The organism is Streptomyces sp. NPDC032472, assembly GCF_040636955.1.
Classification (GTDB): Bacteria; Actinomycetota; Actinomycetes; order Streptomycetales; family Streptomycetaceae; genus Streptomyces.
This window is the reverse complement of the sequence record NZ_JBEZVK010000021.1, coordinates 1-57,671: the sequence shown is the minus strand read 5'-3', so window position 1 is coordinate 57,671 and position 57,671 is coordinate 1. Positions and strand designations below refer to the sequence as shown.

44 protein-coding genes and 1 pseudogene are annotated in these 57,671 nt (G+C 71.6%); 31 read left to right on the top strand and 14 right to left on the bottom strand.

The genetic code is table 11. The features are described 5' to 3' along the window. Nucleotides 1-135: 135 nt before the first annotated feature. The gene (locus tag AB0F11_RS16670) at nt 136-3,795 is read left to right on the top strand and encodes a DEAD/DEAH box helicase family protein (protein WP_362173702.1); all 3,660 of its coding nucleotides are present in this window, start codon (nt 136-138) and stop codon (nt 3,793-3,795) included. Nucleotides 3,796-4,417: 622 nt separating this feature from the next. Here the strand turns inward: AB0F11_RS16670 and AB0F11_RS16665 are convergent. The 6 genes from AB0F11_RS16665 to AB0F11_RS16640 form a co-directional block, all read right to left on the bottom strand. Then, nucleotides 4,418-5,707 (bottom strand): hypothetical protein, encoded by a 1,290-nt coding sequence (locus tag AB0F11_RS16665; RefSeq protein WP_362173500.1) that lies wholly within the window; start codon nt 5,705-5,707, stop codon nt 4,418-4,420. Nucleotides 5,708-6,495: 788 nt separating this feature from the next. Next, complete coding sequence (locus tag AB0F11_RS16660) at nt 6,496-7,125, bottom strand: DUF6000 family protein (RefSeq protein ID WP_362173497.1); 630 nt, start codon at nt 7,123-7,125, stop codon at nt 6,496-6,498. A gap of 131 nt (nt 7,126-7,256) precedes the next feature. Further along, nucleotides 7,257-7,871, bottom strand: coding sequence for an antibiotic biosynthesis monooxygenase (locus AB0F11_RS16655; protein WP_362173494.1), 615 nt, complete (start codon nt 7,869-7,871; stop codon nt 7,257-7,259). A gap of 71 nt (nt 7,872-7,942) precedes the next feature. Further along, on the bottom strand, nt 7,943-8,119 hold the full coding sequence (locus tag AB0F11_RS16650; RefSeq protein ID WP_362173491.1) for a hypothetical protein: 177 nt from the start codon (nt 8,117-8,119) through the stop codon (nt 7,943-7,945). 77 nt (nt 8,120-8,196) lie between these two features. After that, nucleotides 8,197-8,946, bottom strand: coding sequence for a zf-HC2 domain-containing protein (locus AB0F11_RS16645; protein ID WP_362173489.1), 750 nt, complete (start codon nt 8,944-8,946; stop codon nt 8,197-8,199). Then, a complete protein-coding gene (locus tag AB0F11_RS16640; protein ID WP_362173486.1) occupies nt 8,943-9,518 on the bottom strand; it encodes a sigma-70 family RNA polymerase sigma factor in 576 nt (191 codons plus the stop codon). Before AB0F11_RS16640 ends, AB0F11_RS16645 begins: the two co-directional genes overlap by 4 nt. A 117-nt stretch (nt 9,519-9,635) precedes the next feature. On the opposite strand from AB0F11_RS16640, the gene AB0F11_RS16635 reads away from it, so the two are divergent. Together AB0F11_RS16635 and AB0F11_RS16630 are read left to right on the top strand one after the other, a co-directional pair. Next, complete coding sequence (locus tag AB0F11_RS16635; protein ID WP_362173483.1) at nt 9,636-10,094, top strand: copper-binding protein; 459 nt, start codon at nt 9,636-9,638, stop codon at nt 10,092-10,094. A 138-nt stretch (nt 10,095-10,232) separates the two neighbouring features. After that, the gene (locus tag AB0F11_RS16630) at nt 10,233-12,434 is read left to right on the top strand and encodes a DEAD/DEAH box helicase (protein WP_362173480.1); all 2,202 of its coding nucleotides are present in this window, start codon (nt 10,233-10,235) and stop codon (nt 12,432-12,434) included. A gap of 37 nt (nt 12,435-12,471) precedes the next feature. Here AB0F11_RS16630 and AB0F11_RS16625 read toward each other — a convergent pair whose 3' ends face one another. Then, a complete protein-coding gene (locus AB0F11_RS16625) occupies nt 12,472-13,524 on the bottom strand; it encodes a superoxide dismutase (protein WP_362173477.1) in 1,053 nt (350 codons plus the stop codon). Between the two features lie 79 nt (nt 13,525-13,603). On the opposite strand from AB0F11_RS16625, the gene AB0F11_RS16620 reads away from it, so the two are divergent. The 4 genes from AB0F11_RS16620 to AB0F11_RS16605 all read left to right on the top strand — a co-directional run bounded on the left by AB0F11_RS16620 (nt 13,604) and on the right by AB0F11_RS16605 (nt 17,558). After that, complete coding sequence (locus AB0F11_RS16620) at nt 13,604-14,041, top strand: MarR family transcriptional regulator (RefSeq protein ID WP_362173474.1); 438 nt, start codon at nt 13,604-13,606, stop codon at nt 14,039-14,041. Nucleotides 14,042-14,192: 151 nt separating this feature from the next. After that, nucleotides 14,193-15,488: an alpha/beta hydrolase-fold protein gene (locus tag AB0F11_RS16615; protein WP_362173471.1), complete on the top strand. Its 1,296-nt coding sequence runs from the start codon at nt 14,193-14,195 to the stop codon at nt 15,486-15,488. Nucleotides 15,489-15,717: 229 nt separating this feature from the next. After that, nucleotides 15,718-16,764, top strand: a complete 1,047-nt coding sequence (locus tag AB0F11_RS16610) for an alpha/beta hydrolase-fold protein (RefSeq protein WP_362173467.1) — start codon at nt 15,718-15,720, stop codon at nt 16,762-16,764. Further along, nucleotides 16,761-17,558, top strand: a complete 798-nt coding sequence (locus tag AB0F11_RS16605; protein WP_362173465.1) for a trypsin-like peptidase domain-containing protein — start codon at nt 16,761-16,763, stop codon at nt 17,556-17,558. Before AB0F11_RS16610 ends, AB0F11_RS16605 begins: the two co-directional genes overlap by 4 nt. A gap of 24 nt (nt 17,559-17,582) precedes the next feature. Here the strand turns inward: AB0F11_RS16605 and AB0F11_RS16600 are convergent, their stop codons facing one another. Continuing rightward, entirely contained in the window at nt 17,583-18,392 is an 810-nt protein-coding gene (locus AB0F11_RS16600; RefSeq protein ID WP_362173462.1) for an isocitrate lyase/phosphoenolpyruvate mutase family protein, read from the bottom strand. 642 nt (nt 18,393-19,034) lie between these two features. Then, entirely contained in the window at nt 19,035-20,147 is a 1,113-nt protein-coding gene (locus tag AB0F11_RS16595; RefSeq protein WP_362173459.1) for a pyridoxal-phosphate dependent enzyme, read from the bottom strand. A 195-nt stretch (nt 20,148-20,342) separates the two neighbouring features. Between AB0F11_RS16595 and AB0F11_RS16590 the strand changes: the two genes are divergently transcribed. From AB0F11_RS16590 to AB0F11_RS16560, 7 genes are all read left to right on the top strand, one after another. Then, entirely contained in the window at nt 20,343-21,923 is a 1,581-nt protein-coding gene (locus AB0F11_RS16590; protein ID WP_362173456.1) for a S8 family peptidase, read from the top strand. Between the two features lie 138 nt (nt 21,924-22,061). Continuing rightward, a complete protein-coding gene (locus AB0F11_RS16585; RefSeq protein ID WP_362173453.1) occupies nt 22,062-23,162 on the top strand; it encodes a DUF4190 domain-containing protein in 1,101 nt (366 codons plus the stop codon). Nucleotides 23,163-23,332: 170 nt separating this feature from the next. Continuing rightward, nucleotides 23,333-24,085, top strand: coding sequence for a GntR family transcriptional regulator (locus AB0F11_RS16580; protein WP_362173450.1), 753 nt, complete (start codon nt 23,333-23,335; stop codon nt 24,083-24,085). Between the two features lie 200 nt (nt 24,086-24,285). After that, nucleotides 24,286-24,471, top strand: coding sequence for an SPOR domain-containing protein (locus tag AB0F11_RS16575; protein WP_214943524.1), 186 nt, complete (start codon nt 24,286-24,288; stop codon nt 24,469-24,471). Between the two features lie 29 nt (nt 24,472-24,500). Beyond that, nucleotides 24,501-24,950: a (deoxy)nucleoside triphosphate pyrophosphohydrolase gene (locus AB0F11_RS16570; RefSeq protein WP_362173447.1), complete on the top strand. Its 450-nt coding sequence runs from the start codon at nt 24,501-24,503 to the stop codon at nt 24,948-24,950. Between the two features lie 162 nt (nt 24,951-25,112). Continuing rightward, nucleotides 25,113-25,541, top strand: a complete 429-nt coding sequence (locus tag AB0F11_RS16565) for an ATP-binding protein (RefSeq protein ID WP_362173444.1) — start codon at nt 25,113-25,115, stop codon at nt 25,539-25,541. Between the two features lie 212 nt (nt 25,542-25,753). Then, nucleotides 25,754-28,312: a SpoIIE family protein phosphatase gene (locus AB0F11_RS16560; RefSeq protein ID WP_362173699.1), complete on the top strand. Its 2,559-nt coding sequence runs from the start codon at nt 25,754-25,756 to the stop codon at nt 28,310-28,312. Nucleotides 28,313-28,852: 540 nt separating this feature from the next. On the opposite strand, the gene AB0F11_RS16555 is transcribed toward AB0F11_RS16560, so the two are convergent. The 5 genes from AB0F11_RS16555 to AB0F11_RS16535 all read right to left on the bottom strand — a co-directional run bounded on the left by AB0F11_RS16555 (nt 28,853) and on the right by AB0F11_RS16535 (nt 36,787). After that, nucleotides 28,853-32,881, bottom strand: coding sequence for a protein kinase (locus AB0F11_RS16555; protein ID WP_362173441.1), 4,029 nt, complete (start codon nt 32,879-32,881; stop codon nt 28,853-28,855). A 66-nt stretch (nt 32,882-32,947) separates the two neighbouring features. Next, nucleotides 32,948-33,724, bottom strand: coding sequence for a succinate dehydrogenase/fumarate reductase iron-sulfur subunit (locus tag AB0F11_RS16550; protein WP_362173438.1), 777 nt, complete (start codon nt 33,722-33,724; stop codon nt 32,948-32,950). Next, complete coding sequence (locus tag AB0F11_RS16545; RefSeq protein WP_362173435.1) at nt 33,721-35,622, bottom strand: fumarate reductase/succinate dehydrogenase flavoprotein subunit; 1,902 nt, start codon at nt 35,620-35,622, stop codon at nt 33,721-33,723. Before AB0F11_RS16545 ends, AB0F11_RS16550 begins: the two co-directional genes overlap by 4 nt. Nucleotide 35,623: 1 nt before the next feature. Further along, on the bottom strand, nt 35,624-36,445 hold the full coding sequence (locus tag AB0F11_RS16540; RefSeq protein WP_362173433.1) for a hypothetical protein: 822 nt from the start codon (nt 36,443-36,445) through the stop codon (nt 35,624-35,626). A 111-nt stretch (nt 36,446-36,556) separates the two neighbouring features. Beyond that, nucleotides 36,557-36,787, bottom strand: a complete 231-nt coding sequence (locus AB0F11_RS16535; RefSeq protein WP_362173430.1) for a hypothetical protein — start codon at nt 36,785-36,787, stop codon at nt 36,557-36,559. Between the two features lie 360 nt (nt 36,788-37,147). Here AB0F11_RS16535 and AB0F11_RS16530 point away from each other — a divergent pair, with 360 nt between their 5' ends. The 17 genes and pseudogenes from AB0F11_RS16530 to AB0F11_RS16450 all read left to right on the top strand — a co-directional run. After that, nucleotides 37,148-39,391: an ABC transporter substrate-binding protein gene (locus AB0F11_RS16530; RefSeq protein ID WP_362173427.1), complete on the top strand. Its 2,244-nt coding sequence runs from the start codon at nt 37,148-37,150 to the stop codon at nt 39,389-39,391. A 443-nt stretch (nt 39,392-39,834) separates the two neighbouring features. After that, nucleotides 39,835-41,739, top strand: a complete 1,905-nt coding sequence (gene typA, locus AB0F11_RS16525) for a translational GTPase TypA (RefSeq protein WP_362173424.1) — start codon at nt 39,835-39,837, stop codon at nt 41,737-41,739. Between the two features lie 427 nt (nt 41,740-42,166). Beyond that, a complete protein-coding gene (locus AB0F11_RS16520) occupies nt 42,167-43,792 on the top strand; it encodes an ABC transporter substrate-binding protein (protein ID WP_362173421.1) in 1,626 nt (541 codons plus the stop codon). 94 nt (nt 43,793-43,886) lie between these two features. Beyond that, nucleotides 43,887-44,831, top strand: coding sequence for an ABC transporter permease (locus AB0F11_RS16515; RefSeq protein WP_362173418.1), 945 nt, complete (start codon nt 43,887-43,889; stop codon nt 44,829-44,831). After that, on the top strand, nt 44,824-45,771 hold the full coding sequence (locus AB0F11_RS16510) for an ABC transporter permease (protein ID WP_362173415.1): 948 nt from the start codon (nt 44,824-44,826) through the stop codon (nt 45,769-45,771). Before AB0F11_RS16515 ends, AB0F11_RS16510 begins: the two co-directional genes overlap by 8 nt. A 13-nt stretch (nt 45,772-45,784) precedes the next feature. Continuing rightward, the gene (locus tag AB0F11_RS16505) at nt 45,785-46,840 is read left to right on the top strand and encodes an ABC transporter ATP-binding protein (protein WP_362173412.1); all 1,056 of its coding nucleotides are present in this window, start codon (nt 45,785-45,787) and stop codon (nt 46,838-46,840) included. Next, on the top strand, nt 46,833-47,885 hold the full coding sequence (locus tag AB0F11_RS16500) for a dipeptide ABC transporter ATP-binding protein (protein WP_362173409.1): 1,053 nt from the start codon (nt 46,833-46,835) through the stop codon (nt 47,883-47,885). Before AB0F11_RS16505 ends, AB0F11_RS16500 begins: the two co-directional genes overlap by 8 nt. A 147-nt stretch (nt 47,886-48,032) precedes the next feature. Continuing rightward, nucleotides 48,033-48,971, top strand: a complete 939-nt coding sequence (locus AB0F11_RS16495; protein WP_362173406.1) for a GNAT family N-acetyltransferase — start codon at nt 48,033-48,035, stop codon at nt 48,969-48,971. Nucleotides 48,972-49,077: 106 nt separating this feature from the next. After that, a complete protein-coding gene (locus AB0F11_RS16490; protein WP_362173403.1) occupies nt 49,078-50,706 on the top strand; it encodes an ABC transporter substrate-binding protein in 1,629 nt (542 codons plus the stop codon). A gap of 27 nt (nt 50,707-50,733) precedes the next feature. Then, on the top strand, nt 50,734-51,657 hold the full coding sequence (locus tag AB0F11_RS16485) for an ABC transporter permease (protein WP_362173400.1): 924 nt from the start codon (nt 50,734-50,736) through the stop codon (nt 51,655-51,657). Beyond that, a complete protein-coding gene (locus AB0F11_RS16480; RefSeq protein ID WP_362173397.1) occupies nt 51,650-52,654 on the top strand; it encodes an ABC transporter permease in 1,005 nt (334 codons plus the stop codon). Before AB0F11_RS16485 ends, AB0F11_RS16480 begins: the two co-directional genes overlap by 8 nt. Before the next feature lie 13 nt (nt 52,655-52,667). Next, on the top strand, nt 52,668-53,642 hold the full coding sequence (locus AB0F11_RS16475; RefSeq protein ID WP_362173394.1) for an ABC transporter ATP-binding protein: 975 nt from the start codon (nt 52,668-52,670) through the stop codon (nt 53,640-53,642). Continuing rightward, nucleotides 53,635-54,708, top strand: a complete 1,074-nt coding sequence (locus tag AB0F11_RS16470; RefSeq protein ID WP_362173391.1) for a dipeptide ABC transporter ATP-binding protein — start codon at nt 53,635-53,637, stop codon at nt 54,706-54,708. The genes AB0F11_RS16475 and AB0F11_RS16470 overlap by 8 nt, the downstream gene beginning before the upstream one ends. Nucleotides 54,709-55,251: 543 nt before the next feature. After that, nucleotides 55,252-55,446 (top strand): hypothetical protein, encoded by a 195-nt coding sequence (locus AB0F11_RS16465; protein WP_030153401.1) that lies wholly within the window; start codon nt 55,252-55,254, stop codon nt 55,444-55,446. A 31-nt stretch (nt 55,447-55,477) separates the two neighbouring features. Continuing rightward, entirely contained in the window at nt 55,478-56,374 is an 897-nt protein-coding gene (gene mshB / locus AB0F11_RS16460; protein ID WP_362173388.1) for an N-acetyl-1-D-myo-inositol-2-amino-2-deoxy-alpha-D-glucopyranoside deacetylase, read from the top strand. Continuing rightward, a complete protein-coding gene (locus tag AB0F11_RS16455; RefSeq protein ID WP_362173385.1) occupies nt 56,371-56,754 on the top strand; it encodes a DUF6113 family protein in 384 nt (127 codons plus the stop codon). The genes mshB and AB0F11_RS16455 overlap by 4 nt, the downstream gene beginning before the upstream one ends. Before the next feature lie 345 nt (nt 56,755-57,099). Further along, nucleotides 57,100-57,671 (top strand): annotated as a pseudogene (locus tag AB0F11_RS16450) (hypothetical protein); the annotation flags it as partial.

Genomic DNA, 57,671 nt, shown 5'->3' with positions numbered 1-57,671 from the left:
CGTAACACGTGAGCCGCGATCGGTCGACTGGTAGGCCAAGTCGTACGCGCGGATGGTGGGGGTGCCGGACCAATCACGGCCCGCCCCCAGTCCGAGCAGAATCGTCAACAGGGGAGAGGGGCGCAGCAAGTGACCATGCGCAGCAACGCGAACGAAGAGAACTCGGGCAGCGGCAGTGACGGGGCCGGGGAGCAAGGCTCTACGCCCCCCAAGCCCTACGACCCGCGTCAGGGCCGTCCAGCTAGCCAGCCCCCCTCTGCTGCCCCTGACTCCCGCGACCGTGCCGCTTCCCAGGCCGCCGTCCCCGTCTCCAACTTCGACTTCCTCAAGACCTCCTGGCCGGCCTTCTACCAAGAGGCCCGCCAGGCCGAGCGCTTCGCCCACGCCGATCCCCGCGCCTCCTGCTTCTACTCCCGCCGGGCGCTCGAACTCGCCGTCCACTGGATGTACGACAACGACACGTCCAGCCTCCGCGAGCCGTACAGCAAGGACCTTGCCGCCCACCTCCATGACGCCAGCTTCAAGAGGCTCGTCGGCCCAGCCGTGGCGACGAAGATGGACCTAGTGCGTCGCCTCGGCAATGCCGCCGTGCACAGGTCTGCGCCCGTCCTGCCCGCCACCGCGCTCTCCGCGCTTCGCGAGCTGTTCCACTCCCTCTACTGGGTGGCCCGCACCTACGCCGTCCGTCCCGAGGTTCGGCCGGCCTCGGCGCTCGACTTCGACACGGGCGTCGTGCCCCGGCCACTCTCCCCGCAAGCACGCCTGAAGAAGCAGGCAGAACTGAAAGCGGAGGCGGAGGCGGATGCCCGCCGCTACAAGAAGCAGGCCGAGGAGCTGAAGCAGGCACTCGCCGAGAACGCCGCTCGCGCCCGCGAGATTGCCGAGCTGCGGGCCGAGATCGAGGCCGCCAAGCAGGCCAACTCCCAGATCCAGGACACCCACGACTACGACGAGCAGTCCACCCGCGACGCCTTCATCGACCTCCTCCTCAAGGAGGCTGGTTGGACCGTCGGTGCCACCGACTGCACCATCGAGCATGCCATCACCGGCATGCAGACTGCCTCCGGCAATGGTCGTGTCGACTACGTCCTGTGGAGCGACGACGGCAAGCCCCTCGCCGTCGTCGAGGCCAAGCGCACTCGCCGGGACCCCCGCGACGGCCAGCAGCAGGCCAAGCTCTATGCCGATGCCCTTGAGGCCGCGTACAACCGCCGCCCGGTGATCTTCTTCACCAACGGTTACGAGACCTACATCTGGGACGACTGGAACGAGAACCCGAGCAGCGGCTACCCGCCCCGCCAGATCTCCGGGTTCCTCACCAAAGAACAGCTCCTCTGGCGCATCCAGCAGCGTGCCCTGCGCCGCTCCCTGTCCACGTACCCCACCGACCCGAACATCGCTGGCCGTCCGTACCAGCTCCGCGCCATCAAGCGCGTTGGCGAGACGTACGATCGTGAGCGCATGCGTCAGGCACTCCTTGTTATGGCCACCGGCACCGGCAAGACCCGTACCACCGTCGCCCTGGTCGATCAGCTCTCCAAGGCAGGGTGGGTCAAGAACGTCCTCTTCCTCGCCGACCGTGAGGCCCTCGTCATCCAAGCGATGAAGGCGTTCAAGGAACACCTGCCCAACACGCCCGTCGCCAGCCTCCTGGACGACAAGAACGCCTCCGCCCGAGTCTTCGTCTCCACCTACCAGACGATGATGAAGCAGATCGACGTTACCGACTCGGGAGGCCGCCGCCGCTTCAGTTCCGGACACTTCGATCTGATCGTCATCGACGAGGCCCACCGCTCCGTCTACGCCAAGTACGGCGAGATCTTCAACTACTTCGATTCGCTCCTCCTAGGTCTCACCGCCACCCCGAAGGACGAGATCGACCGGAACACATACAAGCTGTTCCAGCTGGAGGACGGAGTCCCCACCGATTCCTACGGTCTGGACGAGGCCGTAGCCGACGGCTACCTCGTACCGCCGCGCGCCGTGAAGGTACCCCTGAAGATCATGGAGCACGGCATTCGGTACGCGGAGCTCTCCGAGGAGGAGAGGGCCGAGTGGGACGCCAAGGAATGGACCGAGGACGGCCAGGTCCCTGATGCCATCGGCCGTAACGACATCAACAAGTACGTCTTCAACGAGGACACCGTCGACAAGATGTTGGAGGTTTTGGTCACCGAGGGGCACCGTGTGCAGGGTGGCGACCGTCTCGGCAAGACCATCATCTTCGCGAAGAGCAACGAGCACGCCCGGTTCATAGAGGCACGCTATAACGCCAACTACCCCCAGGGTGCCGGTCACACCGCCCGTGTGATCACTTACAAGGAGACTTACCGACAGAGCCTCATCGAGGACTTCTCCAATGCAGCCAAGGAACCGGACATTGTCATTTCAGTCGACATGCTGGACACCGGCATCGACGTACCCGAGGTCGTCAACCTCGTCTTCGCTAAAGCAGTTTTCTCCAGGACCAAGTTCTGGCAGATGATCGGTCGAGGCACCCGCCTACGCCCGGCTCTCTTCGGCCCGGACGAGACCGAACCCGAGCACGCCAAGAAGAACTTCCGGGTCTTCGACTTCTGCGGCAACATCGACTTCTTCAACAGCGAGATCGCCGGCAACGAAGGCCGCCAGACGGTTTCCCTCACCGAGCGGCTCCTCGCTACCCAGCTCGACCTGCTGCGCAGCCTGGACCGCCGCATCCAGCCCGACCCCGCCCGCGACGGCGGCGCCGACGACATCGGTACCGAGCACGCCGTCCGCTGGGCCCTCGCCCACCGCCTGAACGGCGTGATCAACGGCATGAGCCCGGACAACTTCCTGGTCCGCCCGCACCGCCGCGCCGTAGAGGTCTACGCCGACTTCACCGCCTGGTACCGCATCGACGACGACGCCGAGGCCGAGATCCGCGAGAAGCTGATCAAGCTGCCCAGTACATACGACCCGGACGCGGACGACCGACGCGAGGACGCCAAGCGCTTCGATCTCATCGCCTTCCGGCTTCAACTCGCGGCTCTAGAGGGTGGCAAGGAGTACGACAAGCTCCGCATGAAGATCATGGAGATCGCGGACGACCTACTCGGCAAGGTCAACATCCCGGCCGTGAGTGACCAGGTTGACCTCCTCGAAGCCCTTGCCAGCGACGAGTGGTGGCAGGACGCGACCCTTCCGATGCTGGAGGACATGCGCCGTAGGGTCCGAAGTCTCGCTGGCCTTGTCGACGACAAGGCCAAGCGGAAGATCGTTTACACCGACTTCGAGGATGAACTCGGTGAGATCACTGAGGCCGAGCTGCGGGGCCTGCCGGTTGGCACCGACGAGCAGCGCTTTCGCCAGAAGGCCCGTGCCTACCTGCTACGCCACGATGACCACCCGTCCGTGCGCAAACTCCGCCACGCCCAGCAGATCACCGTCGCGGACCTGACTGCCTTGGAGGAGATCTTCCTCAGCGAAGGCATCGCCTCGCAGGAGGACCTGGACGTGGTACGCGAAGGCGCCGGCCTCGGGCTTTTCGTACGCGGCCTGTGCGGCTTGGACCCGCAGGCCGCACAGCAGGCGTTTGCCGGCTTCATTGGAGAGCGTCAGCTCACTGCCGCTCAGATCGACTTCGTCAAACTGATCATCGATGTAGTGGTTCGACGGGGCTTCCTAGACAACAAGGACCTGTACGAAGGTCCCTTCCTCGACCGAGCCCCGGGTGGCCCCGACGACCTTTTTGAAGACGAGGAGATCGATGACCTCTTCATTGTCTTCATGAATCTGCGCCGAACCGCTCAACCCTCGGCTTTGGCGGCCTAGAGAACGCAGCAGTTCTGGTAGTGCCTGGGGCCGCTGGTCGCCGGAAGGGCGGCCCCGGGCGCTGATCGGTTGGGCAAGGACTCCGCCGCAGGCCGGGTTCCTGTATGAACGTTCCGCTGAAACGTGGCAATCACGCGGGTCGGTAGGGGGCGAATTCGCCTAGAATTGGCCGCCTGCAGCTTCTGCTTGCTGCCCTGCAAGGAAGAAGGTCAAAGGGTCTGTCAATCCCAGGGCAGGCCACTTGATGGCTCTACCGAGGGCTGGGTAGCGATTGGTATTAGAGCGTCCAAGATGCGGCCGTGGGTGGGCCGAGAGATATCGAGAGCCGGGCGACAGTCGAGGGCGGCAACGGGAGAGGCCGTTTCCGTCAAGGGGCGAGCTGGATGGTTCGGACGCTTCGCGGTGGGTGTGGTGGGTGTGGAGAGCGGCAAGAAGGGTGCGCATTTGCAGCGATCCCGCGTGCGGCGCCATGTCTTGTCGGTCTGGCCGAGGAGGGGCTCGATCGCCGAGTCGTCGGTGAGTCGACCCGCCGCAACTAATGGCGCCGTCTAGGGTTTATCTCCACGATCGTATGTAAGGTCGGGAACCAGATTCCGCCATTTTCCCGCCGGGCAAAGCTCATTTACCACGAGATGCGCCGGTTCCCAGGAGCTATGGAGCTTCCGTGGATACCGACCGCTACGGACCCCGGGCCGTCGGGTGAAAGGGCGCGGAGGACCAAGTCGATGACGTAGTCGCTGCTGGCACCTCGCGTACCAAGCCATCCGTCCTTGAGGAGAGTGGCGAACGTGGTGTTGTTCAGATACCTAGGCACATCCCCTTCCCGGAGGCGCCTGCCGCCGCGAGTACCTCGAGCGAGCGGGCTGTCGATCAGTGCCTTGAAGTGAGGGCGGGTGAGGTACATGCCGGGGATGAGCGCAGTTGAGCTCATGACGAAGGGCTCGTTCCGGCACAGTTTGACCATGCTAGGAGCAGTGACGAGCCGAGGGTCCAAGCCGTCGTCGAGCTGTTCGCACTCCTTGTCCACAATCGCCATGCGCTCCAGCTCGCGCTCCGCGGTCGCGTCGTACCGGTATGTCCACAGGCCTGCCTCCTTACGCATCCGCTTGTACTGAACTGTGGTGACACTTCCGGTGAACTCATTTACGTAGATCATGTCCACCCCGGTGACAGTCTCTACGTTGTGGCGGTTGGCGTTGTACACGAAGAGCCGATGGCCAGACGGTCCGCTGCTGCGACGGTAGATGCGCCACCCAACCTCGATTGCGTCCATGCCTGTCATCCCCGGAAAGCGGTGGTAGTCGTGCACGATCTGTTGGTCCTCGATCTGTCGGAGATCGGGTAGCCCCGAGAGAAAGGGAACAGAGCGGGTCTCCAGGACTTCGGGCGTAACAGGAGACTGCCACGACTCAACCACGTCACGCTCCATGCCCGCGGCCTCGAGCAGCATTCCCACAGCATCCTTCTCGAGGTTCAGTTTCTCGCCGACGGCGCCTGTTGGAGGGTGCATGCCCAGTGACTGCTCCAGACTGGAAAGCGTCGAGGCCAGCTCGGGCCGTAGCTGACGCACGCATTCCAGCAGCCGTTGGCCAGCTACTTCCGACATGCGGCCGTCGTCCCGCAGGAAGCGACGACTTGCTCCCATCGGCATCTCAAGATCCGCGAGTGGGAGCGGCCGAGTTAGTGGGGTGAAATCTCTGGTGAGCAAGGAGCGCTCGTAGGTCCCTGATCGTCGCCCTGGGAAAGCGCCACCGACGCCGATGATAGTGCGCTTGTTGAAGTCGGGGTCCCGGTTGGTGAAGAGGGTCAGACACCACCCTCGGGGCTTTCGCCACTCTTTGTACGGGTATGCGAAGCTCCGTTCGTCCCGCTGAAGCCAGCGTGGTGGGGGTTCCGGGAGGCGCTGCAGCATGAGGGTAGTGCAGTGGACTAGCGCGACGGATGCCACGAGAATCTCCCTACGATGAAGCAGTTCGACATGGTCATTCTCAGGTAAGTCTGGGCACGGTGTGCCCTGTTGATCAACGATGTGACGCTGGCGGTTTGTGAAGTGCAGTAGCGGAGGGAGCTGGCCGGCGTTGTCCAGTCGTACAGTCGGTCGGCACGGCCTCCGCCACGGCCGGCGAGCGAGCTGAAGGGGCACGGTGCCCTGCTGTTTGGCCCTCGAAATCGAGCCCTGGAGGTCGGCATGGGTGTCGGCTGGCCGGGCCCGTCTACGAGGCAACGCCAAGTACAGGCCTCGTAGCCTGCGGCACTTCTTCGCGCCTGCTACCTTGGCCAACGGTGTGTCGATCCACGAGGTCTCACGCTGGCTGGGGCACCGCTCGGTCAGGATAACCGTCGACATCTAGGGGTAGCTGCCCATCGCCTCGGGCCGTTGCCGGGGCGGTGCTGCAGTGTGTCAAGCGGCCCGTATCCCGGACGCGACGTCCCTACTGGTAGAGGAAGGCGAGCGAAGCGCCGGCGCCCAAGCTGAGAAGGGCTACGACAGCCGTCTCGCCTGCGTGGTGCTGGGATAGAACGCCCGTGCTGGGATGCCCCCTGCAAAACCCGCGCTTTCGCAGGTGGGAGCCTGCACTGCAGGTTCCGCTTCAACCTCTGACCCCACCGACAAAAGGCCGCCTGACCCCGCACTGCAGCGGGCCGGGCGGCCTTTGTTGTCCGCGGAGTGGTGCATGAGTCCGGCGCGCGGGGGAGCGGCTATGGGCGGGACCAGCCGTTGGCGAAGTTGCATTGGGCGTCGGTCCAGCGGTGCAGTTCGCCAGGGGTGTCGCTGGGGTAGCCGAGGCGCCCCATGCCCTTGACCCAGTGGTCCCAGAGGCCGTCGGCTTCCGTGAAGCGGTCGGCGTGGCGGGTGCCGAGGCGGGCGTCGAGGCGGAGGAGGGCGCCCAGGGCAGCGGGCTGGTCGTAGTACAGGTCGGTGCGGGGGAGGTAGCGGTCGAGGTAGGCGGTGAGGATCTCGGCGTCCGCGTGCGTGCCGAAGCGGGCCAGGGCGAAGCAGTAGGCGCCGCCGGAGTAGCAGACCTCGCTGGCCAGGAGCAGGTCGCCGATGCGTGTCCGGAACCGTTCGCGGCGGTCGACGCCGATCAGCCAGCCGGCGGTGAGGCGCGATCGCCATTCGTAGCCGAGGAGGGCTTCCAGTTCCTCGTCGGTGATCGCGGCGGCGTCATCGAGCAGGTGCCGCGTGAAGCGAGTGGTGTGCCGCCACCGGGGGCTGAGGAAGCGCCCGCTGTTCAGTACGAGGTAGCGCGGGAGGCCCCCGTACATCCTCGACACGTAGCTCTCGACCACATGGCCGTAGCCGATTTCCTCGGGGTGCCGGGACGGCATCCGTCAGCTCTCGGGGTGCAGGTCGGTATTGCCCGCCAGCGTCTCTACTTCCTTGGGCAGCGGCTGCGTCATGCGCCCAAGTATGGCGTCCCGTCGTGCCCCTCGCGGCGTGCTATCCGTACTGACAGTGGTCAGGCGTGGGGGACCGCCGTGGCGACGAGGACGTCGAATTCCTCGAGGCTGGTGGTGTGCGCGGTGGCCTTGCCCGTGGTTGCTCCGCGGACCGCGGCCACGGCGCCGCGGGAGGCTGCGAGGGCGTCTCGGTCGGTGTAGAGCGCGCCGACGGCGGCTCGGCCCCGGGCGCGGTCGATGAGCAGGGAGATGCCGGCCAGGCCGGGGACCTGCTGGAGCCTGGGCAGTGCGGTGTTGCGGAACGTCTCCACCAGCAGGTCGATGCCGGACGGCTCGACGTCCATGCGGACCAGCCGGAATCCCGCGCCGGGCCCGAGGTCCTCCGCGCGCCGGGCGACCGGCGCCTCCCAGTTGTCGACCGTCATGGTCTGTGCGAAGGACGCCAGCATCTCGGTCCGCCGCGTGCTCAGCGCCTCGTAGCTGGCCTGCCGGGAGGCCTCGTCGTCCCACCACGACCCCACCAGGAGCTTGCCGAGCTCGCGGTCGACGAACAGCCCCATCCCGCGAAAGCCCGGCTGCGCGGTGAGCAGTTCGCGCCCCTCGGTCCGCAGGGCCTCGGCGACCCCGTCGAGCTCGGCCGGATCACCCGTTGCATAGATGCTGCGTACGTACATGGGGTCCTCTCCTGGTGTGCGGCGTGCGCGGCGACGCGCCCGCCGTGGGGGGCGGGCGCGTCGGGGGTGCGTCAGAACGTGGCGCGCGGGGGCTTCTGCTGGCCCGGGCGGTCCTCCTCCATGTCCATGTCCATGTCGTCGGTCATGCGGGAGGGGTCCTTCGAGCGGTCCTTGGCCTCCTGCATCTTCTTCTTCGAGTCCTGCTTGAGCTGGGAGGCCTTGTCCTGCGGGGACTGCTTGCGTGCCATGGGTGTTTCGCTCCTCGTTGAGGGGGAGTGGGCGTCATCATGCTGGCACCGGGGCGTCGCTCCCGCATGTCGAAGCGCTACGCAGAGTGAGGGTGGGCCCCGAAGGTCGCCGTGGCCAGGAGCGTGCCGGTCGGGGTCAGGACGCGGGCGCTCGCCAGGGCGGGGGAGACCGTGGCCGGGGCGGCCCAGTAGCCGTAGCCGTCCTCGAGGGGGAAGCTGCCGAGCGGCTTGGTGGTGCCGTCGGTGTACGTGAGGACGCAGCGGGCCCGGTCCGGCGCGGCCGGTCCCTCGTCCAGGTCCAGGACCATGTAGATCCAGCCCCGCCCGCCCCCGCCCGGGTGGGCGAACACGCGGCCCGCCGCCCGGCCGTCCGGGGTACGCAGGGGGGCCTCCAGCAGCGGCGCCGCCGTCGTCGTGGCCGTGGTGGCGGGTGGGGCCCCGATGAGCGCGGTGCCCGCCGCCCAGCCGCCGAAGGCGCAGGCCGCCGCCAGGGCCGCGGCCGCGAGGGCCAGGCGCAGGCGCCGCCGGTCGGGGCGGTGCCGCAGGCGCGGTGCGGTACGGCTCTCGAAGCCCAGCGGGGGTTCCGTACCCGGCAGGAGCGCGAGCAGGCCGTCGCCGATCGGGGTCAGCCGCTCGACGCGGACCCGGCAGTCGGGGCAGTGGTCCAGGTGGGCGAGGGCGCGGGCGCGCTCCCGGCCGGGGAGGATGCCCAGCGCCAGCTCGGCGTCGAGGAGTCGCACCTGCTCGCACATCATGGCGCTCCCGCTCCCGCTTCCGCTCCCGGTGCCGCTTCCGGTGCCGGTTCCGGATCCGATGCCGTCCGTCATCGCCGGCCTCCTCCATCCGCCGCCTCCAGCCCGGCGCGCAGCTTGTGCATCGCCGTCCTGATCCGCGTCTTGGCCGTGCCCAGCGGGATCTGCTCGAACCCGGCGATCTGCTGCGCGGTCATCCCGTAGATCCCCGCCATCACCAGGGCCCGGCCCTGCTCCCGCGGCAGCGCCGCCAGCGCCGTCCGGATCCCCGCGGACGCCTCGGAGGCCAGCGCGTGCTGCTCCGGGGTGTCCGTCACGATGTCGAGCAGCGCGTCCAGGTCCTCCGGGGCCAGCGGGGTGGTCCGGCGCGCCCGGACCGCGTCGATGGCCAGGTTGTGCGCGATGGCCGTCAGCCACGTACGCACCGACCCGCGCCGGGAGTCGTACACCTGGGCATGGCGCCAGGCCCGCTCGAACGTCTGCTGCGCCACGTCCTCGGCGAGCTGCGGATCGCCCACGACCGCCACGGCCACCCCGAACACCGCCCGCTGGAACCGGCGTACGAACGCGACGGCGATCTCCTGGTCACCCGTCGCCAGCCCGGCCAGCAGCGCCTCGTCCGAGGCCCGCCCGAGCGGAAGGCCCATCCTCTGCACATCAGGGGATACGGGCCGGCGGCGCCCCCGGATTGCCCCACACACCTCCAGTGTGCTCGTCCCCGCCCTCCCGCCCATCCCTCCGGGGCCCTCGCACGTAGTGCATGCATGAGGAGCGAGAGACGTACGAGAAGCAGAGCCGGTGCGGCGCTCGGCGGCGTCGTGCTCGCCGCCGCTGCCGCCGCCTGTGGCGGCGGCACCGGCGGCGGTACGGCCGCCGCGCCCCCGCCCGCCCCGCCCGTCCGGAGCAGCGGCACGACCGCGGCCGCGGTCAGCGCCGACCTGAGCGACTTCCGCATCGAGCTGTCGCGGAAGGCCTTCACGGCGGGCGCCTACACCTTCACCGTCAACAACACCGGCCACCACGACCACGCCCTCGAAATCGAGGGCCCCGGCGGCGAGCAGCGCTCGCCGACCCTCGAACCCGGGCAGCACGCCACGTTCTCCGTCACCCTGAAGGAAGGCAGGTACGAGGTCTACTGCCCCGTCGACGGGCACGCGGACCTCGGGATGAAGACCGGGATCACGGTGGGCGCCACCCCGTCCGGTAGCGCCGTCGGCGGTTAGGGCCTGTCCGGCGGATCAGGGGTCCGGCGGATCAGGGTCGGACAGGCCCCGACCGCCGACGGCCGCCTTCCCCGCACCCCGCGGTAGGTTGCGTCCAGCCGGTACCGCCGGCCGGGAGCAGTCGAGGAGTGAGGGGCCATGCGGCTCAGGGCGTCCGAAGTGATCGGCGCGGGCGAGCGGCTGCACGCGGCGGCGCGGGCGCTGCTCGACGACCACCGGCGGGCCGTCGACGGGGTCCGCGACGCCTGGGCCCCGCTCCACGCCGCCTTGGCGCGGGCCGAGCTGAGCCGGATCCCGACCGCCCGCCTCAAGGACGTCACCGAGGGCCGGCTGCGGGTCGCCGTCATCGAGGCCGCCGGCTTCGACACCGTGCAGAAGGTGCTCGACGCCGGCCCCCACCGGCTCCGCCGGCTCCCCGGCGTCGGCCGGCAGACCGCCGACCAGGCGCTCGCCGCGGCCCGGCAGCTCGCCGAGGCCGTCGGCGAGACCGTCGCCGTCCACCTCGACGTCGACCGGCCCGAGCCCGGGACCACGGCCCTGGTCATCGCGCTGCACCTGCTCGTCGAGGCCGGCCCCGACGCCCGCCGGGCCGTCGCCGCCGCCGCGGAGCTCGACGCCGGGCTCGGACCGCTCCTCGCCGACGCGGCCCCCGCCGCCGGCCGACTCGGCCGGCTGCGGCTGCTGGGCCTGCGCTGGGCCGGCCGCGAGCGCCGGGAACGCCGGGAGCGGGTGCTGGCGGCCGTCGCCGGGATCGGCCGGCTCACGCGGGAGGCCGAGCGGGAGGGGACGGGGCTGCTGCTCGGGCAGGCATCGGTCGACCTGCTGCGCGGTCCCGCCGACGAGGCGGCGGCCTGGGTCGACTTCTGCCTGCGCTCCGCCGAGTACCACGGGCTGCTCACGGAGGTCGCCGAGCAGGCCGGCGGCGGCCCCGACCCGGCCGCCGCCGAGGGATTCCTGCCCGACGCGGTGGCCGCACGCGTCCGCGCACAACTCCTCGACACCGCCCACCTGCGCGTCCCGCTGCGCGGCTACCAGGCGTTCGGCGCCCGCTTCGCCCTCGCCCAGCGGCGGGTGGTCCTCGGCGACGAGATGGGCCTCGGCAAGACCGTCCAGGCGATCGCCGCCCTCGCGCACCTCGCCGCGCGGGGGGAGGGCCGCTTCCTCGTCGTCTGCCCGGCCGGGGTCCTGATCAACTGGATCCGCGAGCTGGAGGCCCGCAGCAGCCTGCGGGCCGTCCTCCTGCACGGCCCCGGCCGGCACGACGCGTACGCGGACTGGTGCCGGCGCGGCGGCGTCGCCGTCACCACCTTCCAGGCCCTGGCCGGCTTCCCGCGGCCCGCCCTGGGCGGGCCGGCGATGCTCGTGGTCGACGAGGCGCACCACGTCAAGAACCCGCAGACCCGCCGCAGTGCGGCCGTCGCCGACTGGGCGGGCCGCTGCCCGTACGTCCTCTTCCTCACCGGCACGCCGATGGAGAACCGGGTCACCGAGTTCCGCAGCCTCGTACGGATCCTGCGCCCCGAGGCCGACTCCGGGATCGGGGACGTCGACGCCGCCGTCGGCCCGTCCGCGTTCCGGGAGGCGGTGGCGCCCGCGTACCTGCGGCGCAACCAGCGCGACGTCCTCGCCGAACTCCCCGCCCTGCAGTGGACCGACGAGTGGGAGGAGCTCGGCGCGGGCGACCGGGAGGCCTACCGGGCCGCCGTCCGGGACGGCAACTTCATGGCCATGCGGCGGGCGGCGTACGCCCGGCCTGAGAAGTCGGCGAAGCTGCGGCGGCTGCGCGAACTGGTCGCGGACGCCGCCGCGAACGGGCTGAAGGTGGTGGTCTTCTCCTCCTTCCGGGAGGTGCTGGGCGCCGTCGAGGACGCGCTCGTATGCCGCCCGCCCGGGGGCGGCCCCGCCCCGCTCTTCGGCCCGCTCTGCGGGAGCGTGCCGGCCGCGCAACGCCAGCGGATCGTCGACGGCTTCGCCGCCGCGGCCGGGCACGCGGTGCTGCTCGCGCAGATCGAGGCCGGCGGGACCGGGCTGAACCTCCAGGCCGCGTCCGTGGTGATCCTGTGCGAGCCGCAGCTCAAGCCGACCACGGAACAGCAGGCGGTCGCCCGCGCCCACCGGATGGGGCAGGTGCGTGCCGTACGGGTGCACCGGCTGCTGGCCACCGAAGGGGTGGACCAGCGGCTGCTGGAGGTGCTGGAGCGCAAGTCGCGGCTGTTCGACGCGTACGCCAGGCGCAGCGCGGTCGCGGAGTCGGCGCCCGAGGCGGTCGACGTCTCGGACACCTCGCTGGCCCGGCGCATCGTCGAGGAGGAGCAGGAGCGGCTCGGCGCGGCCCGCTGAGCAGCCGCCGCTGCCCCCGGGCTGCCCCGGGCTGCGCTTACAGGCCCCGAACCGCCGCGACCGTGAACGTGCCCGGGGTGCCCGGGCCCATCGGGCCGCCCTTGTCGAACTGGGAGCGGACGACCAGCGTCCGGCCGGCGCTGTGGCTGAGGGTGGTCGGGATCTGCAGCGACGGGTCCGTGATCGTACGGACCAGGCGGGCCCGGGTGCCGTCGTGGCTCACGCGCCACCGGGTCAGGGTGTTGGTGGTGTTGTGGGCCACCCGCAGGCTGCCGTCGGGCGCGAGGTCGAGCCCGTCGGCGTGCGTGAGGTCGCCGCCGCCGAGGTCGACGCGGGACAGGGCCCCGGTGCGCAGGTCGATGCGGTGCAGGTCGCCCGCGGTCATGTCCACGGTGAGCAGGTACCGCCCGGCCGGGTCCGCGGTGATGCCGTTGAGGCTGATGGTGCGGCCCGGGTACGGGGTGAGCCGGCCGCTGAGGTCGTACGCCGCCCTCAGCTCTCCGGATCCCGCGGCCAGCTGAGCGGGGGTGACGCGGTAGACCACGGCCCGGAAGCTGTCCGTCAGGTACGCGGTGCCGTCGGGGGTGAAGGCGAGGTCGTTGATGAAGCGGGGGTCGCCCCCGGCGACCTCGAAGTGGGCCAGGCGGGCCCCGGAGGCGGTGTCGTACACGGCGACGCCGGTGGTGGAGTCGGTCACCCACAGGCGGCCGTGGGGGTCGACGCGCAGACCGTTCGCGGTGTGCCGGCCGTCGGTGCCGGAGGGCAGGAACACCTCGGCGGCGGAGCGGCCGGGCAGGGCCCGGTAGACGGTGCCGTCGGCGTACGAGCCGACGTACACGGCATGGGTGCGGGGGTCGGTGGCTATGCCTTCGGGGTAGACCTTCTCGCCGGGGAGGGTGAAGGCGGTGGATATCCGCGCGTCGGTGACGGCTTGGGCGGCCTGAGCGGCCTGCTGGGGCTGTGCGGTCTGTGTCGTCTGGGCGGCCTGCGCCGCCGGGAGCGCGGTCAGGGTCAGCGCGGTGGTCAGGGCCAGGAGCGCGGCGGGCAGCAGCAGCCTGGACGTGCCCGGCTCGGACTTCTTCTTCGGCACGGCGTGTGTCCTCTTCCTTGTGGGTGAACAAGAACATAAGTTAGAGCTCTAATGCCCGCAAGGGAACTAGGATGCCGGGATGACGTCCATGCCTCCCGAGGAGCGCATCGGCGCGCACATCAAGCGCGCCGAGCAGGCGCTCCTCGCGGCGAAGAACACCGCGGTCAAGCCGGGTGCAGTAACGGTTCCGCAGTACGCCGCCCTGCTCTGGCTCGCCGAGAAGCCGGGGATCTCCGCCGCCGCTCTGGCCCGCCTGTGCGGGGTGACCCCGCCGACCATGAACACCGTCCTGAAGAACCTCCAGGAGCGCGGTTTCATCGAGCGCACCCCGCACGAGTGGCACCGCAACGTGCTGGAGACCCGGCTCACCGACGAGGGCCGCGCTGCCATGGAGCTGGCCGACGAGGGCGCCGTGCGGGTGGAGCGGGCGCTCGCCGCCGCGTTCACGGACGAGGAGCGGGAGCTGCTGGTCAGGCTGCTGGGGCGGTGCGCCGAGGTGCTCGACGCCCAGAGGTGAAGTCCCGCGTACGGGTTCCCGACACATGGGATTCGGATCGTGTTTTTGCCGGATTTTGGAACTGACCGTGGGATTCGCACATCAGAACCAGGGGGATGCCCAGCCGTTCTGTCCCGTTCAGGGACAGGCATGACCACTCGGAGCGAAGTCCGTGCACCAGTACCCGCAGCGCCAGCGGCCCGATGACCAGCCACACCCGTCGCACCGGCAGGGCCCGTACGAGGACCAGCCGCCGCAGCCGCCGCAGCAGGCGCCGCAGGGGTACCCGCCGCAGTACGGTGACGGGCCCGGCCGGCCGTACGAGGACCCCTACGGCCAGCAGCCACCGCCCCGCCACGAGCCCGCCGAGCCGCACGAGCCCGTACGGCCGCCGAAGCCCAAGCGCTCGCGCCGCGCGATATGGATCAGCGGGACCCTCGCCCTGGTGCTGCTGCTCGCGGGCGGCGGCTTCGCCGCCTGGAAGCTGGAGTGGTTCTCCGGCAACGGCGACGCCGTGACCTTCGGCAAGAACCAGCCGCCCGCCGCCAAGGACACCGGCGGCCAGGGGTCCGCCGCGCCGCAGACCCCGGCCAAGCCCACCGGCGATCCGGACGTGCAGCTGCCCACCGGCCCCAAGGCCGACTTCAAGCAGTTCGCCAAGCTCGACGACGGGACGGTCATCGCCAAGACCCGCCTCGCGGGCCCGAAGTCCGGCTTCGAGGGCGACGTGTGGGTGTGGGCGCCCAAGGAGTACGACGACCCGAAGTACGCCAAGAGCGGCTTCCCGGTGCTGATCTCCCTGCCCGGCGGCAACGGCTACCCGACCAACTACTGGGCCGACCGAAGCCTCGGCCTGCAGAAGGCCATCAGCGAGGGCGTCAAGGCCGGCACCAGCCTCCCGTACATCGTGATCATGCCGGTGCTGAACCCCGACAACAAGTACTACTACGACGGCTCCGACATCCCCGGCCAGCCCAAGATGGGCACCTGGATCGCCGAGGACATCCCGGACTTCACCCGGGCCAACTTCCGTACCTACAAGTCCCGTGACGGCTGGGCCTTCATGGGCTCCTCCTCCGGCGCCTTCGTCGGCATGAAGACCCTCCTGCAGTACCCGGACCGGTTCAAGGCCGTGATCGCCAGCGGCGGCGAGCTCGTCCCCGACTCCCCGCTGTGGAAGGGCCACCAGGCGGAGATGGACGCGAACAACCCGGAGAAGCTCGCCAAGAAGCTGATCGAGAAGAACGAGCCCGAGGTCTACATCAACTTCCAGGTCGGCACGAAGGAGACCGGCAAGGACGCGATGCTCAAGTTCCAGCAGCAGTACGGCAAGGGACCCGTCAAGACGACCATCCGCGACATCCAGAACGGCGAGCACAACGGCTGGCACTACGTCCGGGGCATGAAGGAAGGCTCCCTGGAGTGGATCAGCAAGGTGCTCAAGGCTCCGAAGCCCGAAACCGGCTGACCTGCACCGACGCACGGAGCCGGGGGCGGGCGCGGCAGGCGCTGCCCGCGCATCACGTCACACCCGTCCCAGGCAACCCTCCCGGTCGTTGAACGCTCTGTAAAGGGTGTAAGGGGGACCGATCGGTCCGAACCGCGCCCCGCAGTGGGCGCCGGAGAGGGAACGGGACAAATCCGTGCAGCATGACCAGCTTCAGGGTGACGGCCGCCTCGCGGCCGAGGAAGGCCCCGTGACCACGGGCCCCCGCCGCCCCAAGCGCCTGCGCAGGCTTCTGATCGGAGGCGGGCTCGCCTTCGCGCTGGCCGCCGGGGGCGCGGCGGCGTACGCATCCGGGATCTTCTCCGACATAGGGGATCCCACGTCCTTCGGGAAGGTGGAGGAGTCGGCGGCGGCCGAGGACGTCCGGCCAGGCGTGAGCATGCCCACCGGCCCCAAGGCCGCCTTCGTCCGGACGTACCGGATGCCCGACGGCACCCAGATCGCCCGTACGACGCTGAAGGGCCCGAAGTCGGGCTTCACCGGCGACGTGTGGGTGTGGGTGCCCAAGGAGTACGACGACCCGCGCTACGCCAAGAGCGCGTTCCCGGTCCTGATCTCCCTGCCCGGCGGCCGCGGCTACCCCAAGAACTACTGGGGCACCGGCCCCGGCCTCGGCTTGGAGCAGGCCGTGATCGACGGGGCGAAGGCGGGCAAGAGCCTGCCGTTCATCCTCGTCATGCCGGTGATCAACGCGGACACCAAGCACCACTTCGACGGCTCCGACATCCCCGGGCAGCCCAAGATGGGCACCTGGATGGCCGATGACGTCCCGGATTTCACCCGGGCCAATTTCCGCACCTTCACCTCCCGCGACGGGTGGGCCTTCATGGGCTCCTCCTCGGGCGGCTTCGGCGCGTTCAAACACGTCCTGAAGCACCCCGACCGCTTCAAGGCGGCCATCGCCAGCGGGGTCGACATCGTCCCCGACTCCCCGCTGTGGAAGGGGAACACGCAGGCCATGGACGAGAACAACCCCGAGAAGCTCGCCGAGAAGCTGATCGCCGCCGGCGGCCCGGACGTGTACATCAACTTCCAGATCGGCACCGCGGAGGGCGGCCGCGACAAGACCGAGAAGTTCATGCAGGAGTACGGGAAGGGCCCCGTGCACACCCGGCTGCAGGTGATCCAGGATGGTGAGCACAACGGAAAGTCGTATGTGCGTGGCATGAGGGAGGGCTCCCTGGAGTGGATCAGCAAGGTGATGTCGCCACCGACCCCCGATCCCGGCGTGCGATGAACGCCGTGGCGAAGGGGGCCTCCGCCGCGGCCGCCGCCGGTGTGGCGGCCGTCCTCGCCGTCGCCTTCGTCAGGGCGACGGACGAGGACGCCGGCGCGGTGCACCCCTTCCCCGGTGTCGGCGTGCTCATGGCGAACGGCGAGCACTGGTGCACGGCGAGCGTCGTCGACAGCCCGCAGGGCAACGTCGTCGCCACCGCCGCGCACTGCGTGGCCCCGGCGGGCGAGAACGGCGAACCCGGCGAGGTCGCGCACGACGGGCGGCAGATCGGCGAGCTGTCCTTCGCGCCGGCCTTCTCCGGAGCGGGCGCGGGCCGCCGGCCGCTCGGGGTGTGGAAGGTGCGCGCGGTCCACGTGGACGAGCGCTGGACGAAGTGGGGCGAGGACACCGCCGACTTCGCCTTCCTCAGCATCGAGCCCGACGAGGACGGGCGCACCGTCCAGCAGGCGGTCGGCGGCGCCGCGGAGGTGCCCCTGCCCGACTGGACCTCCGGGTACGAGCGGGAGGTGACGGTGGTCGGCTATCCGGAGTCCGACCGCAACCCGCAGAACAAGCCCGTCTCCTGCACCACCCAGACCTCCCACGACCAGGACGACCCGGCCATGCTGTACATCAGCTGCGCCGGGTTCTGGACGGGCACCAGCGGCAGCCCCTGGATCGCCGACCGGGGCGGGCCGGGCAGCCCGGGTCACCTGATCGGCGTACTGAGCGGCGGCGACACGGACGTGGACTCCACGGCCGCGCTGTTCGACGAGCGGGCGAGGGCGCTGTACGAGGAGGCGGCGCGGGACTGAGGCCGCGCCGCCGCTTGAGGTTGTCTAGTTTTGGAGGAGGGCGTTGGCGGTCCCGTACGGGAGGCCGTCGGGCAGGTTGGTGTACGTGCCGCCGCTCACCAGCTCCTCAGCAGCCCGGCGCACCACGTCGTACGCGGCGGACGCGACCCAGGAGCCGAGGCTCACGCGGGCCGCGCCGAGCGCGCCGAACTCGGCGACCGAGGGGGCGCCCGGGTGGGCCAGGACGTTGAGGGGCGCGTCGATGCCCTTGGCGAGCTCCGCGACGGTGGCGGCGTCGGTGACGCCGGGCACGAAGATGCCGGAGGCGCCGGCGCGGAGGTAGGCGGCGGCGCGGGCGAGCGTCTCGTCGAGGCGGCCTGCGGGCTCGCCGAGCCCGAAGAGGTAGGTGTCGATCCGGGCGTTGATGTAGAGCGGGATCCCGGCGGCATCGGCTGCGGCGCGGGCGGCGGCCACGCGGTCGGCGAGGTCGGCGGGGGCGCGGGTGCCGTCCTCGATGTTGATGCCGACCGCGCCGGCGGCGAGGACCGCGGCGACGGTCTCGCCGACCTCGGCGGCGGTGGTGCCGAAGCCGCCCTCGATGTCGGCGGTGACGGGGACGGAGACGGCGCCGGCCACACGGGCGATGAGGTCGAGCGCGCGGTCGCGGGCCAGGGAGTCCCCGTCGGGGGCGCCGAGGGACCAGGCGACGCCGGCGCTGGTGGTGGCGACGGCCGGTGCGCCGGCGGCCTCCACGAGGCGGGCGCTGACCACGTCCCAGGCGTTGGCCAGGGCGAGGGGGCGGGCGGGGGTGTGCAGCGCGGCAAACCGCCGCGCCAGCTCAACTTGGCTGCTCATGCCCCCACTTCACCAGACAGGGCCGCCCCCGGTCCGGCGGTTTTCCGACATCTACGCCCTGACCCTGGCGGTATGCGACCCGCCTTGGCGGTGGCCCCGTCCGCTGCGCGGAGCCGTTCCCCTCCCCGCCCCTCCCCGCCCCTTCTCCCCCAGCTACCGCTGGGAGGTGCCCCCAGAAACCGGGACCTGCGGCCCCGGCCCCCGCCGCGCGCCCGGGCTCCGCCGGGCACCCCGTTCCGGCCGCTCCGCGCCCGGGGCGCTCAATCGCCGCGCGGGCTGGATGTGCCGCCGCTCGCGCAGCGTTCGAGGTCGAGGTCCGGGCGACCCCGGCTCCCGCCGGCTACCCGGGCTCCGCCGGGCACCCCGTTCCGGCCGCTCCGCGCCCGGGGCGCTCAATCGCCGCGCGGGCTGGATGTGCCGCCCCGGTCCCCGGCCTGCTGCCCACGACGGAGCCGGCCAATCCCCGCCGCCTCATCAGGACGGGGGCCGGGCAAATTCAGCCTCGCCGGCGATTGAGGCGCGGGGTCTGGGGCGGAGCCCCAGCAAGCCCGGGCGCAGCCCCTCGCGCAGAGGGAGCCAGGGGCCGGCACGTCCAACCCCGCCGGCGATTGAGGCGCGGGCGTGGGGGCGGTGCCCCGGGAGTCAGGGGGTCAGGCCCGATTTGAGGCCCGCCCCGCAGAGGGGGATGACTGCGGTGCGGCCCTGGAGGGGGTTGGCCGGCGAGAGGGGGCCGACCGCGGCCCAGCACGCGGCAGCCGTCGGCTCGACGAACAGGCCCCGCCCGGCAAGGTCCCGCTGGGCGGCGCGCAGCGCATCGTCCGGGACGGTCAGGAACGCGCCGCCGGACTTCCGTACGGCGGCCAGGATCTGCCGGGCCCGCGGCGGCGCCGGGATCGCGATCCCCTCGGCCAGGGTCGGCCGCTGCTCCACCGGCTCCGCATCCTCCGCCCCGGCGGCGAACGCCGCGGCCAGCGGCGAGACCGCCTCCGCCTGGACCGCGATCAGCGCCGGCGGCCGCACCCCGCGCCGGGCCAGCTCCTCCACCGCCAGGGCCGCCCCCAGCAGCAGGGTGCCGTTGCCGACGGGGAGGACCAGGGCCTCCGGGAGCCGGCCGCCCAGCTCCTCCCACACCTCGTACACGTACGTCTTGGTGCCGTGCAGGAAGTACGGGTTGAAGACGTGGCTGGCGTAGAAGACCCCTGGCAGATCCGCCTCGGCCCGCGCCGCCACCGCGGTGGCCTCGCGACCGCCGGGGACCGGGCGGACGGCCGCGCCGTGGGCCCGGATCTGTTCCGTCTTCTTCTCCGAGGTGCCCTCGGGCACGAAAATTTCACAATTCAGTCCGGCCCGCGCACAGTAGGCGGCGACAGCCGTCCCCGCGTTGCCGCTGCTGTCGGCGATCACCCGCTCCGGCCCCAGCCGCCGGGCCACCTCCGCGAGCATGACGGCGCCCCGGTCCTTGAACGACAGCGTCGGCATCAGGAAGTCGAGCTTGGCGTGAATCCGCTCCCCGAGCGGGACGAGCGGGGTGTTGCCCTCGGACAGGGTGACGGCGAACGCCCCCGGCAGCGGCAGTGCGGAACCGTATCGCCAGAGCGAGTTCGGCCCGGAGCCCGGGTCCAGAGCACTGGCCGGATCCGGGGTGAAGTCGAGGTCCCACGGACCGCCGCACACCGGGCAGCACCACGGCGCGGTCCGGGCGTCGGCGCGCGTGCCGTCGTCGGGGCAGACGTAACCGGGTAGTGCGTGCGTCATGTGCGGAGCACCTTTGCTCGTTCATGGCCGTTGTATGGCACGGATGTTACGCGTTCGCCGTCCCCTTGTGGGATGCCGAAGGGCTGGGTCAACCTTTCGTTCCAGCGGGCCCCGGCAGGCCGTCCAGTAGATTGGCATGCGCATGCCGCCATGCCCGCCGCCCCGGCGAAGTCCCTGATGAGGAGGACCCCCCACATGTCCGTGAAGCGTCACACCCGCCGGAAAATCACCGGCCTCGGCGCGGCGGCGGCCCTGGCCCTCGCGCTCGGCGCGACGGCCGCGCTCCCTGCCTCCGCGGCCGACGGCGGCCCGCAGGGCGTCGTCGAGAACGCCGGTGCCCCCGGCGCGGTCGCCGACAGCTACATCGTGACCCTGAAGGACTCGGCCGCCCGCTCCACCGCGGCCAGCGGCAAGGCCGTCGCCAAGAAGTACGGCGCCAGCATCGACCGCACCTACAGCGCCGCCCTCAACGGATACTCCCTCAAGGTCTCCGAGAAGCAGGCGAGGAAGCTCGCCGCCGACCCGGCCGTCAAGTCCGTCGTGCAGAATCGTACCTTCACGATCGACGGCGCCCAGGGCACCCAGCCGAGCCCGCCCTCCTGGGGCCTGGACCGCATCGACCAGCACGCCCTTCCCCTCGACAGCAGCTACACGTACCCGGACAAGGCGGGCGAAGGCGTCACCGCCTACATCATCGACACCGGCGTGCGCATCAGCCACACCGACTTCGGCGGCCGCGCCTCCTACGGCTTCGACGCCATCGACAACGACAACACCGCCCAGGACGGCCACGGCCACGGCACGCACGTCGCCGGCACCGTCGCGGGCGGCTCGTACGGCGTCGCCAAGAAGGCCAAGATCGTCGGTGTCCGCGTCCTCGACAACAACGGCTCCGGCACCACCGCCCAGGTCGTCGCCGGCATCGACTGGGTGACCCAGCACGCCGTCAAGCCGGCCGTGGCGAACATGTCGCTCGGCGGCGGCGCCGACTCCGCGCTCGACACCGCCGTGCGCAACTCGATCGCCTCCGGCATCACCTACGCGGTCGCCGCCGGCAACGAGTCCACCGACGCGAGCACCAAGTCCCCGGCCCGCGTCGCCGAGGCCATCACCGTCGGCGCCACCACCAGCACCGACGCCAAGGCCAGCTACTCCAACTACGGCAGCAGCCTCGACATATTCGCCCCCGGCTCCTCCATCACCTCCTCCTGGGGCACCGGCGACACCGCCACCAACACCATCTCCGGCACCTCGATGGCCACCCCGCACGTCGCGGGCGCGGCCGCCCTGTACCTCTCGCAGAACCCGTCGAGCACCCCGGCCCAGGTCCGCGACGGCCTGGTGGCCGCGGCCACCCCGAACGTGGTGACCGGCCCCGGCACCGGCTCCCCGAACCGCCTGCTGTACGCGGGCGGCGGCACCACCCCGCCGACCGGCCCGCGCTTCGAGAACACCGCGGACTACGCCGTCAACGACAACGCGACCGTCGAGTCCCCGCTCACCGTCAGCGGCGTCTCCGGCAACGCCCCGGCCGCGCTCGCCGTCTCGGTCGACATCAAGCACACGTACATCGGCGACCTGAAGGTCGACCTCGTCGCCCCCGACGGCTCCGTGTACAACCTGCACAACCGCAGCGGCGGCAGCGCGGACAACATCATCAAGACCTTCACCGTCAACGCCTCCTCGGAGGTCGCCAACGGGGTGTGGAAGCTGCGCGTGAACGACAACGCGAACCTCGACACCGGCAAGGTCGACTCCTGGGCTCTGCAGTTCTGACGCAGCGTCAAGCAGATTGAACGCACTGCGCCGCACGGGCTGCGGCGAACGGCGGGGGCGACCGACACCACGGTCGCCCCCGCTGCGTACTATTTCGCGCGTTCGCCTGCGACACCCAGGGATGGAGTCCCGCCCCCCGTGACCACCCCGCCGCCACCCCACTGGCCGCCCCCGCCGGACCGACAGGCGTACGGCGAACCGCCGCTCAACGGTTTCGCACTGGCCTCGCTGCTGGTCGGGCTGGTGTGCATGCCGCCGCTCGGCATCGTTTTCGGGATCGTGGCGCTGGTCCAGATCGCCCGCAAGGGCGAGCGCGGCAGGCCGCTGGCCATCGCGGGCCTGGCGGTGTCGCTCGTGACGAGCCTGCTGCTCGTCCTCGCCGTCGACCGGGCCGCGGGGTCGCTGTTCGACCGGCTGGACGCGCTGTCGCCGTACGAGAGCGTGGCCGGGGAGCTGACCGACATCGAGGACATGCGGGCGGGGGACTGCTTCAACGTCCCCGGCGGCGACCTGCTCGACGAGGATCCGCTGCTCTACCGCATCGCCTGCACGGAGGTCCACGAGGGCGAGGTCACCGCCTCCACCCGGCTCGACCGGGCCGGCGCCCTCCCCGGCGGCGAGGAGCTGAAGAAGGCGGCCACGGACGCCTGTTGGCGCGCACAGGACGCCTACGCCATGGACACCTGGGCGCTGCCCGGCTACGCGGAGATGTTCTGGTTCGCCCCTGCCCGGGACTCCTGGGGCGGCGGCGCGCGGCGGCTGCTGTGCGTGATCGGCACGGCCGAGCGGGAGCACCGCGGGAGCCTGCGCCGGGACGCCGGGATGCTGAAGCCGGAGCAGGTGGCCTTCCTGCGCGCGATGAACGAGGTGGACCTGGCGCTGGGGCAGTGGCCGGAGGAGGAGCTCGACGAGGCGCTGCCGGCCTACCGGGAGTGGGCCCGCGCGGTGGACCGGGCGCTGGACGCCGAGGTGCGCGTGCTCCAGGAGGCCGCGGACCGGCCGGAGTTGGCGGGGCCGGCGCGCGCGCAGCTCGATGAGGTCGAGGCGGCGCGGCGGGACTGGCAGAAGGCGGGCGAGGCGGTGCGGCCGGCAGACTTCCAGGACGCGTGGGACCGGGCGGCGGCGGCCCTGCGCGTGGACACGGAGAAGGCGCTGCGCGGGGCGTACGGCCTCGCGACGACGGTCCCGGAGTGGCTGGCGGACCAGCCGAGGGGCGCGGGGCCGGCCGCGGAGGCGTGACGGCGCGCCCCTTGACCCCGCTCGGGTGACGCGGCCTCAGAGGGTAACGCGCGGTAACGGGTTTGAGTGACCAGGCTTCATCACTTCGGGTGAAACTCTGGCCCTTGCTTGCGGTGTACAACCGTGGGTTGCCAGGGTGTAGCTGTCTGTCAACCTGATGGGAGTGGCCAGTGACTTTCGGTGAGCAGCCGGCCTATCTGCGCGTCGCCGGGGATCTGCGGCGGAAGATCGTCGATGGGTCCCTGCCCCCGCATGCCCGGCTCCCCTCGCAGGCCCGGATCCGGGAGGAGTACGGGGTCTCCGACACGGTCGCGCTGGAGGCGCGCAAGGTCCTCATGGCGGAGGGCCTCGTCGAGGGCCGCTCCGGGTCGGGCACGTACGTGCGCGAGCAGCCGGTGCCGAGACGGGTGGCCCGCTCCGGCTACCGCACCGGCGGGCCGTCGACGCCCTTTCGGCAGGAGCAGGCCGAGGCGGGCGCGCGCGGCACCTGGGAGTCCAGCAGCGAGCAGACGGCCGCCCCGGCGCAGATCGCCGAGCGGCTCGGCATCGAGCCGGGCGAGCGCGTCATGCGGACGCGGTACGTGTTCCGGGACGCGGGCGAGGTGATGATGCTGTCGACCTCGTGGGAGCCCCTCACCCTGACCGGCCGGACGCCGGTGATGCTCCCCGAGGAGGGGCCGCTCGGGGGCTCCGGCGTCGTGGACCGGATGGCCGCGATCGACGTGGTCGTGGACAACGTCGTGGAGGAGGTCGGGGCCCGGCCGGGCCTCGCCGAGGAACTCGTGCTGCTGGGCGGCGTCCCCGGGCATGTGGTGCTGGTCATCGGGCGCACGTACTACGCCTCCGGCCGGGCCGTGGAGACGGCCGACGTGGTGGTCCCGGCGGACCGCTACCGCCTCGCCTACCACCTGCCGGTCCGGTAGCCCGGGGGCGTGCGCCCCGGCGGTGCCGGGGCCGGGCCGAACCGGCGCACACGGCTCACTTGTCCTCATGGCCGGATGCGTACGCCTGCGCGGTACCTCTTCGTGAAAAACCGTATCCGCTCAGTAAAGGTCGGGCGTAAGCTCGGGCATATGCGCAATGCGGTTTCCCGGGCAGGTGGATCGGCGGAGGGTGAGACGCGATGAACGACAGCGGTGCCCTGCTCCCATGGCTGGTCATACGTCAGGACGACAACGGCAACCGCTACCGGGTGGGTCGCTACCCCACCCGGGCCGAGGCCCAGAAGGTCGTCGACAGCCTCGACGACCGAGGACACAAGCAGCTCTACTGGGTCGAGCGGATCGGTCAGACCGCCACGACGAACTGAGCAGCACGGCGTTGGCATAGGCTCCGCCCATGACGGATCGCGTGGTCGTGGGCGGAGCCCTTTGCCATCAGGGCCGGCTGCTGGCCGCCCGCCGCAGCGCACCCCCAGAGCTGGCGGGCCGCTGGGAGCTGCCCGGCGGGAAGGCCGAACCGGGCGAGAGCGGCCCCGAGGCGCTGGTCCGCGAACTGCGCGAGGAGCTCGGCGTGGAGACCGAGCCGGTGGAGCGCATCCCGGGGGAATGGCCCCTGAAGCCGGGGCTGGTCCTGCACGTGTGGACCGCGCGGCTGCTCTCCGGTGAGCCCGCGCCGCTGGAGGACCACGACGAGCTGCGCTGGCTCGGCCCCGGGGAACTGGACGCGGTGGACTGGCTCGACCAGGACCGGCCCGCGGTCGCCGAGATCGGACGCCGGATGCGCGCCGGGCGCATCGGGCAGGGCGGGCGCGCCGGAGGGCATGCCGGGTCGCGCGGGGGCGCGTGACGCTCGCGGCCTAGCCCGTCTGTGCCACAGTGCGCCGGTACGTGAGGGACGGGTGGTACGACGCCTCGAATATCGGGTATGTCGCTATTAGTCCCTATCGTGTAGTGCCCCTCGTGGCTCTGTCCCTGCTGAACCGGACTGGGGCCGTCGCCGGCCCGGGAAGTGATCGGCGTGATCGACACAGACGGTGAAAACGCCGAGTGGGCCTTCCCCGCAGAACCCGGCGCCGTCCGCACCGCACGCCACGCCGTGCGCGGCACGCTACTGGCCTGGGGCCTGGAAGCCGTCGGCGATGTGACCGTCCTGCTGGTCAGCGAGCTGGTCACCAACTCCCTGCGCTACGCGTCCGGCCCGATCGGGGTCCGCCTGGAACGCCGCGATCACGCCGCGGAAGGCGCGCCGCACGGCCCGGCCCTGCTCGTGGAAGTCTCCGATCCGCTTCCGGATCCGCCCCGCGAGCGCGTCGCGAAGCCCGACGACGAGGGGGGCCGCGGGCTGCACCTGGTGGCCGTCTCGGCCCAGCGGTGGGGCACCCGGCACGGCAAGTCGGGCAAGACCGTGTGGTTCGAGTTGGCTCTTCCTGGTGAGTAACAAGGTGAAGGGTGGCCGACGATCACCCGACATGGCTCGAAATAGTCGGGACCTTTTCGTGATCGGGAACGCCGTGCCGTCCGGGGCCGTGGTGCTGAATACTTCGGTCATGGCCGGTCCGGTTGCGGTGAGCTGGAGGGGACGGTCGCGTGAGCGAGATACCTGCGCAGGCACATCAGGCCCGTGTGCCCGGGGAGACATGGCACGGCTCCCTGTGGCACAGCAGCCCGCCTGGCTCGATATATGACTACATCAAGGTCGCGTCGTTCTCGATCGGGCCCGACGGGCTCATCGACCAGTGGAGCCTGCGCGCCGAGGAACTGTTCGGACTGACCCCCGCACAGGCCGTCGGACGCGATCCCGTCGACGCCTTCATGCCGCCGGAACTGCGCGAGGGCGGCCACCGCCGGATGGCCGAGATCCTCGACGGCAAGGAATGGACGGGCCTCGTCCCCTTCCGCATCCCCGGCGGCAGCGGCGCCCACGGCGTGGCCGAGATCTACGTGATGCCCACCCAGACCGAGACCTCCGAGCGGGCCGCACTGTGCGTCGTGGTCGACGTACGCGCCCTGCGCCGCATCGAATCCGACCTTGCCGCTTCGCAGGCCATATTCGGCCAATCTCCTTTCGGTTTCCTGCTGTTCGGCACCGACCTCACCGTCCAGCGCGCCAACCGCCGCTTCGCGACCGTCTTCGGCGGCGCCGTCGAGGAGCACCGCGGCCGCACCGTCCACGACTACCTGCCGCCCCAGGAAGCCGACCGGATGACCGCCGCCCTGCGCCGCGTCCTCGAGACCGGCGAATCCGTCACCGACCTCCAGATCACCGGCGCCGCCCCCGGCAGCCGCGAACACCGCCACTGGTCCATCAACCTCTACCGCGTCCACGGCGGCACCGGCCGGCCCGTCGGCGTCGCCGGCCTCGGCACCGACGTCACCCGCCGCCACCTCGCCGCCCGCGAGGCCGCCGGCGTACGCCGCAACCTCGCCCTGCTCAACGAGGCCGGACACCGCATCGGCAACTCCCTCGACCTGGAGACCACCGCCCGCGAACTGCTCGACGTGACCGTGCCCGGCTTCTGCGACCTCGCCGCCGTCGACCTCTACCAGGGGCTCCTGCTCGGCGACGACGACCGCCCCGCCCGGCCGCAGGGCCCCGGCGTACCCTCGCTGCCGCCCGGGCTCGGCACCGGACGCGCGCCCTCCGCACCGCTGCGGCGCGTCGCCTTCGCCTCCGCCGTCTCCGACGCCCCGCTCTCCGGCCACGGCGCGCCCGTCGCCGTCGGCGACACCCACCGCTACCCGCCCGCCTCGCCCGGGGCGATCGCCCTGCGCACCGCCCGGCCCCGGCTCATCGAGGGCGGCGGACCCGACGACCTCGTCCAGTCCACCCTCGTCGTGCCGATGGTCGCCCACGACACCGTCGTCGGCCTCGCCCAGTTCTCCCGTACCAAGGGCAGCGAGCCCTTCGGCGAACGCGACCGGGCCGTCGCCGTCGAGCTCGCCGCCCGCGCCGCCGTCTGCATCGACAACGCCCGCCTCTACCGGCGCGAGCACGAACGCGCCCTGATACTGCAGCGCAGCCTGCTGCCGCCCGGGGACCCCGAGGCGGCCGGCCTCGACATCGCCTGCCGGTACCTGCCCGGCAACGCCGCCACCGAGGTCGGCGGCGACTGGTTCGACGTCATCGAACTGCCCGGCCACCGCACCGCGCTCGTCGTCGGCGACGTCATGGGCCGCGGGCTGCGGGCCGCCGTCGCCATGGGCGAACTGCGCACCGCCGTACGGACCCTGGCCCTGCTCGACCTGGAACCGGCGGAGGTGCTCGCCGCGCTCGACGAGATCGCCCGCGGGCTCGGTGCGCCCGGCGGATCCCAGCAGGCCTCCCGGGCCGCCCTGCACTCGCGGGACGCCGACCGCTCCGAGGTGTACCTCGCCACCTGCGTGTACGCCGTCTACGACCCCGTGACCCGGCGCTGCACCATCGCCAACGCCGGGCACATGCCGCCCGTGCTGGTCGAGCCGGCCGAACCGGGCGGGCCGGCGCGGCCCGCACTGCTGCTGGAGGTGCCGCCGGGCATGCCGCTGGGGGTCGGCGGGGAACCGTTCGAGGAGGTGGAGGTCGACCTCCCCGAGGGCGCGCTGCTCGCCCTGTACACCGACGGGCTCGTCGAATCCCGCGACCACCCGCTGGAGGAGGGGCTGCGCGGGCTGCGCGAGGCCCTGTCCGACCCGGTACGCCCGCTGGAGGACGTCTGCGACCACGTCCTGAACACCCTCGACACCCGCCACGGCGAGGACGACATCGCCCTGCTGATGGCACGGGTGCAGGGGCTGCCCGTGGACGCCGTGGGCGACTGGCAGCTCCCGCGCGAGGCCCGGTCCGTGGGGCGGGCGCGGGAGCTGGCGCGGGCGAAGCTGCCGGCGTGGGGCCTGGAGGACCTCCTGGACACCACCGAACTGCTGGTCAGCGAGCTCGTCACCAACGCCCTGCGGTACGGGGAGGGCGAGATCCGGCTGCGGCTGCTGCTGGACCGGACCCTGGTGTGCGAGGTGTGGGACGGCAACCTGGTCCAGCCGAGGCGCCGCCGCGCACGTGACACCGACGAGGGCGGGCGGGGGCTCCAGCTGGTCGGCATGCTGTCCGCCGGCTGGGGCACGCGGCGCACGCACCGGGGCAAGACGGTCTGGTTCGAACTCCCGCTCCCGGGCACCGCCCCGGAAGCGGCGTCGGAACTCTCGGCGGAACAACTCCTGAGCATGTACGGCTGACCCCGACCGCTGCGTGCTCCGGCGCGCGTCCGAAGCCGGCCGACTCCGCCGACGCGTGCCGCCCTTGGCTTCCGCCGACGCGTGCGGCGGGGGCCGGCCACTCCAGCGGCCGGCCTTCGAAGCGGGGGTCCGGCAACTCCGGCGGCCGGCTTTCGCCCGGGCCTTGCCGTCCCGGCTCCGCCGACGCCTGGGACGGGGGCCCGGCAAATTCAGCCTCGCCGGCGTTTGAGTGGGGGTCCCCCGGACGAAGTCTGGGGGAAGGTCCGGGCGGAGCCCGGTGCCCGCCGGAGCCGGGTTTCTCGGGGCGCCGCCCCGAACCCCGCGCCTCAGACACCGGCGGGGCTGGGTTGTGCCGACTCCGGCTTCGAGGGCGATGGGTGTGGGTCGGGGCGGTGCCCGGCGGAGCCGGGTTGCCTGGGGCGCCGCCCCAAGCCCCGCGCCTCAAACGCCGGCGGGGCTGGGTTGTGCCGGCCCAGGGCTTTGATGGCGATGGGGCAGGGCGGGGCCCGGCGCCGGCGGGGCCGGGGGACTGCTGCGGCGTCAAGGCAGCGGGATCGCCGTCAGGGTGGGGCGGGGGAGGAGCAGGGCGTGGGGGAGGAGGAGGGGGGCGTGGTCGGCCAGGGCCGGGTCGTCCCACTGGCGGCGGGGTCGGCCCGTCACCGTATCCAGGGCGACCACGTACGGCTCGGCGTCCCGGCCATGGCCCAGCAGCCCGCGGCGGCCGGGGCGGGCCACCCGCACGTACAGGCTGCCGCCCCCGACCCCCAGCAATTCCAGACCGCACCCCGCGGCCCGGCGCCGCGTCAGGGGCCGCTGCCAGACGACCCGCCCGGTGCCGGCCTCCAGGCAGAACACCACGTCCCGCCCCTGGTCCGCGAGGTGCGCGGCGGCGTACACGACGCCGCGGTCCTCCTCGCCCACCACCGCCTGCCCGGCCGCCGCCGCGACGCCCGGCTCGACCTGCCACACCTCCAGCCCGGTGCGCCGGGACAGGCCGCGCAGGACGTTCCCGTCCAGGACGTGGACGAGCCGTTCCCCGGCCCGGGCCGGCCCCGTGGCGCGGGCCGGCCCGCCGCCGACCCGCATGCGCGGTCGGGTCCACGGCACGTGGCCGTCCCCCGGCCGGACCGCTTCCAGCCGCGCGTCGTCCACGAGGACCAGCAGGTCCCCCGCCGTCCGCACCACGCGCGAGGCGTCCCTGCCCACCGTGCGGGCCCACACCGTCTCCCCGGTCGCCGCGTCCAGCGCGACCGGCCCCTCGGGGGTGGTGACCACCACCCGGTCCCCCGCCACGGCGTACAGGCTCGCCGTCGGCAGCTCCCGCCACCACCGCACCCGGCCGTCGCCCGGTTCGCGCGCCACCAGCCGGGTCAGCCGGGTCGCGGAGTCCGCCTCGAAGCGGACGCAGACGCAGACCGTGCGGGCGTCCCCGGCGCAGGTCACGGTTACCGTGCCGCCGGCGGTCGGCCGGGCGGGGGCGCCCTCGTCGGCGTACGCCGTCCAGCGGGTGGAGCCCGTACGGCCCGACACGCGCCCCACCTCGGCCCCGGCCCGCCACACGACGTCGTCGCCGCAGGCGCCCATCCAGTCCGGCCGGGCCTCGGCGCGCCAGGCGGTCCGCCCGCCCGCCACCGCTTCGGCTTCCGACGGCTCCGCCCGCCCCGGAGGCACCGGGCTGCGGCCCGGCTCGGACGCCGCCTCCGGCAGCCAGCGCGACCGCCCCGCGACCACGCACGCCCGGGCGACCCGGGCCAACTCCCGGGCGCGGTCGGCCGGATCGGGCAGACTCCGGGCCCGCTGCGCGCGCTCCCGGGCCTCCGCCGGGTCAAGCGGCGGCAGGGTCGCCTCCGCAACGCGCGCCCGGGCCGCCTCCAGCGCGGCCAGGGCGTGGCCGGCCTTCTCGTCGCCGCCGGCGGCCTCCAGGCGGCCGCGGAGCAGGCCCGCGGCCCGGCCGTCCAGCCGTTCCGCCTCGACGTGGTTCCCGTGCTCGGCGGCGCGGGCGGCCTCCTCCCGCAGCCAGGCCGCCCGTTCCCGGAGCACCGGGGGCAGCCACTCCTCGGCCTGGGCCAGAGCCTGGACGGCGCCGGCCGTGTCCCCGGCCGCGGCGCGGTCCTGCGCCAGCTGGCACAGGGCGAGCAGCCGGCCCCCGGCGGAGCCGATCCGCTCGCTCAGCCGGAGCGCGGCCGGCAGGTCGCGCGGGGCCAGGGCCACGACCATGTCGTAGGTGGCGGCGGCCTGCCGGACCGGATCGGCGATGCGGTCGAGTTCCCGCTCGGCGCGGCGCGGGTCGGCGGCGGCGAGGGCGCTGGCGATCCGGGCCCGGAGCCGGCTGCCGGCGGGGCCGTCGGCGAAGTGGTACGCGGCGATCTGCCCGGCCTGCTCGGGAGCGACCGCGGCGAGCTCCTCGGCCACCGCGCGCAGCGCCGCCCGGCGGTCGGGGCCGAGCACGGTGAACAGTGCCTGGTGGGCGTCGGTCAGGAGCCGGCGGGCACGGGCCGGGGCGTGCGGGGCGGTGGCCCTGGCCAGGGCGGTCAGCAGCCGGGCCGTGAGGGCGCCGTCGCCCGCACCGCCGGCCCACGCGGCGCGCTCGGCGCCGTCCAGCAGCCGCAGCGCGAGGCCCGCGTCGATGCGGGCGGCGGCGTCCACGGCCGAGGCCAGCACCTCCCCGCGCACGACGCCCGCGATCCCGACCCCGCCGAGCAGCTCCTCGACGTCCCGCACCAACCCCCGCACCACATCCCGTACCCCTGGGGGCACATCCCCACCACCGACCCACCACCCACCGGCACCGCCGGGGACCCCGCCCCCCGGCTCCGCTCCGGCAGCGGGGCCGGTCTCGTCCTCAGCCTCAGCCTGAGTACGGATCTCAGCCCCGCCCGCTGCTCGCGCCCCGACCCCGGCTTCGGTCCCGGTCCCGGGCCGGGCAAGGGTTCCGGTCCCGGGACCGGCCCCAGTGCCGGGGCCCGTCCCGGTCTCGGCGTGGGCGCGGACTCCCGATCCGGTGTCGATGCCGGAGTCGGCTTCACGGCCGGTGTGAGCCTCGGGGCCGGCTTCGGCCCCCGCCTCGGGCCGGCCCCCGCCCACGGCTCCCGCGCCGATGCCGGCTCGGGCTCCCGACCCGGTCCGGGCCTCGCGCCCGCCCCCGAGTTCGGCGCCGGCAGCGGGCCCGGCCTGGCGTCCGGGCCGGACCCCGGTCTCTGCCTCGACCATGCCACCGCCACCGCCACCGCCACCGCCACCGGCTTCGCGGCGTCTCGCGCCGCCCCCTGCGGCTCCACCCGCGGCGGCCGACCCGTCCCAGGCATCGGCCGGAGGGGCGGCTTCGCCTCCACCTGCCCCGTCGGGGGCGCCGGGCCCGTCCCCGGCCTGGACCCTGCCCCCGCCGGCGGGCACCGCGTTGCCGCCGCTCCCGCCGGCGGCGCCGGGCCTGGCCCCGAGGTCCGTCCGGCCCGCGGCGCCGGACGCGCCCTCGGCGCCGGCCCCGGCAACGCCAGTGGCGCCGGGTTCGCCCTCGCCCGCCCCGTCCGGGGCGCCGGGCCTCGACGCGGCGGTCGTTCCGGCGCGGGCACCGGACGCGCCCTCGGCCAGGGCAACACCGCCCCCGGCTCCGCCTCCAACCGCCCCACCCGGGGCGTCGGACACACCCGCGGCCCCGGCCCCGCCCCCGGGAGACGCAACGGGCGGGCCGTAGCCCGTCGGCGGAGGCCCGTACGACGGGGGTGGCGTCGGGGTGAGGAGGGCGCGCAGGGTCGTGCCCACCGTGGCGGCCGAGGCCGGGCGGTCCGACGGGTCCTTCGCCAGCAGGGTCTGCACCAGCCGCTCCAGCTCCGGCGGGACCGCGGCCCCGGCCCGTCGCAGCGGGACCGGGTCCTCCTCGATGTGCCGCCGCATCAGCACGTACGGCACCTCGAACTGCCCGAACGGCGGTTCCCCGCTCAGCAGCGCGTACAGCACGCACCCCAGCGCGTACAGATCGCACGCGGCGCCGACCCGCTCGCCCCGCCACTGCTCCGGCGCCATGTACGCCGGCGTCCCGAAGATCCGCCCGGTGACCGTCCACCGCCCGGTCGCGTCGGCGGAGTGCGCGATGCCGAAGTCGCAGATCTTCAGCCGCCCGCCGGGCAGCAGGAAGAGGTTCGCCGGCTTCAGGTCCCGGTGGACGACGGCCTGTTCGTGCGCCGCTGCCAGCGCCTCCGCGGTCTGGGCGGCCAGATCGACCGCGACCCCGACCTCCAGCGCCCCATCCCGGGCCAGGACCGCGGCGAGGTCCTCGCCGCTCAGCAGCTCCATGACGATGAAGAGCCTGCCGTCCTCCTGCCCCACGTCGTGCACGACGGTGATGCCCTGGTGCTGAAGCCGCGCCCCGATGGTGGCCTCGCGCCGGAACCGGGCGACGATCTCCCCGCTCGTCGCGGAGTCCTCCAGCAGCACCTTGACCGCCACGGCCCGGCCCAGTTCCAGGTCGTGCCCGCGCCAGACCACGCCGATCCCGCCCTGGCCGAGCTTCCTGTCCAGCCGGTACCGGCCGGCCAGCAGATCCCCCACCCGCACCCCGTTGCCCCCTGACACCACGTCAATCGACCCGGTCGATTCAATCGGCGTGTTTCCAGGGGGCATTGTGTACTGCCGAGGTGGCTAGTGGGGGTCGGGGCGGCGCCGGATCTTGTTGCCCAGCCACACCAGCGGGTCGTACTTGCGGTCCACGGCCCGCTCCTTCAGCGGGATCAGCGCGTTGTCGGTGATCCGGATGCCCTCGGGGCAGACCTCCGTACAGCACTTGGTGATGTTGCAGTAGCCGAGCCCGTGCTCCTCCTGGGCGCTGCGCTTGCGGTCCAGGCCCGCCTCCGCGGCCGCGTCCAGGGGGTGCATGTCCAGCTCGGCCACCCGCATGAGGAAGCGGGGGCCGGCGAAGGCCGTCTTGTTCTCCTCGTGGTCACGCACCACATGGCAGGTGTCCTGGCACAGGAAGCACTCGATGCACTTGCGGAACTCCTGCGAGCGGTCCACGTCCACCTGCTGCATCCGGTACTCGCCCGGCGCCACCCCCTGCGGCGGTACGAAGGCCGGCACCTCCCGGGCCTTCGTGTAGTTGAACGAGACGTCCGTGACCAGGTCCCGGATCACGGGGAAGGCCCGCAGCGGGGTGATGGTGACCGTCTCGTCCCGGTCGAAGACCGACATCCGCGTCATGCACATCAGCCGCGGCCGGCCGTTGACCTCCGCGCTGCAGGAGCCGCACTTGCCGGCCTTGCAGTTCCAGCGGACCGCCAGGTCCGAGGCCTGGGTGGCCTGGAGCCGGTGGACGATGTCGAGGACGACCTCCCCGTCGTGCACCTCGACGGTGAAGTCCCGCAGCTCCCCGCCCTCCGCGTCGCCCCGCCAGATCCGGAAGCGTGCGTCGTATGTGGTCACCCGTGGAGCTCCTCTTCGGCGAGGTACTTGGCCAGCTCTTCCTTCTCGAAGAGCCCGAGCAGGTCGGAGCGGATCGGCTCGGTGAGGACCCGCTCCAGCACGATCCGGTCGGCCGCCGGATCCTCGGGCACCGGCTGCACCGGGTGGCACAGCAGGTTCACCGGGCGCCAGCTGCGCTCCATCGCCGGGCAGTCCTCGCGGGTGTGCCCGCCGCGGCTCTCGGTGCGCTCCAGGGCCGCCCGGGCCACGCACTCGCTGACCAGCAGCATGTTCCGCAGGTCCAGGGCGAGGTGCCAGCCCGGGTTGAACTGCCGGTGCCCCTCGACGCCGGCGCGGGCCGCCCGCGCCCGCAGCGAGGCCAGCCTCTCCAGCGCCTCGGCCATCTCGCCCTCGCGGCGGATGATGCCGACGAGGTCGTTCATGGCCGTCTGCAGCTCCTGGTGCAGGGTGTACGGGTTCTCGGCGCCCTCCGCGGCGTGGAACGGGGCCAGCGCTTCCGCCGCGGCCGCGTCCACCTGGGCCTCGGAGACGGCCGGCCGGCCGCCGGGCGCCGCCGCGTGGGCGGCCGCGTGCAGCCCGGCCCGCCGCCCGAAGACCAGCAGGTCGGACAGCGAGTTGCCGCCGAGCCGGTTCGAGCCGTGCATACCGCCCGCGACCTCGCCGGCGGCGAACAGCCCCGGAACGCCCCGGGCCGCGGCGGTGTCCGAGTCGACCGCGATCCCGCCCATCACGTAGTGGCAGGTCGGCCCGACCTCCATGGGCTCCGCGGTGATGTCCACGTCCGCCAGCTCCTTGAACTGGTGGTACATGGAGGGCAGCCGCCGCTTGATCTTCTCCGCCGGCATCCGGGTGGACACGTCGAGGAAGACCCCGCCGTGCGGTGAGCCGCGGCCCGCCTTGACCTCGGAGTTGATGGCCCGGGCCACCTCGTCGCGGGGGAGCAGCTCGGGCGGGCGCCGGTTGTTGTCGGGGTCCTCGTACCAGCGGTCGCCCTCCTCCTCCGTCTCGGCGTACTTCTCCTTGAAGACGTCCGGGACGTAGTCGAACATGAACCGCTTGCCCTCGGAGTTGCGCAGCACCCCGCCGTCGCCGCGCACCGACTCGGTGACGAGGATGCCCTTCACCGACGGCGGCCAGACCATCCCCGTGGGGTGGAACTGCACGAACTCCATGTTCAGCAGCGGGGCCCCGGCCAGCAGCGCGAGCGCGTGCCCGTCGCCGGTGTACTCCCAGGAGTTGGAGGTGGTCTTGAAGGACTTGCCGATCCCGCCGGTGGCGAGGACGACCGCCGGGGCCTCCAGGACGAAGAACCGGCCCGACTCGCGCTCGTAGCAGAAGGCCCCCGAGACCCTGTCCCCGTCCTTGAGCACGCGCGTCACCGTGCACTCCTGGAAGACCTTCAGCCTCTCCTCGTGGTCGCCGTACTCCTTGAAGTCCTCCTGTTGGAGGGCGACGATCTTCTGCTGGAGGGTGCGGATCAGTTCCAGGCCCGTACGGTCGCCGACGTGGGCCAGGCGCGGGTACTCGTGGCCGCCGAAGTTGCGCTGCGAGATCCGCCCGTCCGGGGTGCGGTCGAACAGGGCGCCCCAGGTCTCCAGCTCCCAGACCCGGTCGGGGGCCTCCTTGGCGTGCAGCTCCGCCATCCGCCACTGGTTGAGGAACTTGCCGCCGCGCATGGTGTCGCGGAAGTGCACCTGCCAGTTGTCGTGCTCGTTGACGTTGGCCATGGAGGCGGCGATCCCGCCCTCGGCCATCACGGTGTGGGCCTTGCCGAACAGGGACTTGCAGATCACGGCCGTACGGGCGCCGCGCTCGCGCGCCTCGATCGCGGCGCGCAGCCCGGCGCCGCCCGCGCCGACCACGACCACGTCCCAACTCTGCCGGTCGACTTGAGCCATGTCAGAAGATCCTCGGGTCGGTGAAGGCGCCGGTGGCGAGCAGGTAGACGTACAGGTCGCACGCGGCGACGCTGATCAGGGAGGCCCAGGCGAGCTGCATGTGGCGCCCGTTGAGCCGGCTGACCCAGCCCCACAGCCGGTAGCGCACCGGGTGGCGGGAGAAGTGCTTCAGGCGGCCGCCCATGATGTGTCGGCAGGAGTGGCAGGACACCGTGTAGGCCCAGATCAGCACGATGTTGAGGACGAACAGCAGCGTCCCGAGGCCCATGTGGCCCCACTCGTAGCGGTTGTTGCGGAAGGTCAGCACGGTGTCGTACGTGAGGATGCCCGCGACCGGCAGCGCCGCGTAGAAGAAGTAGCGGTGCGCGTTCTGCAGGATCAGCGGGAGGCGGGTCTCGCCGGTGTACGCCGCGTGCGGCTCGGCGACGGCGCAGGCGGGCGGCGAGGCCCAGAAGCTGCGGTAGTAGGCCTTGCGGTAGTAGTAGCAGGTCAGCCGGAAGCCGAGCGGGAAGACCAGGATCAGCAGGGCGGGGGACAGGCCCCACCAGCTGCCGAGGAGGTCGTAGTTCGGGCCGCTGCGCATCTCCTGGCAGTTCTCCGCCAGGCACGGCGAGTAGAACGGGGAGACGTAGGGCGCGGCGTAGTAGTCGGCGTTCGCGAAGGCCCGCCAGGTCGAGTAGACGATGAAGGCGAGCAGTCCGGCGGCGGTGCCGGCGGGGGCCAGCCACCACCGGTCGGTGCGCAGGTGCCGGGCGGCGATCGCGGCCCGGGTGGCGCCGTGGACGCCGCTCCGCTGCCGGGGTGGTTCTGTACCTGTGGCCAAAGGGGACTCCGGGTGGAGTGAGTCGGGGGTGGCCCAGGAGACCCAGCCGCCCCGGTGCGGGCCGGCTGGGTCTGATGGGTGGTGTGGTGGCGGAAGGTTACGGCTGCGGACTCAGGGTGCTCGCCGGTCGCGGGAGCCCAGGCCCTCGTCGTCGGTGTCCGTCCACAGTGCGTTGTCGTACGGGGTGTCCGGGATGGTCACCATTCCGGACCGGTCCGGCGGCGGGGCGGCGCGGCCGCTCCCGGACGCCTTGCCCGAGGCTCTGCGCTCCAGCTCCTCCACCTTGCGGGTGAGCTCGTCCAGGCTGCGCCGTACGGCATTCAAATCGTCCTGCTGGGACATGACTTGCCCTCACTTCCGCAGGTTGCGGTGGCAACGTTCATGTGCGCCTGCGAGTGTCGCCCCTCGCGCCCCCGGTTGTGAAGGGACAGGAAGCGATTGCGGGCGCGCAGGCGCGATCTGTGCGCCCCTCCCTGCCCCCATTCTCATCCCTCTCCCGGGGGAACGCCCGTTCCGGGCGCAGCGGGATTGGTCCGCACGGGTGGGGTTCGCGGCGTGGCGAGGGGCGGGTGCGCAGGGTGCGGCGGCCCGTGGATTTCAGTGTGTTTCTGCACCCGGTGTGATCAGCTCCATATACCGCCAAATGCGATATACCGCCAAATCTGCTCCATGTCCTTCCCGCCCCGCCCGGAGGTAGCACCCATGTCCCACAGAAGGCGCAGGCCCCTGGCGCTGCTGACCTCGGGAGTCCTCGCACTGCCGCTGCTCGCGGGGTGCTCCGGCAGCGACGACGGCGGTCCCGTCGCCGCCGGCCAGGACATCGCGGTGACGGCACGGGAGAAGGTCGCCGACGGCGGCGTGCTGCGCTGGGCCGTGGACAGCCTCCCGGAGACCCTGAACACCTTCCAGGCCGATGCCGACGCCGCCACCACCCGCGTCGCCCAGGCGGTGCTGCCCCAGCTGTTCACGCTGGACGAGAAGGGCCGGCCGGTGGCCAACCCGGACTACCTGGAGAAGGCCGCGATCGTCGAGCGCGAGCCCAAGCAGGTCGTCCTGTACAAGCTGAACCAGCAGGCGGTGTGGAGCGACGGCCGCGAGATCGGCGCCCCGGACTTCGTGGCCCAGTGGCGGGCGCTTAACGGCAAGGACTCGGCGTACTGGACCGCGCGCAACGCCGGCTACGAGCGGATCGAGAAGATCGAGCGCGGCAAGTCCGACCTGGAGGTCAAGGTCACCTTCGCCAAGCCGTACACCGACTGGCGCTCGCTGTTCTCCCCGCTCTACCCCAAGCAGGTCACCGGCACCCCGGAGGCCTTCAACGAGGGCGCCCGCGGCACCCTCAAGGTCACCGCCGGGCCCTTCAGCCTCGGGACCGTCGACAAGAAGACCGGCACCGCCGCGCTGACCCGCAACGCCCGCTGGTGGGGCCGGCCCGCCAAGCTGGACACCCTGGTCCTGACGGCCGTCCCGCGGGCCGAGCGCACCGCGGCGCTGGTGGCGGGCAAGGTCGACATGGCCGAGATCGACCGGGCCGGCGCGGACCGGATCGCCGCCGCCCGGCGCGCGGCCGAGCAGACGGCGGGCCCGGGCGGGGCCGGGGCCCCCGCGCAGACGGCGGAGGCGGCGGCCCTGCGCGGCTTCACCGTCCGCAAGTCCCTGGAGCCGGCCTACACCCAGCTCGCCCTGAACGGGGCCTCCGGCCCGCTGGCCGACGAGCGGGTCCGCCGGGCGGTGGCCCGGGCCCTGGACCGCAAGGAGCTGGCCGAGATCGTCCTCAAGCCGCTCGGCCTGCCGGCGAAGCCCGTCGGCAGCCACGTGGCCCTGGCCGGGCAGCGGGCGTACGCCGACAACAGCGAGGCGCTCGGCGGCCAGGACACCAAGGCCGCCCAGGCCCTCCTCGCGGACGCCGGCTGGCGCCGCGGCGGCCCGATCACCGAGCCCGACGGCGCGAAGGCGGGCCCGGAGGCCGAGCCGCAGGCCGCCGGCAAGACCCCGTCCGGCCCGGGCACCGGCAACGACGGCCTGTACGTCGTGGGCTCGGAGGACGACCGGGGCGGCGACACCCTGGACCGGGCGCTCCCCGCGGCCCGCTCCGTCCTGGGCCCCGTGGCCCTCGTCGGCGGCCGGCACCTCTCCCTGGCCCCGGCGCCCGCCCCGGCCGTCCCCGGCATCACCACCCCCGGCCCGGACGCCCCTGCAGGCGCACCCGGCGCGGACACCCCCGCAGGCGCCCCGGGCCCGGTCGGCGCGCCCGCTCCCGCCGGTACGCCCGCCGCACCCGACGGCACGCCCGCCGCCCCCGCCGGCGGGACGGCCAGCCCCGCCCCGGCGCCCGCCCAGCACACCCGTACCTCCGGCGCGATCATGGCCAAGGACGGCAAGGCGCTCACCCTGCGCTTCATCCTGCCCTCGGGCCCGGGCTCGGAGGCCCTGCGCTCGGTGGGCGAGCGGATCTCGCAGATGCTCCTGAAGATCGGCGTGCAGACGGAGCTGACCAAGGTGGCCGACGAGAGCTTCTTCAGGGACCACGTGGCCTCCGGCCAGTACGACCTGGCCCTCTACTCCTGGCCGGCGACCGCCTACCCCGCCACCGACGCCCGGCCGATCTTCGCCAAGCCGGAGCCGGCCGCCGACGGCTCGCTTCTCGTCGAGCAGAACTACACCCGGGTCGGCACCGACCACATCGACCAGCTCTTCGACCAGGCCCTCGGCGAGCTGGACGAGGACGCCTCGCGCGAGCTGATGCGCAAGGCGGACGCCCGGATCTGGGCGGCGGCCGGCTCCATCCCCCTCTACCAGCGCCCCGAGCTGGTGGCCGTCAAGCCGTCCGTGGCCAATGCCGGAGCCTTCGGACTGGGCACTCCGCGCTTCCAGGACATCGGGTGGAAGAAGGCCCCGAGTGCCAAGGAGTCGGGCGCCGGGGAAGGAAAGGAGAAGAACAAGTGACAATCGGGCGCCCCGCGGATTGACCTTCGCCCCGCAAGCTCAGATGTGACTCAAGTCCCTTGCCCGCCGCACGCCCGGCGGGCAAGGTCGTGGATGCCCGTTGACCCGAGGCACCACCCACCGCACCACGGCACCACCCGCAGACGGCCCCCACAGCCCCTGCAGGCGCCCCCACAGCCCCCCTGCAGGCGGCCCGTACAGCCACCTGCAGCCGCCCCCACAGCCACCGCAGGAACCCCCCGGGGACCCGCAGCGCGCACGGCCGGACCCCCCACCCCGCACTCCGGCCGCGATCAGCCGACCGGCCTCTTGACAGACCCCGCGGCGGGCACTTCCCGCCACGCGACGTACCATGGGGTAAGGCCGTGGCAGGTTTCCCGCCCGGCAGGCTCGCGTACCAGGCCGTACGTGACGCCATCCACGATCCCGGGAGAAGCGCCGCAGTGCCCACGCGCCACGACATCCGCAACGTCGCCATCGTCGCCCACGTCGACCACGGCAAGACGACCATCGTCGACGCCATGCTGAAGCAGGCCGGCGCCTTCGCCGCCCACCAGCAGCTCGATGACCGCATGATGGACTCGAACGACCTGGAGCGTGAGAAGGGCATCACGATCCTCGCCAAGAACACGGCGGTGAAGTATCACCCCAAGGACGGCGGAGCCCCGATCACGATCAACATCATCGACACCCCCGGCCACGCCGACTTCGGCGGTGAGGTCGAGCGCGGTCTGTCGATGGTCGACGCCGTCGTCCTGCTGGTGGACGCCTCCGAGGGTCCGCTGCCGCAGACCCGCTTCGTGCTGCGCAAGGCGCTGCAGGCCCGGATGCCCGTCATCCTCTGCATCAACAAGACGGACCGCCCGGACTCCCGGATCGACGAGGTCGTCAACGAGACCTACGACCTGTTCCTGGACCTGGACGCGGACGAGGACCAGATCGAGTTCCCGATCGTCTACGCCTGCGGCCGTGACGGCATCGCCTCGCTGACCAAGCCGCAGGACGGCACCGTCCCCGCGGACAGCGACAACCTGGAGCCGTTCTTCTCCACGATCCTGGAGCACGTCCCGGCCCCGACGTACGAGGAGGACGCGCCGCTCCAGGCCCACGTCACCAACCTCGACGCCGACAACTTCCTCGGCCGCATCGCGCTGCTCCGCGTCGAGCAGGGCGAGCTGCGCAAGGGCCAGACGGTCGCGTGGATCAAGCGCGACGGCTCGATCTCCAACGTGCGCATCACCGAGCTGATGATGACCGAGGCGCTCACCCGCAAGCCGGCCGAGGTGGCGGGCCCCGGTGACATCTGCGCCGTCGCCGGCATCCCCGACATCATGATCGGCGAGACCCTGGCCGACCCGGAGAACCCGGTCGCCCTCCCGCTGATCACGGTCGACGAGCCCGCGATCTCCATGGTCATCGGCACCAACACCTCCCCGCTGGTCGGCCGCGGCGGCTCCGGCAAGGGCGCCGACGCCAAGGCCGCGGTCAAGGACCGCAAGGTCACCGCCCGCCAGGTCAAGGACCGGCTGGACCGCGAGCTGATCGGCAACGTCTCGCTCCGCGTCCTCGACACCGAGCGCCCGGACGCCTGGGAGGTCCAGGGCCGCGGTGAGCTCGCGCTCGCCATCCTGGTCGAGCAGATGCGCCGCGAGGGCTTCGAGCTGACCATCGGCAAGCCGCAGGTCGTCACCAAGGAGGTCGACGGCAAGGTCCACGAGCCGGTCGAGCGCATGACGATCGACGTGCCCGAGGAGCACATGGGCGCCGTCACCCAGCTCATGGGTGTCCGCAAGGGCCGCATGGACAACATGTCCAACCACGGCTCCGGCTGGGTCCGCATGGAGTTCGTCGTCCCGTCCCGCGGCCTCATCGGCTTCCGTACGGAGTTCCTGACGCAGACCCGCGGCACGGGCATCGCCCACTCCATCCACGAGGGCCACGAGCCGTGGTTCGGCGCGCTGCAGACCCGCAACAACGGCTCCCTGGTCGCCGACCGCGCCGGTGCGGTCACCGCGTTCGCGATGACCAACCTGCAGGAGCGCGGCGTGCTGTTCACCGACCCCGGCACCGAGGTGTACGAGGGCATGATCGTCGGCGAGAACTCGCGCTCCGACGACATGGACGTGAACATCACCAAGGAGAAGAAGCTCACGAACATGCGGTCCTCTTCGGCCGACTCGTTCGAGGCGATCGTTCCGCCGCGCAAGCTCTCCCTGGAGCAGTCCCTGGAGTTCTGCCGCGACGACGAGTGCGTCGAGGTGACCCCGGAGGCCGTCCGCATCCGCAAGGTCGTCCTGGACCAGAAGGAGCGCTCGCGTACCGCGTCGCGCGCCAAGTCCGCCAAGTAGTGCGGTAGTTCACGGCATCCCCGGGGTACGCCCCGGACGCACAGCCCCTCCCGCCACGGATCACCGTGGGGGGAGGGGCTGTTCGCTTTTGTCAAGTGGATTATTGCGTTCTGGTGTCCGCATACCGACCGTGACGCTCCGGAAGGTGAGCTAACCGTCCGTTTCGCACGTGTCTGTCTCTGTTCCCTTTGTCCGGATTTCGGGTTTCTGCCGCGGATCGATGTTGTGAAAACGAGACCACCCAAGTGTGGTTTACGGTCGGGGTCTCCTTAAGGATGGCTCCATTGAGCTCGGGTCAATGGGTCACACGCTGTGGGGAGCGTCGACTCACGAGCACACACGACGGGTCCGGATTTCGCTGTCAGGGGTGTCAGCGCCAGCCGGGTCCTTCACGTATCGACAGTGACTCCTGAGGAGGCAATAACCCATGCGCGGAGCAACGAGCGCCAAGTGGGTCGCCGGTGCCGTCATCGTGGCGATGGCCGCCACGGCATGCAGCACCAGCAAGGATGACGCCGGCAACAAGGCCGGTGGTGGCAACATCACCGTGGTGCTCGGCGAGCCGCAGCACGGTCTGATCGGCCAGAACACCGCCGAGTCCGAGGGCGCCGAGGTTCTCAACGCCCTGTTCACCGGCCTGGTCGACTACGACAACAAGACCAACGAGCCGAAGCTCGCGGTCGCCGAGTCCATCGACACGACGGACTCGAAGACCTGGACGATCAAGATCAAGGACGGCTACACCTTCCACAACGGTGAGAAGGTCGACGCGCAGTCGTTCGTCCGCGCCTGGAACTGGGGCGCCAACCAGGACAACGCCGCCGAGGGCATGCCGTTCTTCTCGAAGATCGAGGGCTCCGACGAGCTGGCGCCGGGCAAGGACAAGAAGCCCACCGCCACCGAGCTCAAGGGTCTGAAGGTCGTCGACGAGAAGACCTTCACCGTCACGCTGAAGGCCCCCTTCTCCCAGTTCAAGACCATGCTGGGCTACAACGCCTTCTACCCGCTGCCCAAGGCGTTCGAGGCCGACCCGAAGAAGTTCGGCGAGGCTCCGATCGGCAACGGTCCGTTCCAGATGGACGGCGCCTGGGACCACAACAAGCAGATCAAGGTGAAGCGGTACGACAAGTACCCCTCCGAGGGCCGCGCCAAGCTCCAGGGCGTCACCTTCAAGATCTACGACAACCTGGACACGGCGTACAACGACCTGCGCGCCGACAACATCCAGATCGTCGACAAGCTCCCGATCTCCGCGATGGCCACCGTCTCCCAGGAGTTCGGCGACCGCTACATCTACAAGCCGGAGTCGGCCGTCGGTTACATCGGCCTGCCGCTCGAGACCAACCCCGAGGCGTTCGGCAAGGTCGAGATCCGCAAGGCGATCTCGATGGCCATCGACCGGGACGCCATCACGAAGACCATCTTCAACGGCACCCGCAAGCCGGCCGACGACTTCATCAGCCCGATCATCCCGGGCTACCGCAAGGGCGCCCTGGGCGAGGCCGGTACGTACAACCCGACCAAGGCCAAGGAGCTCTTCCAGCAGGCCGGCGGCATCCCCGGCAACAAGCTGGAGCTCGGCTACAACGCCGACGGCGGCCACAAGGAGTGGATCGAGGCCGTCGCCAACCAGCTGAAGGCGAACCTCGGCATCGAGGTCACCGCCAAGCCGTACGCCAAGTTCGGCGACCTGCTGGACGACCTGGGCGCCGCCAAGTACAAGGGCGCGTTCCGCATGGCGTGGTCGATGGACTACCCGGCCGCCGAGAACTACCTCCGTCCGATCTTCTCGAAGGTCGCGATCGACAACGGCTCCAACTACGGCCACTACAAGAACGACGAGTTCGAGAAGGTCATGGACGCGGCCGACAAGGCCACGGACCCGGCCGAGGGCCAGAAGCTGTACCAGCAGGCCGACGACATCATCATCAAGGACCTGCCGTACATCCCGGTCTTCACCTACATGTCTTCTTCGGCCTACTCCAAGTCCGTGAAGAACGTCGAGGTCGACGCCCAGGGCCGCATGGACCTGGCGAACGTCGAGCTCAACTAACACCCCTCTTCACTTAGGGGAGTACCTGGGGGCGGGTAGGCGGAATCAGGTTTCCGTCTGCCCGCCCTTTCCCCCTGTTCTTGTTGGAGGTCTGATGGGCCGCTACCTCATCCGCCGACTGATACAGGCGATCCCTGTGATCCTCGGCGCCACGTTCATGATTTACTACCTCGCCTTCAGCCTGCCCGGCGATCCCATTTCGGCGCTGGCGGGCGACAAGAAGGCAGACCCGACCGTGGCAGCGATGCTGCGGGCGAAGTACAACCTCGACGACCCGTTCCTGCTGCAGTACTGGCACTACATCACCAACCTGTTCCAGGGGAACTTCGGTGAGACGCTCCAGGGCCGCCAGGTTCTCGACCTGATCACCGAGGCGTTCCCGTACACGGTGAACCTCGCGCTGGTCGCCTTCGTCATCGAGGCCGTCATCGGCATCGCCGCCGGCGTCCTGTCCGCGCTGCGCCGCGGCAAGTTCATCGACCAGCTGGTGCTGATCTCCACCCTGCTGGTCATCTCCATCCCGGTCTTCGTCTTCGGCTTCGTGCTCCAGCTCGTCCTGGGCCTGCAGCTGAAGAACGCCTGGGGCATCGACTTCTTCCCGATCTCCTTCAACGAGGCCGACGGCATCCGCGCCTACCTGCTGCCGGGATTCGTGCTCGCCACGACGTCCCTGGCGTACGTGGCCCGCCTGACCCGCACCAGCCTCATGGAGACGATGCGCGCCGACTACGTGCGCACCGCGACCGCGAAGGGCCTGCCCCGCCGCCGCGTCGTGGTCAACCACGCGCTGCGCAACGCGCTGATCCCGATCATCACCTTCCTCGGCGCCGACCTCGGCTCCCTGATGGGCGGCGCGGTCATCACCGAGAAGATCTTCAACATCCACGGCATCGGCGGCACCCTCGCCATGTACGTCTGGCAGAAGCAGGGCGTGGTCGTGGTGGGCATCGTGACCCTCCTCGTCCTCGTCTACATGCTCGCCAACCTGATCGTGGACCTGCTCTACGCCGTGCTCGACCCGAGGATCCGTTATGCGTGACACAACCACGGTGGGGGACGAGTTGACCGAGGTTCAGACCGCCGGCACCTCCTCCGCCGGCGCCGCAGCCGAACAGCCCGCCAAGAAGGAGCGCGCGGCCAGCCTCTGGTCCGACGCGATCCGCGACCTGCGCCGCAACCCGATCTTCCTGATCGGTGGCGCGCTGGTCCTCTTCATGGCGCTGGTCTCCGTGTGGCCGTCGCTCTTCACGGCCGTCGACGCCTACGCGCCCTGCGACCTGAAGAACTCGATGCTGAAGCCGTCGGGCGACCACGTCTTCGGCACCGACGTCCAGGGTTGCGACGTGTACGCGCGCTCCGTGTACGCCGCCAGCAACTCGATCATCGTCGGCATCGCCACCACCACGATGGTGCTGCTGCTCGGCGTCACCACGGGCCTGCTGGCCGGCTGGTTCGGCGGCTTCGTCGACACGGCGCTGTCCCGCTTCGCCGAGATCTTCTTCGCCATCCCGCTGATGCTCGGCGGCATGCTGATCATGTCGGGCCTCGGCAAGGGCAACGCCTGGACCGTCTCCCTGGTCCTCGCCACCCTCGGCTGGCCGCAGATCTTCCGCATCATGCGGTCCTCGGTCCTGGCGAACAAGCACAACGACTACGTCATGGCCGCCCGCGCCCTCGGCGCCGGCACCTGGCGGATCACGCTGCGGCACATCATGCCGAACGCGATCGCACCGGTCATCGTCGTCGGTGCGATCAGCCTCGGTGTGTACATCTCGGCCGAAGCCGCCCTGTCCTACCTGGGTGTCGGCGTCCAGGCGCCGGAGATCTCCTGGGGCCTGATGGTGAGCGACGCCCAGGCGCGCTTCCTGCAGGCTCCGCACATGCTGCTGTTCCCGGCCGCCGCGCTGAGCGTCACCGTGCTCGCGTTCATCATGGTCGGCGACGCGGTGCGCGACGCCCTCGACCCGAAGCTGCGCTGAGGAAGGGCGTACGTTGACCATCATCGACCAGACCTCGAACGTCCCCGCGCCCCGATCGGCGCCGGAGGGCACCCCGCTCCTCGAAGTGCGCGACCTGCACGTCGAGTTCCACACCCGCGACGGCGTGGCCAAGGCCGTCAACGGCGTCTCGTACTCGGTGAACGCCGGCGAGACCCTCGCCGTCCTCGGCGAGTCCGGCTCGGGCAAGTCCGTGACGGCGCAGGCCATCATGGGCATCCTCGACATGCCGCCCGGCAAGATTCCCTCGGGCGAGATCCTCTTCCAGGGCACCGACCTGCTGAAGCTCCCGGCCGAGGAGTACCGCAAGATCCGCGGCTCCAAGATCGCGATGATCTTCCAGGACGCCCTGTCCTCGCTGAACCCGGTGCACACCGTCGGCGCCCAGCTCGGCGAGATGTTCCGCGTGCACCGCGGGATGTCGAAGAAGGACTCCCTGGCCAAGGCCATCGAGCTGATGGACCGGGTGAAGATCCCCGCCGCCAAGGCGCGCGTGGGCGACTACCCCCACCAGTTCTCCGGCGGTATGCGCCAGCGCATCATGATCGCCATGGCGATGGCCCTGGAGCCGGACCTGATCATCGCCGACGAGCCGACCACGGCCCTCGACGTGACGGTCCAGGCCCAGGTCATGGACCTGCTCGCGGAGCTCCAGCGCGAGATGAACATGGGCCTGATCCTGATCACCCACGACCTCGGCGTCGTCGCCGACGTCGCGGACAAGATCGCCGTCATGTACGGCGGCCGGATCGTCGAGACCGCCCCGGTCCACGAGATCTACAAGCGCCCGGCGCACCCGTACACCCGCGGTCTGCTGGACTCGATCCCGCGCCTGGACCAGAAGGGCCAGGAGCTCTACGCGATCAAGGGCCTGCCGCCCAACCTGCTGAACATCCCCCCGGGCTGCGCCTTCAACCCGCGCTGCCCCAAGGCGCAGGACATCTGCCGCACCGAGGTGCCTGCCCTGCACCGGGTGACCGAGCAGGACGGCACCGAGCTGCCCGGCCGCGGCAGCGCGTGCCACTTCTGGAAGGAGCAGCTCCATGGCTGAGCTCAGCAAGAACACCACCGAGCGCGAGCCGATCCTCCAAGTGCGCAATCTGGTCAAGCACTTCCCGCTGACCCAGGGCATCCTGTTCAAGAAGCAGGTCGGTGCGGTCAAGGCCGTCGACGGCGTCTCCTTCGACCTGTACCGGGGCGAGACCCTCGGCATCGTCGGCGAGTCCGGCTGCGGCAAGTCCACCGTCGCCAAGCTCCTGATGAACCTGGAGAAGGCCACCGCGGGCGAGATCTTCTACAAGGGCACGGACATCACCAAGCTGTCCGGCAGGGCCCTCAAGGAGGTCCGCCGCAACATCCAGATGGTGTTCCAGGACCCGTACACCTCGCTGAACCCGCGCATGACGGTCGGCGACATCATCGGGGAGCCCTTCGAGATCCACCCCGAGGTGGCTCCCAAGGGCGACCGGCGCCGCAAGGTCCAGGAGCTCCTGGACGTCGTGGGCCTGAACCCGGAGTACATCAACCGCTACCCGCACCAGTTCTCCGGCGGCCAGCGCCAGCGCATCGGCATCGCCCGCGGCCTCGCGCTCAACCCGGAGATCATCATCTGCGACGAGCCGGTCTCCGCGCTCGACGTGTCGGTGCAGGCGCAGGTCGTCAACCTGATGGAGAAGCTCCAGGACGAGTTCGACCTGAGCTACGTCTTCATCGCGCACGACCTGTCGATCGTCCGGCACATCTCCGACCGCGTCGGCGTGATGTACCTGGGCAAGATGGCCGAGATCGGCACCGACGCCCAGATCTACGACCACCCGACCCACCCGTACACCCAGGCCCTGCTCTCGGCCGTGCCGGTGCCGGACCCGGACGCCCGTGAGGGCCGCGAGCGGATCATCCTCACCGGTGACGTCCCCTCGCCGGCCAACCCGCCGTCGGGCTGCCGCTTCCGCACCCGCTGCTGGAAGGCGCAGGACAAGTGCGCCACCGAGCAGCCGGTGCTGGCCGTCCCGGAGCGCTACCAGGGCCAGAACACCCTCGCGGCGCACGAGTCGGCGTGCCACTTCGCGGAGGAGCGGGCCGTCCTGGCCGTCTGACCCTCCCGCGTACGCATCCCAGGGCGCCTGCCGCCGGATCCCTCCGGCGGCAGGCGCCCTGGCGCATTGCGGGGGCGGTGGCCCGGCGAAGACCGGTGCGCCGAAAGGCAGTTGCGGGAGCCCCGCGGGCGGGCGGACAGTGGCCCGATGACCGACGTGATGACCGTCCGGGCGGCCGGCCCCTCGGACGCGTCCGACATCTGCGCCCTGCTCAACGCCGTCGACGTGATCGAGATCGGCAGGCCCGAGACCGACCTCGCCGCGGTCGAGGCCGACCTCCACCACCCCGGCGTCGACCTCGCCACCGATTCCTGGCTCGCCTTCGAGGGCGGCCGGCTCGTCGCCTACGGCCTGGTGTGGGCCGACTCCGGGCCGGGCCGGATCGACGGCGACCACTACGTACTGCCCGGCCACGACCGGGCCGCGCTCGCCGTGCTGACGCGGATGGAGACCCGTGCCCGCACGATGGCCTCCGGGGCGCCGGACGGCCGGCTGCGCCTCCAGCTCAACGCCGAACCCACCCTCGACCTGACCCTGCTGACCGGGCGCCGCTACCGCAGCGTGCGCCGCTACCAGGTGATGACCCGCTCCCTGTCCCCGGCCGCCGACCGGCCGCCCGCCCCGCCCGAGGGGCTGGTCCTGCGCGACTGCGCCGGCGACGAGGCCGACCGGCGCCGCGCCCACGCCCTGGTGGAGGAGACCTTCGCCGCCCACTACGGCCACGTCGAACGCGAGCACGAGGCCTGGCTGGACCACCTCGACGCCCGCGCCCTGGACTGGTCCCTGGTGTGGATCGCGAGCCTGCCCGGCCACGGCGACGCGGCCGTCCTGCTCAGCCGTGACGACCGCACCAGCATGGCCTGGATCAGCCACCTCGGCGTACGGAAGGAGCTGCGCGGCCGCGGCATCGGCGGCCACCTCCTGCGCCACGGCTTCGCCGCCCACGCGGCGCGCGGCCGCGACACCGTCGGCCTCGGCGTCGACATCCGCAACGAGACGGGCGCACTCACGCTGTACGAGGCGCACGGAATGCGCCTGCACTACGCGGTGGACACCTGGGAGCTGGCTTTGCACTCCCAGGGGTGACAGGCGCCGCGCGCACGGGTGCATTCGGTGCAACCAGGAGTGCACCGGCTCCCCAAGGGGGTGACATTGGCCCCAAGTGAATCTTGGGAGTCATAGGAGGCACTCCATGCGCGGAGCCACCCGTGCCACGTGGGCCGCATGTGCACTGGCCGTCGCCCTCGCGGCGACGGCCTGCGGCGGCGGGGGCGACAGTGGCGGGGGCGGTGGCGCGGGAATCGTCAGCTCCTCCTGGGGTGATCCGCAGAACCCGCTGGAGCCGGCCAACACCAACGAGGTGCAGGGCGGCAAGGTCCTCGACATGCTCTTCCGCGGGCTCAAGCGCTACGACCCGAAGACCGGCGCGGCCACGAACATGCTCGCCGAGAAGATCGAGACGACCGACAGCCAGAACTTCACGATCACCGTGAAGGACGGCTGGACGTTCAGCAACGGCGAGCCGGTCACGGCCCACTCCTTCGTGGACGCCTGGAATTACGCCGCGGACGTGCGCAACAAGCAGAACAACGCGCCGTTCTTCGCCGACATCGTGGGCTACGCGGACCTCCACCCCGCCTCCGGCGAGCCCACGGCCAAGACCATGTCCGGCCTGGTGGTCAAGGACGACAAGACCTTCACGGTGGCCCTCGACAAGAAGTTCTCCACCTGGCCCGACACCCTCGGCTACCAGGCCTTCTCCCCGCTGCCCAAGGCCTTCTTCAGCGACCACGCCGGCTGGCTGGACAAGCCCGTCGGCAACGGCCCGTACACGGTGGACTCCTACACCAAGGGCACCGGCATGAAGCTGCGCGCGTGGGACGGCTACCCGGGCGCGGACAAGGCGCAGAACGGCGGAGTGGACCTGAAGGTCTACACCGACAACAACACGGCCTACACCGACCTGATCTCGGGCAACCTCGACCTCGTCGACGATGTGCCCGCGCAGCAGCTGAAGAACGTCAAGAACGACCTCGGCGACCGGTACATCAACCAGCCGGCCCTGATCATCCAGACCCTCACCTTCCCGCTGTACCAGCCCCAGTGGAACAAGGAGGGCATGGAGAAGGTCCGCCGCGGCATCTCGATGGCCATCAACCGCGACGAGATCACCAAGCAGATCTTCCGCGAGACCCGCACCCCGGCCAAGGACTGGACCTCCCCGGCCCTCGGCGCCAAGGGCGGCTTCAGCTCCACGCTGTGCGGCAGCGCCTGCACGTACGACCCCGTGGAGGCGAAGAAGCTGATCCAGGAGGGCGGCGGCCTGCCCGGCGGCAAGGTCACCCTGACCTCCAACGTGGACACCGGATCGCACCGCGACTGGATGGACGCGGTCTGCAACAGCATCAACAACGCCCTCGGCGAGGGCCCGGTCTGCACGGTCAACCCGGTCGGCACCTTCGCCGACTTCCGCAACCAGCAGAGCTCCTACAAGCTGACCGGCCCGTTCCGCTCCGGCTGGCAGGCCGACTACCCGCTGATCCAGAACTTCCTGCAGCCGCTGTACTTCACCGGGGCCTCCTCCAACTACGGCAAGTTCAGCGACCCGGGCTTCGACAAGCTCATCGACGAGGCCAACCAGGAGAGCGATCCCGCCAAGGCCATCGCCAAGTTCCAGGACGCCGAGAAGATCCTCGCCGAGCAGATGCCGGCCATCCCGCTCTGGTACCAGAACGGCAGCGCCGGCTACGGCGAACGCCTCTCCAACGTGGCGCTCAACCAGTTCAGCGTCCCCGTCTACAACGAGATCAAGGTCAGCTGACCCGCCACCGACACCCTGGAGCCCTCCGTGGGACGTTATGTGATCCGGCGGCTGCTGCAGATGATCCCGGTGTTCATCGGCAGCACGTTCCTGATCTTCTTCATGGTGTACGCGCTCGGCGACCCCGTCGCCGCCCTCTTCGGCGACAAGGCGCCCGACCCGGCCACCGCCGCGCGCATCCGCAGGGACCTCTACCTCGACCGGCCCCTGTGGCAGCAGTACCTCCACTACATGGGCCAGATCTTCCAGGGGGACTTCGGCAGGGCCTTCAACGGCCAGGAAGTCACCGAGCTGATGGCCGGTGCCTTCGCCGTCACGCTGCGGCTGACCTGCGTCGCCATCGTCATCGAGATCGTCGTCGGCATCACCCTCGGCGTGATCAGCGGGCTGCGCCGCGGCAAGGCCGTCGACTCCGGCGTGCTGGTGCTCACCCTGATCGTCATCTCGGTGCCGACCTTCGTGACGGGCTACCTGCTCCAGTACCTGTTCGGCGTCAAGCTGCGCTGGGTCCACCCCTCGGTCTCCCCGGGCGCGCCCCTCAACGAGCTGATCCTGCCCGGCATCGTCCTCGCGCTCGTCTCCCTCGCGTACGTCACCCGCCTCTCGCGCACCTCCATCGCCGAGAACGTCAAGGCCGACTACGTGCGCACCGCGACCGCCAAGGGGCTGCCGCGCCACCGGGTCGTCACCCGCCACCTGCTGCGCAACTCGCTGATCCCCGTCGTCACCTTCATCGGCACCGACATCGGCGCCCTGATGGGCGGCGCCATCATCACCGAGCGGATCTTCAACATCCACGGCGTCGGCTTCCTGCTCTACCAGGGCATCCTGCGCAACAACTCGCCCACGGTGGTCGGCTTCGTGACCATCCTCGTCATCGTCTTCCTGGTGGCGAACCTGCTGGTCGACCTGCTCTACGCGGTCCTGGACCCGAGGATCCGCTATGCCTGAGCCCGAGCCGTACGACCCGCTCAACCCGGGCGAGGACGAAGCCATCGCACCCACCGGACAGGGCGGACCCATGGACCTGGCGCTGGAGGAGGCCGAGAGCCTGGAGAAGCCGCTCGGCAACGACGGCCCCGGCGGGACCGGCCCGGCCCGAAAAGCCCGCTCGCTGTGGTCCGACGCCTGGCACCAGCTGTGCCGCAACCCCGTCTTCGTCGTCTCCGCCCTGCTGATCCTCTTCCTCGTCGTGATCGCGATCTGGCCCCAGCTCATCGCCAGCGGCGACCCGCTCCACTGCGACCTGTCCAAATCGCAGGAGGGCTCGGCCCCCGGGCACCCCTTCGGCTACGACACCCAGGGCTGCGACGTGTACACCCGCACCGTGTACGGGGCGCGGGCCTCGATCACGGTCGGCGTCTGCGCCACCCTCGGGGCCGCGCTGCTCGGCTCCCTCCTCGGCGGCCTCGCCGGCTTCTACGGCAGCTGGGGCGACGCCCTGCTCTCCCGGGTCGCCGACATCTTCTTCGGCATCCCCGTGGTCCTCGGCGGCCTGGTCTTCCTGTCCGTGGTCACCGGCGACACCGTCTGGCCGGTGGTCGGCTTCATCGTGCTGCTCGGCTGGCCGCAGATCGCCCGCATCGCCCGCGGATCGGTGATCACCGCCAAACACAACGACTACGTCCAGGCCGCCCGGGCGCTGGGCGCCGGCAACGCCCGGCTGCTGCTGCGGCACGTCGCGCCCAACGCCGTCGCCCCGGTCATCGTCGTCGCCACCATCGCGCTGGGCACGTACATCGCCCTGGAGGCCACCCTGTCCTACCTCGGCGTGGGGCTGCGCCCGCCCACCGTCTCCTGGGGCATCGACATCTCCAACGCGGCCCCGCAGATCCGCAACGCCCCGCACATGCTGCTCTGGCCGGCGGGCGCGCTGAGCATCACCGTGCTCGCGTTCATCATGCTCGGCGACGCGGTGCGCGACGCCCTCGACCCCAAGCTGCGCTGAGGAGCCGGTGCCCATGCTGCTCGAAGTGCGCGACCTGCACGTGGAGTTCACCACCCGCGAGGGCGTCGCCAAGGCCGTCAACGGGGTGAGCTACGCGGTGGACGAGGGTGAGACGCTCGCCGTGCTGGGCGAGTCAGGGTCCGGCAAATCGGTGACCGCCCAGGCCGTGATGGGGATCCTCGACATGCCTCCGGGCCGGATCGCGGGCGGCGAGATCCTCTTCAAGGGCAAGGACCTGCTGAGGGTGAAGGAGGAGGAGCGGCGCCGGATCCGCGGCTCCGAGATGGCGATGATCTTCCAGGACGCGCTGTCCTCGCTGAACCCGGTGCTCACCGTGGGCGCGCAGCTGGGGGAGATGTACGAGGTGCACCGCGGGATGTCCCGCAAGGACGCCCGGGCCAGGGCGGTCGAGCTGATGGACCGGGTGAAGATCCCGGCGGCCCGCCAGCGGGTGGGCGACTACCCCCACCAGTTCTCGGGCGGCATGCGCCAGCGCATCATGATCGCGATGGCGCTGGCCCTGGAGCCCGCGCTGATCATCGCCGACGAGCCGACGACGGCCCTGGACGTCACCGTCCAGGCCCAGGTGATGGACCTGCTGGCGGAGCTGCAGCGGGAGCTGAACATGGGCCTGATCCTGATCACCCACGACCTCGGCGTCGTCGCCGACGTCGCGGACCGGATCGCGGTGATGTACGCGGGCCGGATCGTCGAGGCGGCCCCCGTCCACGACCTCTACCGGGCGCCCGCCCACCCGTACACCCGCGGCCTGCTCGACTCGATCCCGCGCCTGGACCAGAAGGGCCAGGAGCTCTACGCGATCAAGGGCCTGCCGCCGAGCCTGCTGGCCATCCCGCCCGGCTGCGCCTTCAACCCGCGCTGCCCGATGGCGCAGGCGGTCTGCCGCACCGACGTGCCGCCGCTGGCCCACGTCGCCGAGGGCCGCAGGAGCGCGTGCTTCTTCTGGAAGGAGTGCCTCGGTGGCTGAGCCCGTCCTGGAGGTCCGCGACCTGGTCAAGCACTACCCGCTCACCCAGGGCATCCTCTTCAAGAAGCAGGTCGGTGCGGTCAAGGCTGTCGACGGGGTCTCCTTCGACCTGGCCCGGGGGGAAACCCTCGGCATCGTCGGGGAGTCGGGCTGCGGCAAGTCCACCGTGGCCAAGATGCTGGTCAACCTGGAACGCCCGACCAGGGGCGCGATCTCGTACAAGGGCGAGGACATCACGAAGCTGTCCGGGCGGGCCCTGAAGGCCGTGCGGCGCAACATCCAGATGGTCTTCCAGGACCCGTACACCTCGCTGAACCCGCGGATGACGGTCGGCGACATCATCGGCGAGCCGTACGAGATCCACCCGGAGGCCGCCCCGAAGGGCGACCGGCGGCGCAGGGTCCAGGAGCTCCTGGAGGTGGTCGGCCTGAACCCGGAGTACATCAACCGCTATCCGCACCAGTTCTCCGGCGGCCAGCGCCAGCGCATCGGCATCGCCCGCGGCCTCGCCCTGCGGCCGGAGGTGATCGTCGCGGACGAGCCGGTCTCCGCGCTCGACGTGTCGGTGCAGGCGCAGGTGGTCAACCTGCTGGAGCGGCTCCAGGACGAGTTCGACCTGTCCTACGTCTTCATCGCGCACGACCTGTCGATCGTCCGGCACATCTCCGACCGGGTCGGGGTGATGTACCTGGGCCGGATCGTGGAGATCGGCACCGACACCCAGATCTACGACCACCCCACCCACCCGTACACCCAGGCCCTGCTGTCGGCGGTGCCGGTGCCGGACCCGCACGCCCGCGCCCACCGGGAGCGGATCATCCTGAGCGGCGACGTGCCCTCGCCGGCGAACCCGCCGTCGGGCTGCCCCTTCCGTACCCGCTGCTGGAAGGCGCAGGACAAGTGCGCCGCCGAGGTCCCGCTGCTGGCGGTCCCCCAGGTCTTCCCCTCGGGCCCCGCGGCCCACCCGTCGGCCTGCCACTTCGCGGCGGAGAAGCAGGTGGTCCCGCCGGCCGGGGAGCTCCCGCCGCCGCCCGCGCCCCGGGGGCCGCTGCACCCGCCGGTCTGAGCGGGCCGGTCCCGAGGGGGGGTGTTGCCCGGCGCAGGACCCGGCGCAGGGCGGCAGTTCGGGGCGCGCGGACGCATGCTTCGCGCTGCTACGGGAAGGCGCGCGAGGTAACGTGCCGTGGAGCGCCCCGGGCGGTCCGCGCCGGTGCGCTCCTGACGGATTCGGCGCGACACGGCGCCGGCGGCCTCGCACCGACGGCGATTTTCGGCCACCGCGGCGATTTCGCGGCGTGGTGGCCGCTGTCACCCCAACCCGGTTTACATCCAGGCAACTTGACCGTTTCTGTCCCGAGATGCGGGCCAGGCAGCCTGGGCAGGTGCGGCCGTGCGGGTGCCGACGGCCGGCCGGGGAGGCGTACCGGCTCCCCGGCCGGCCACCCCCGTGACCCTGCGCATGCGCGGCGTGCGCCCCTCGTGCTGCCGGAATTCGATCGATGCGCTGGTACGGATAGTTATGATCCGTAGCGCACGGTGGGTATGACTCCGCCGAGCACTGAGTACGAGTACGCGTACCGATGTCCGCTCGACGTGGAGGTGAAACGCCGTGGCACTCTCGATCTCGGCCGTGGTGCTGCTGGCGATCGTCGTCTTCCTGCTGGTCCGCCGGTCGGGCCTGAAGGCGGGACACGCCGCTGTCTGTGTGCTCCTCGGGTTCTACCTGGCCAGTTCGACCATCGCGCCGACGCTCAGCCAGCTGACCACGAACGTGGCCAGCATGATCAGTGGCCTCAAGCTGTAGGTCGCCTGCGACTTGCTCGTAGGCTTGGACCATGAACGGTCTTCCCGCCCGTCGTCTGCTCCTGGTGCACGCGCACCCGGACGACGAGTCCATCAACAACGGCGTCACCATGGCCAAGTACGCGGCCGAGGGGGCGCACGTCGCGCTGGTGACCTGCACCCTCGGCGAGGAGGGTGAGGTCATCCCGGCCGAGCTCGCCCACCTGGCGGCCGACCGCGACGACACGCTCGGCCCGCACCGCGTCGGCGAGCTCGCCGCCGCCATGGCGGAACTGGGCGTCACCGACCACCGGTTCCTCGGCGGGCCGGGCCGCTTCCGCGACTCCGGGATGATGGGTGTGGAGCAGAACCGCCGCCCCGGCTCCTTCTGGTCGGCGGAGGTGGACGAGGCCGCCGCCCACCTGGTCGAGGTGATCCGGGAGCTGCGCCCGCAGGTGCTCGTCACCTACGACCCCGAGGGCGGGTACGGGCACCCCGACCACATCCAGGCGCACCGGGTCGCCATGCGCGCCGCGGAACTCGCCGCGGAGCCCACGTACCGCCGCGACCTCGGCGATGCCCACGAGATCGCGAAGATCTACTGGAACCGCGTGCCGCGCTCGGTGGTCGAGGAGGGCTTCGCCCGGCTGCGGGCCGCCGGCACCAAGACCCCGTTCCCGGGGCTGGCTTCGCCCGAGGACGTACCCGGTGTCGTCGCAGACGACCGCATCACCGCCGAGATCGGCGCCGACGAGGCCGTCGTGGCGGCCAAGGCGGCCGCGATGCGGGCCCACGCCACCCAGATCGCGGTGGACGGCCCCTTCTTCGCGCTCTCCAACGACCTCGCCCAGCCGCTGTTCGCCCGCGAGTACTACGAGCTCGTCCACGGCCGCCCCGGCGCCCCCGCCGGCGAGCGCGAGCAGGACCTGTTCGCCGGGGTGCCCGCATGAGCCGGCCCCTGACCCCGGGGCGGATCGCCGCCCTGCTCGGGCTGTTGGCGGCCGGCGTGCCGACCGGCCTGGCCGGCTGGCTCGTCGTGGACCTGTGGTTCCCCGGCGGCCTCGTGCTGGCGCTGCTGGCCCTCTTCGGACTGTTCCTCGGCGGCCGGATCGCCCTCGGGTCCGGGCTCGGCACGGGCGCCGGCGTGGTCGGCTGGTTCCTGGCGTACGTGGCACTCGGCGTGCCGCGCCCCGAGGGCGACTTCCTGCTCGGTTCGTCCGGAATCGCCATGTACGCCTACCTTTTGGGTGGAGCCGTGGTGGCTGTGATGTGCGCCACGCTGCGCCTCCCGTACGACCGGCCGGTTTCGGCCGCGCCGCCCGGCCGCTGACAAGCCGTTGAACTCGGCCTCGGTGCGCGCCCGCGGGGGGTTGGGCCGCAGGGCGCAGTGCGTGCGCGGGCGGCTTGGGAAGGGCGAAGGGGAACCAGTGATTCCCCTAGGTCAGTTGCCTGCGGGCCTCGGCCAGTATGGTGGTCGGGCCGCCGAGCTGCCCGCGCACGGTACGACGGGCGGCGGAGCCAACCGGGAGAACCTGCCTTGAGTCGTGAAACCGACCGTTCGTCCTCCGGGCCCCAGGGGCGCGGCGGAGCCGCCTACCCCTCGGGTACGCCGCCGTACGGAACCGGCCAGTACCCGTCCACGGACCCGGCAGCGACTGCCTCGGAGGAGAACTCTGTGACCTCGAACCCGTCCAGGCCCGACACCGACGGGCCGAAGACCGAGACCACCCTGACGACCCGCATCCGGATCAACATCCCGGGTTCGCGGCCGATCCCGCCGGTGGTCGTACGCAAGCCGGTCGCCGCCGCCGGCGCGGAGGCGGAGCCCGAGCGCGCCGAACCGGCCGCCGGGCCCGCCGCGTCCGCCGCGCCCGCGGAGCCGGCCGAACCGGAGGAGCCGGCACCGGCGGCCAACAACTGGTTCGCCCCGCGCAAGTCCGCGCCCGCCGCGCCCGCACCGCGCTCCCAGGCCCCGGCGCTGCCGAGCCGCACCCCGGCACCCGCCGGCCCCGAGCCCGCGCTGCCCACGCGTACGCCCGCCGCCCCGGCCCCCGGCCCGCTGCCGGTCCGCACCCCCGCTCCGCCCGGCGTCCCCGGCGCCCGCGGCGGCGCCCCCGCGGCCGGATTCACCCCGGGCGCCCCCGCACCGGCCCCCGCGGGCCCGCGTCCGGGCGCCCCCGCCGGCCCCGGCTTCGACGCGCCCGGCCGCGCCGGCATGCCCCCGGCCCCGCAGCCGCCCGCCCCCGG

Coding starts and splice junctions, on each gene's coding strand:
- AB0F11_RS16645 (WP_362173489.1), bottom strand. CDS start 8,946: ATGACGGACGGCATCGGATCCGGAACCGGCACCGGAAGCGGCACCGGG.
- AB0F11_RS16535 (WP_362173430.1), bottom strand. CDS start 36,787: ATGTCCCAGCAGGACGATTTGAATGCCGTACGGCGCAGCCTGGACGAG.
- AB0F11_RS16650 (WP_362173491.1), bottom strand. CDS start 8,119: ATGGCACGCAAGCAGTCCCCGCAGGACAAGGCCTCCCAGCTCAAGCAG.
- AB0F11_RS16670 (WP_362173702.1), top strand. CDS start 136: ATGCGCAGCAACGCGAACGAAGAGAACTCGGGCAGCGGCAGTGACGGG.
- AB0F11_RS16660 (WP_362173497.1), bottom strand. CDS start 7,125: ATGCCGTCCCGGCACCCCGAGGAAATCGGCTACGGCCATGTGGTCGAG.
- AB0F11_RS16630 (WP_362173480.1), top strand. CDS start 10,233: ATGCGGCTCAGGGCGTCCGAAGTGATCGGCGCGGGCGAGCGGCTGCAC.
- AB0F11_RS16480 (WP_362173397.1), top strand. CDS start 51,650: ATGCCTGAGCCCGAGCCGTACGACCCGCTCAACCCGGGCGAGGACGAA.
- AB0F11_RS16590 (WP_362173456.1), top strand. CDS start 20,343: ATGTCCGTGAAGCGTCACACCCGCCGGAAAATCACCGGCCTCGGCGCG.
- AB0F11_RS16570 (WP_362173447.1), top strand. CDS start 24,501: ATGACGGATCGCGTGGTCGTGGGCGGAGCCCTTTGCCATCAGGGCCGG.
- AB0F11_RS16500 (WP_362173409.1), top strand. CDS start 46,833: ATGGCTGAGCTCAGCAAGAACACCACCGAGCGCGAGCCGATCCTCCAA.
- AB0F11_RS16600 (WP_362173462.1), bottom strand. CDS start 18,392: ATGAGCAGCCAAGTTGAGCTGGCGCGGCGGTTTGCCGCGCTGCACACC.
- AB0F11_RS16530 (WP_362173427.1), top strand. CDS start 37,148: ATGTCCCACAGAAGGCGCAGGCCCCTGGCGCTGCTGACCTCGGGAGTC.
- AB0F11_RS16655 (WP_362173494.1), bottom strand. CDS start 7,871: ATGTACGTACGCAGCATCTATGCAACGGGTGATCCGGCCGAGCTCGAC.
- AB0F11_RS16635 (WP_362173483.1), top strand. CDS start 9,636: ATGAGGAGCGAGAGACGTACGAGAAGCAGAGCCGGTGCGGCGCTCGGC.
- AB0F11_RS16640 (WP_362173486.1), bottom strand. CDS start 9,518: ATGGGCCTTCCGCTCGGGCGGGCCTCGGACGAGGCGCTGCTGGCCGGG.
- AB0F11_RS16665 (WP_362173500.1), bottom strand. CDS start 5,707: ATGCTGCAGCGCCTCCCGGAACCCCCACCACGCTGGCTTCAGCGGGAC.
- AB0F11_RS16545 (WP_362173435.1), bottom strand. CDS start 35,622: ATGGCTCAAGTCGACCGGCAGAGTTGGGACGTGGTCGTGGTCGGCGCG.
- AB0F11_RS16475 (WP_362173394.1), top strand. CDS start 52,668: ATGCTGCTCGAAGTGCGCGACCTGCACGTGGAGTTCACCACCCGCGAG.
- AB0F11_RS16620 (WP_362173474.1), top strand. CDS start 13,604: ATGACGTCCATGCCTCCCGAGGAGCGCATCGGCGCGCACATCAAGCGC.
- AB0F11_RS16490 (WP_362173403.1), top strand. CDS start 49,078: ATGCGCGGAGCCACCCGTGCCACGTGGGCCGCATGTGCACTGGCCGTC.
- AB0F11_RS16605 (WP_362173465.1), top strand. CDS start 16,761: ATGAACGCCGTGGCGAAGGGGGCCTCCGCCGCGGCCGCCGCCGGTGTG.
- AB0F11_RS16595 (WP_362173459.1), bottom strand. CDS start 20,147: ATGACGCACGCACTACCCGGTTACGTCTGCCCCGACGACGGCACGCGC.
- AB0F11_RS16515 (WP_362173418.1), top strand. CDS start 43,887: ATGGGCCGCTACCTCATCCGCCGACTGATACAGGCGATCCCTGTGATC.
- AB0F11_RS16520 (WP_362173421.1), top strand. CDS start 42,167: ATGCGCGGAGCAACGAGCGCCAAGTGGGTCGCCGGTGCCGTCATCGTG.
- AB0F11_RS16575 (WP_214943524.1), top strand. CDS start 24,286: ATGAACGACAGCGGTGCCCTGCTCCCATGGCTGGTCATACGTCAGGAC.
- AB0F11_RS16495 (WP_362173406.1), top strand. CDS start 48,033: ATGACCGACGTGATGACCGTCCGGGCGGCCGGCCCCTCGGACGCGTCC.
- AB0F11_RS16455 (WP_362173385.1), top strand. CDS start 56,371: ATGAGCCGGCCCCTGACCCCGGGGCGGATCGCCGCCCTGCTCGGGCTG.
- mshB (WP_362173388.1), top strand. CDS start 55,478: ATGAACGGTCTTCCCGCCCGTCGTCTGCTCCTGGTGCACGCGCACCCG.
- AB0F11_RS16510 (WP_362173415.1), top strand. CDS start 44,824: ATGCGTGACACAACCACGGTGGGGGACGAGTTGACCGAGGTTCAGACC.